Below are 52,577 nucleotides of genomic sequence, written 5' to 3'. Positions count from 1 at the left end.
GTAGATCTGGTAGCCGCCCAGGTCGAACTGCTTGTCCGTCAGGTGCCCAGCCTTCTTGGCGTACTGCGAGGCCAGCTCCACCAGGTAGTCGCTCTGCGCACCGGTGTTGTACAGCGGGTTGCTCTTCAGCGGCTCGGGGAACGTGGTGTACTTCGCCCGTTCCTGCGGCGACAGCTTGCCGATCTTGACCATGCGGTCGAGGATCCAGGACCAGCGCTCGACGGCCCGCGCGTGGTTGGCCTTGCTGAGCGTGGGGTCGAACAGGCCCGCGCCCTTGAGCAGCCCGGCGAGCATGGCAGCCTCGGAGGCGTTGAGCTTGTCGACGTCCTTGCCGTAGTACGCCTGGGCGGCGCGCTGGATGCCGTAGCTGCCGCGGCCGAACCAGCTCGTGTTGAGATAGCCCTCCAGGATCTGGTCCTTGCTCATCCTGTTGTCCAGTTTGAGGGCGATCATCGCTTCGGTGAATTTGCGGCTGATGGTCTGATTTTGCGTCAGATAGACATTCTTGACGTATTGCTGGGTAATGGTCGATCCGCCCTCGGTGTCCCCCTGTCCCAGGGTGCGGAACACCGCCCGGGTGATGCCTCTGGCGGATATGCCCGGGTCCGAGTAGAAACTCTCGTTCTCCGCCGCGAGCACCGCCCAGCGGACGTCCGGGGGGGATGTCCTTCAACGGCATCGCCTGCCGCTGCACCCAGCCCGTACGGGCCATGGGCGTGCCGTCGGACCAGAAGTAGACGTTGTCCTGCTGGGTGGCGTACGAGTTGAGGTTCTCCGGTATGTCCGTCAGCGCGTACGCGGTGACGAGGAACGCGCTGAGCAGACCGAACGAGGTCAGGGTGGCGCCGAGCCACTGGCGCCAGGAGGGCATCCAGCGGCGCCAGCCGGTACGCCCGGGGCGCGGGTACACCGGCTTCAGGCGGCGCGCGTACGGGGTTATTCGGCGCGCGTACGGGGCCAGCGGGCCGAGCAGCCGGACGACGGCGCCCAGGGCCGCCCTCGCGGGCGCGCCGCGCTCCCGCCCGGCGGAGCGCGCGTCACGCCGGCGTTCGGCCCGGCCGCCGACCGGAGCGGGCGGCTCCGGTGGCGGGGGCACGCGCAACTGCATGGTCTGGTCCGCCCGGAGGGCGTCCACTCTCAGGTGCAGCGTCTCATCGGCGCCCAACGGCTCCTCGCCACGGCCACCCCCCATGGGGCCGTCCTCCCCCTGCGACGCATCGGTCACGCCTGCGTCTCCCTCCGCACTCGGTCTTGCTCGCGCGGGTGAGCTGAGCATCCTCGCAACGGCGTTCACAAATTATCAGTAACGTTTTCGAATGCCCTGCACATATGCCGGATAGAAAGCAACGCTCATGAAACATTGAGACAGCCCGGCCGGGGCCTTGACGGCTAACCTGGGGTCATGCCTCGTTACGAGTACCGCTGCCGGACCTGCGGCGACACGTTCGAACTCAACCGGCCCATGTCCCAGTCCGCCGCCCCCGCCTCGTGCCCCGCGGGGCACGACGACACGGTGAAGCTCCTGTCGACGGTGGCGGTGGGCGTGTCGAACAACACGTCCGCGCCCGCGCCTTCGCCGAGGGCCGGTGGGGGCGGGTGCTGCGGTGGCGGGTGCTGCGGGTAGCCGCCTACGGGGGTGCCGCCCGGTGCCGTCTCGCGGGTGCGGCGCCGTCGTGGCCGCTCACGCCCACGCGGCGGGGCCGCACACCGATGCGGCCCCCCGCGCCGACGGGACCTAAGGCGTCGCCGTGCGGGTCGCCCTCAGGAACTCCCGCAGGATCCGCTCTCCCGCCAGGACGCCGCGTTCCGGGAGGGCGCTGATCTGCGGGGCCGTCCAGTCGGTGTCGGCGAGTTCGCCGTGGCCGGGGCGCCAGCCCCGGTCGGCGGCCAGCAGCAGGTCGGCGTCGAGCAGGGAGTCCCCGGCGGCCAGCGTCAGCTCCGCGCCGGTACGCCGGGCCACCTCGCGGACGGCCGCGCTCTTGGTGAGCGGCTTCGGTACGGCGTAGATCTTGCGGCCTTGCAGGGACACCGTCCAGCCCCGGTTCTCCGCCCACACCGCGAGCTCCTTCACCCAGTCCCCGGGCAGCAGTTCGCGCTCCACCACGAGGTAGGCGAACAGGTCCTCGGCGATCCGGTGCTTGCGCACCCACACCGGGTCGGCGGACCGCAGCAGGTACTCGCTGACCTCCGCCAGCGGCGCGCACTCGTCGGCCAGCCGTGCCTGGACGCCCGCGTGCCAGTCCTCGTCGGTGACCCCGTCGACCAGCAGATGGCCGCCGTTGGCGCAGATCGCGTACGCCGGCGGCGGGCCCGGCAGGTTGATCCGCTGGTACTGCTTGCGCGTCCGGGTGGTCGTCGGCACGAAGACGGCCGTGTCGCCGAGGTCGGTGAGCAGCTGGGCCGCGGTCTCGGTCATGTAGGACAGCGGCTTGGCCTCGTGCACCTCGACGCACAGCAGCCGGGGCGCCCGCGGGTCCGGCATGGTCAGCGCGAGGGCCGCCGAGGAGTAGATCAGCGTACGGTCCAGGTCGCTCGCCACCAGCACCGGCATCAGACGTTCACCGCCTTGCCGTCGGCGCCCGTGGCGCCCCGCGTGTACTGGGGGTGGATCAGCCCGACGCAGGTGTACGGCAGGTCGTCCACCTCCTCCACCGGCACCCCGCGCTGCTCGGCGAGCAGCCGCACATGGGCCAGGTCCGCGCCCGCCCCCGCCCGCGCGAGGATCTTCCACGGCACCCGCCGCAGCAGCACCCGGGTGGTCTCGCCGACGCCGGGCTTGACGAGGTTGACGTCGTGGATGCCGTACTCCTCGCTGATCCGCTCGACCGCCCGCCAGCCCGCCCAGGTCGGGGTGCGGTCCGTGGTCGGCAGTTCCTTCACCGCGCCGTCCACGCCCTCGGTCACCTCGGGGAAGCGGGCGGCGACCGCGTCGAGGAAGGCCACGGAGACGTCCGCGCCCGCGAGTTCGCGGTAGAACTTGGCGCCGTGGAAGTCGTGCGGGCCGACCAGGTCGGCGCGCAGCACCGTACGGGAGATCAGCCCGGAGACGGTCGAGTTGAGGCACGCGGAGGGGATGAGGAAGTCCTCGCGGGTGCCGTAGGTGCGTACGCAGGAGCCGGGGTCGGCGAGGACCGCGATCTCCGGGTCGAATCCGCTGACGCCCTCCTTCCGCTCGAACTCCTCGACCGCCTCGGCGAGTTCGCGGGTGATCGCGCCCTTGCCGGTCCAGCCGTCGACGAACACGACGTCCCGGGGGTCGTGGTGGGCGGCCAGCCAGCGCAGCGCGTTGGCGTCGATGCCCCGGCCGCGCACGATCGACACGGCGTAGTGCGGCAGGTCGAGGCCGTGCCGGAACCGGGCCCAGCGGCGCATCAGGATGCCGACCGGGGTGCCGGCGCGGGCCAGGGAGACCAGCACCGGGCGGGGCGACCGCTCGGTGAGGACGGTCTCGGTGACGACGCCGACGGCCTGCGCGAGGCGGGCGGCGGAGGCGTCCAGGGCCGCGTGGAACAGCTCCTGGTACCGCGCGCTGGGCTGGTACTCCACCGGCAGCGACTCGGCGTAGTGCGCGCCGCCGCTCTGGATGGCCTCCTCCCGCTCCTCCGTCGGCGCCTCCAGGGTCACGTCGGAGAGGTCCTGGAGCAGCCAGCCGACCTCCTCCGGCGCGTACGAGGAGAACGCGGGGCCGCGGAGGGGCTCGGGCAGCATGGCCGGCCTTTCGGGAGCGTGCGGGACGTACGAGGGTACGACCGCGAGCAGGACATGCGGGACGTGCGCGGCGAGGGCGGCCAGCAGGCCGTCGGGCGCGTGCAGGGCGGGGGTGTCGGCGACGGAGTCGACCACGGCGACGACGGCGTCGAAGCCGGCGCCGGCCACGTTGTAGGCGTACCGCTCGCCGGGCCCGTCGGCCGGGTCGTCGTGGGCCGGGAAGACCAGGCGGCTGCGGATCGCGTAGCCGGGGTCGTCGACCGCGAGCACGGGCGACCGGGTCGTGGTGGAGAACCGCACCTCGGCGTCCGTACCCCGCTCCACCTCCTGGGCGAGCCTCAGCGGAACGTACATCAGCTCCTCGGACCCGAGCACCAGGACCCGCCGGGCCCCGGCGGGCAGGGCCGCGCGTATTCGCCCGGCCATGGCGGGAAGCGCCGCTTCGAGCCGGGACCGGTGGGCGGGGGTGAAGCCGTGCCGGCCGCCGTCGGGGAGACCGGGGGGCCAGTGCAGGTCGACCTCGGTGACGTGGCCCGGCTGGTGCGCCCCTCCAGGGGCGCGGGCAACCCCACTCGGCCCGCACCCGGCGGACTCGTGGCGAGCCACCAGTTCCTGCCCCTTCTCCAGCACACCCTCCGGCAGCCGCACGGTCCCGGACGCGGCGGCGATCACGTCGACCCGGGCTCCGATCTCCTCCGCGAACCGCTGGAGGCGGGCCGTGTCCCCGGCCGACCGCATGTCGACCAGGGCGACCACCACGTACCGCCGCCGCGGATACCGTGCGTGCAGATCACGCACGGTGTTCAGCACGGTGTTACCGGTGGAGAACTCGTCGTCCACCAGCACCAGCGGCCCGTCCCCGGCGAGCAGGGCGGGGTCTTCCGGCAGCAGGAGGTGCGACGTGGCATGCGAGTGGGACTCCTCGAAGCCGCCCGCGGGGGCGACCCCGACAACCGCCCGCCGCGTGGAGTGCAGATACGGCACCGCGCCGAGCCCGTCGGCGACCGCGTGCCCCAGCCCCGTCGCGGTCTCCGCGTAGCCGAGGACGACAGCCCCGGCCCCTTCCTCGCCGAGCAGCGCGGCGACCCGACGGCCCAGGCGGAAGCCGTATCCGTACACCACGGCCGGCGACTGCGGGACGTGCTTGCCGAGGACGTTGGAGACCAGCAGGTGCGCCCGCTTGGGGTTGCGCCGCAGCGCGAGCCCGAGCAGGGCCGGCAGGCCGTCGTCGCCCACGAGTCCGACCCCGAGCCGCTCGGCGACCCAGCTGCCGGACCAGACCCCGTCGTTCACTGCGTTGTTCATTCGTTCCTTGGAGAGGCGGAGGTGGAGGTGGAGAGAGGTTCAGCCGGGTATGCCGGCGGCGAGCAGTTCCACGAAGCCGACGTCCTCGTTGGCGACGCCGAACACCTCGGCGCGCAGCAGGGTCCGCTCGGCCCAGGCGCGGTGCGGCTTCACCTCGTTCATCTTGTTCGTGTAGGCCGACCGGAGTACACCCCCGCCGCCGCGTTCCGGCCGCAGGATGTCCTGGGCGTCGCTGAACTCCTCGTGGCTGACCACGGAGAGTGCGTGCACGGGCAGGACGTGGGACGGGTGGATGCAGGTCTTGCCGAGCAGGCCGTTGGCCTGGTCGAGGGAGATCTCCCGGAGCAGTCCGTCCATGGCGTGTTCGATCAGCTTCTCGCGCAGGGAGACGGCCTGCACCTCCAGGAAGGGGCTCTGCCTCAGCTGCGGCTTGAACATGCGTTCGGAGAGACGGAAGTACTCCCAGACCGGGCCGGTGACGGTGAAGCCGGTGCCGTCGGCGCGGCCGAGCATGTTCACGACGTCGGCGATCACGGAGGCGACGATCTGGACGTCGTAGGCGGTCATGTCGGGGGCGCGGCGCAGGCCATAGGAGGAGCAGAAGTCGGTCACGCCGAGGCGGAGGGCCAGCACCCGGTCCCGGTACTTGCCGACCGCGCGGGAGATGCCCTCCAGGGTCTCCACCCGGGACTCGCGGTAGAGCAGTTCGGGGGACTCCAGGACGGGCATGGCGAAGAGCCGCCGGCCGCTGCTGTTCTCTGCCGCGGTCAGGGCCTCCAGGAAGGGGATGCCGCGTTCCTCGGTGAACTTGGGCAGCACGAACCCGGACAGCAGGCGCACGGCGGGGCCGAGGCGGCGGACCAGGTCCGGTATCTGCTCGGGGGTGCGCACCCGGATGAACAGCAGGGGCGGCTCCGCGTCGGGCCGGGCGGCGAGGTCGGCGAACTGCCGGACGAGGTTCTCCTCCCCGGGCTCGACGTCCGCGTCGTCGATCGAGTCCTCCAGGCACAGCACCATCGAGACCACGCCGTTGCCGGCCTGTTTGACGATGTCGTCGGCGAGCCGGGGCCGGGTGGCCGGGCTGTACAGCGTGGCGCCCAGGGCCGCGGAGAGCAGCCGGGCCGGGGAGTCGGCGGTGAACGCGCACGGCTCCTGGTGGAAGAGGTGCTGCCGCACCTCGGGGGCGATGTGCCCGAAATGACGCATAGGACTCCCTAAGGGCGCGAGCCGAGCCTCTGAGTTGGGTAAAAGGTGGCCGGTAATAGTACGTAGGGATCCGTGTCCGGGGTTCCCTGCGGGCATGAATTCCCGGTAACTCGCCCATGTCGGCGGCACCGCCCCCCGCATTGTCGTGACCAGGACCGAGAGGGCAGGATGACCGCATGACGCACACGATGCTGAAAGGGTCGAACGTCCCGCTGGAGGCCACCACGGTGCGCGCCGTGCTGCGCTGGACGCCCGGGCAAGGGGTCCCGGACGTGGACGCCTCGGCGCTGCTGCTGGGTCCGGACGGCCGTGTGCGCTCCGACGAGGACTTCGTCTTCTACAACCAGCCCCGGCACCCCTCCGGGAAGGTGTGGCGGCTCGGCAAGAAGCGGATCGCCGAGGGGCTGACGGACACGATCCAGACCGATCTCTCCGGGGTGGAGCCGGGGGTCGGCCGGATCCTGCTGGTCGCCTCCGCGGACGGGGTCGCCTTCGACCAGGTGCCGGCGCTGTGCGTCCTGCTGTACGACGCGGCGGTGGCCGACGGGGAGCCGCTGGCCCGGTTCGAGATCAAGCCGGAGACCGGTGCGGAGACGGCGCTGATCTGCGGTGAGCTGTACCGGCGCGGGGAGGGCTGGAAGTTCCGGGCGCTGGGTGAGGGCTACTCGAACGGGCTGAAGGGGCTCGCCACGGACTTCGGGATCTCGGTGGACGAGTCCGAGATGGAGGAGGAGCCGGCCTCGTCCCAGCCGTTGCCTCCGGAGCAGCCGACGGCCGCGGTACCGGCACAGCCGCCCGCGTACGGCTATCCGCAGCCGATGTCGGCCCCGGCGGCGGTGCCGGGGGACCCGTACTTCCGGCTGCCGCCGCAGGGGCCGCAGTTCCTCGGGCGGTAGTCACCCCGGGAAGCGACCGGTGGTCACCTGTCCACCTTCGTCTTGAAGCCCCTGCCCCACTGGAGGCCCCAGCCGTAGAGGCGGTCCAGTTCGCCCTGGAAGCCGTAGACGAACTTCACCTCGCGGCGGACGATCAGTTCGCCCTTGACGTTCTCGATCATGACCACGGCGCAGGAGCGGGCCTGGGGGTGGCGTTCGTCCAGGCCTATCTCGATGCGGGGGCCGTTGCTGGGGTAGAGGGTGACGATGGCGTGCGTACGGTCGAAGGCGGGGGTCTGGTCGTAGATGTAGACGAAGACCAGCAGTCTCTTCAGGGCGTCCCGGTGGTCGAGGTTGACGTACATCGTCTCGCCGGACGCCGAGCCGAACCGGTCGTCGCCGCTGAGTTTGATGTACGGCGGTGCGTTGACGTCGCCGAGGTAGCCGCCGAGGGGCTGTACGACCCCCTTCGTACCGTCGGTCAGTTCGTACAGGCAGCCGAGGTCCAGGTCGACGTTGACCATGCTCTGGCCGTGGCCGAGGACCTCCGGCGGCTTCAGGGCCCGGAAGGGGTGCCGCAACAGGCTGGTGCGCTGGATTCCGTCCAGGTCGGAGGTCCGCATCCGCCAGGAGAGGTTGACGCGCAGATGGCCGGTGGCCGCTTCCTGCTTGGTGAGGGACACCGTCTGGTGCCGCCTGGTCAGTTCTATGGCGTTGCTCGACGCGTTGCCCGAGTCGAAGTCGGCGGCGCGCCCGCCCAGCAGTCCGTCGAAGAAACCCATTCCCGCCCCCAGCTACCTGTTGTGACGCCGACGGGGCGGCCGACCGTGCCGGCCGCCCCGCTCAGAGCGTTCCTCACCGTCCGGGGTGTCACACCCCGGAGGAGACCTCGGCCTTCTCGTCGCTGCCCTCGCCCGCCGCGGCCAGGGCCCGGTTGCGGCGGACGGAGGAGAGGAAGGACGCCGCGATCAGGACGACGCCGACGAGACCGGTGACGACCTCGTTGATCTCGTGCTGGATGGTGACCATGAGGATCACGGCGAGGGCGCCGATGGCGTAGTGGGCGCCGTGCTCCAGGTAGACGTAGTCGTCGAGGGTGCCCTGGCGGACCAGGTAGACCGTGAGCGACCGGACGTACATGGCGCCGATGCCGAGGCCGAGGGCCATCAGGACGATGTCGTTGGTGATGGCGAAGGCGCCGATCACGCCGTCGAAGGAGAAGGAGGCGTCCAGGACCTCCAGGTAGAGGAACATGAAGAACGCGGCCTGGCCGGCCAGGACGATCGCGGGCTTCCGCTTGCCGGTGCGGGCGGCCTCTTCCTCCTCCTCGTGCTCGCGCTCCTCCTCTTGCTCCAGCTTGTCCTCGAAGTAGCCGGAGAGGCCGCCGACGACCATGTAGGTGATCAGGCCGGCGATACCGGCGATCAGGACCGTCTGGGCCTTGTCCACGTGGGCGCCGCCGTGCTGGTGGGCGTGGGTGGCGAAGGTGAACGACGTGATCAGCAGGACGACCAGGGCGATGCAGACCGACAGCATGTCGACCTTGCCGAGCTTGGCCAGGGGCCGCTCGATCCAGCGCAGCCACTGGATGTCCCGGTCCTCGAAGATGAAGTCGAGGAAGATCATCAGCAGGAACATGCCACCGAACGCGGCGATCGCCGGGTGGGCGTCGGTGACGAGCTGCTGGTAGCGGTCCTTGTTGTTGAGCGCCAGGTCCACGGCCTCGACCGGGCCCATCTTGGCGCTGATCGCGACGATGACGACGGGGAAGACCAGCCGCATGCCGAAGACCGCGATGAGGACACCGACCGTGAGGAAGATCTTCTGCCAGAAGGCGTTCATCTTCTTCAGGATCCCGGCGTTGACCACCGCGTTGTCGAAGGACAGCGAGATCTCCAGGACGGCGAGGATCGCCACGATGCCGAAGGCGGTCCACCCCCCGTAGAACGCCGCCGCGACCAGACCGAGCGCGGTGACCGCGAACGACCAGCCGAAGGTTTTCAGAAGCACTGGCTACCCCATCATGTGTGGGGGGCACCTCCCAGACGGAGTCCGGGGGAGGGTCTCCCCTGAGTCGTACCGAGTTTTACGAAACGTTGACTCCGAAGTCTAGAGCGATGCCCCGCAGACCCGACGCGTACCCCTGACCCACCGCTCGGAACTTCCACTCGCCCTGGTAGCGGTAGAGCTCGCCGAAGATCATGGCGGTCTCGGTGGAGGCGTCCTCACTGAGGTCGTAGCGGGCCAGTTCCTGGCCGTCGGCCTGGTTGACGACGCGGATGAAGGCGTTGGAGACCTGCCCGAAGGTCTGCCCGCGCTCGTCCGCCATGTGGATGGAGACGGGGAAGACGATCTTCTCGCACTGCGGCGGCACCTTCGCGAGATCCACCAGGAGCGACTCGTCGTCGCCCTCGCCCTCACCGGTGAGGTTGTCACCGGTGTGCTCCACGGAGCCGTCGGGGCTGGTGAGCTGGTTGTAGAAGACGAACCACTCGTCGCCCAGCACCCGGTTGCCGGCCCCGCACAGCAGCGCGCTGGCGTCCAGGTCGAAGGGGGCGCCGGTGGTGGACCGGGCGTCCCAGCCCAGTCCGATCATGACGTTGGTGAGGTTCGGTGCGGCCTTGGAGAGGGAGACGTTGCCTCCCTTGGCGAGCGTGACACCCATGACGCTGGTCCTCCCCTGGTGGTGCTTCCCTGGTTGTCCTGCACGTCCGGCGCCGCCCCTAAACGGGACGGCGCCGGTCTCACGGGCCGTGCGGCCTCACACGCCGTTCGTGTCAGACGTTGACGCCGAAGTCCTGCGCGATGCCCCGCAGGCCCGACGCGTAGCCCTGGCCGATGGCGCGGAACTTCCACTCCGCGCCGTGCCGGTACAGCTCGCCGAAGACCATGGCGGTCTCGGTGGAGGCGTCCTCACTGAGGTCGTACCGGGCGATCTCCTGCCCGCCGGCCTGGTTCACGACGCGGATGAAGGCGTTGCGGACCTGGCCGAAGGACTGCTGGCGGTTCTCGGCGTCGTAGATGGACACCGGGAACACGATCTTGTCGACGTCGGCCGGGACACCGGCCAGATTGACCTTGATCTGTTCGTCGTCGCCCTCGCCCTCACCGGTGAGGTTGTCACCGGTGTGCTCGACCGAGCCGTCGGGGCTCTTGAGGTTGTTGAAGAAGACGAAGTGCTGGTCGCTGATGACCTTGCCGGAGTTGTTCAGCAGCAGCGCGCTGGCGTCGAGGTCGAAGTCCGTGCCGGTCGTCGTGCGCACGTCCCACCCCAGGCCGACGATGACGGCGGTCAGGCCCGGGGCCTCCTTCGTCAGCGATACGTTGCCGCCCTTGCTGAGGCTGACTCCCACGGGTCCTCCATGTGGTGTTCGGGGGCGGGGAGCCCCGTCGTGCTTCGGATATGGGATCAACGTGCCGATCCTAGTGACGGGTTCCCGCGCCCCGCAGACCCTGGACCCGAAGAATCACAGGTGTCGCCCGCGGCCCGCTCACAGGGTGTCGAGCGCCTTCACGTAGTCGTTCAGGTCGCGGGCGTCCGGCAGGCCGTTGACCACGGTCCACCGCACGACGCCCTCCTTGTCGATCACGAAGGTGCCCCGGACGGCGCAGCCCTTGTCCTCGTCGAAGACGCCGTACGCGCGCGAGACGTTGCCGTGCGGCCAGAAGTCGCTCAGCAGGGGGTACTCCAGGCCCTCCTGCTCGGCGAAGACGCGCAGGGTGTGGATGGAGTCGTTGGAGACGGCGAGGAGCTGGGTGTCGCGGTCCTCGAACTTCGGCAGGTTGTCGCGCAGCTCGCACAGCTCGCCGGTGCACACGCCGGTGAAGGCGAAGGGGTAGAAGAGCAGGACCACGTTCTTCGCGCCGCGGAAGTCCGAGAGCTTCACGGTCCGGCCGTGGTTGTCCTTCAGCTCGAAGTCGGGCGCCTTGTCGCCGACCTGGATCGCCATCGTCGTGCTTCCCTTCGGTGGGCTGTTCGGATGAGAGCGCTGAGGCTCGGTTCCACCCTACGCAGCGGTCACCGGGGACTCCCGGACGGGCTGGGGCGATGTCCAGCCCGTCCGGCGTCCGAGGACGGTCACCTCTTGGACTTGGCCCCCTTCGGGGTCGCCAGCCGGCTGCCGCTCCAGTCCTTGCCGACGCTGACGCTCTTCGAAGCGGTCAGGCCGGCCGTCGTGGCGGCGTCCTGGATGTCGCTCGGCTCCACGTACCCCGCACGGCCGGTCTTCGGCGTGAGGAGCAGGATCGCGCCGCCCTCTTCGATGTACGTGGTGGCATCCACCAGCGCATCCGTCAGGTCGCCGTCGTCGTCACGGAACCACAGCACAACGGCGTCGGCCACGTCGTCGTAGTCCTCGTCCATGAGGTCGCCTGCGATGGTTTCCTCGATGGCCTCGCGGAGCTCCTGATCGACGTCGTCGTCGTAGCCGATCTCCTGGACCACCTGCCCGGGCTGGAACCCCAGCCTGGCGGCAGGGTTCGTCCGCTCCTCCGCGTGGTCCGCGGTCGCGCTCACGGGTTGCCTCCTGATCATGTCTTGGTAAGTATCTCAGCCACGCGCGTGCGCGAAGCATTGGCCGTAGTCCACACGGGCGGGGCGGATCGCGCAAGTACCCGGCCGTCGGGACCGCCGAAACGGTGACGATCCCGGCCGTGTCGCCGCAACTCCCAGCACCGTATCTCGATTCCGCGCCACTCACATCACGCCGATGCGCCCGGATTGTCACGTTCGGAATCATCCAGTGTCACGTCACTCGAACAACTTTGCCAAGCACGTCACACCCCGGGCGTATCGTTGCGTTTTGACCGGTACAGATGACGGTGCGGATGACGTACGCCTTCCCGAGGTACACGATGGGGAACGGTGTAGGCAGGTGCAACAACTGGCCCTCTGACAGGTAAGGAACAGCGTGGCTTCCGGATCCGATCGCAATCCGATCATCATTGGCGGCCTTCCGAGTCAGGTTCCTGACTTTGATCCCGAAGAGACCCGGGAGTGGCTCGACTCCCTGGACGCCGCCGTCGACGAGCGCGGCCGGGAGCGGGCCCGCTATCTCATGCTGCGTCTGATCGAGCGCGCCCGCGAGAGGCGCGTGGCCGTACCCGAGATGCGCAGCACGGACTACGTCAACACGATCCCCACCAAGAGCGAGCCGTTCTTCCCGGGCAACGAGGAGATCGAGCGCAGGATCCTGAACGCGACCCGCTGGAACGCGGCCGTGATGGTCTCGCGCGCCCAGCGCCCGGGCATCGGCGTCGGCGGCCACATCGCCACTTTCGCCTCCTCCGCGTCGCTGTACGACGTCGGCTTCAACCACTTCTTCCGCGGCAAGGACGAGGGCGACGGCGGCGACCAGGTCTTCTTCCAGGGCCACGCCTCCCCCGGCATCTACGCGCGCGCGTACCTGCTCGACCGCCTCACCGAGGAGCAGCTGGACGGCTTCCGGCAGGAGAAGTCGAAGTACCCCAACGGCCTGTCCAGCTACCCGCACCCGCGCTCGATGCCGGACTTCTGGGAGTTCCCGACGGTCTCCATGGGCCTCGGCCCGCTCGGCGCGATCTACCAGGCGCGGATGAACCGCTACATGCAGGCGCGCGGCATCGCCGACACCTCCCGGTCGCACGTGTGGGCGTTCCTCGGCGACGGCGAGATGGACGAGCCGGAGTCGCTCGGCCAGCTCTCCCTGGCCGCCCGCGAGGGCCTGGACAACCTGACCTTCGTGGTCAACTGCAACCTCCAGCGGCTGGACGGCCCCGTCCGCGGCAACGGCAAGATCATCCAGGAGCTGGAGTCGGTCTTCCGGGGCGCCGGCTGGAACGTGATCAAGCTGATCTGGGACCGCACCTGGGACCCGCTGCTCGCGCAGGACCGGGACGGCGTGCTGGTCAACAAGATGAACATCACACCGGACGGCCAGTTCCAGACGTACGCCACCGAGTCCGGCGCGTACATCCGCGAGCACTTCTTCGGCGACGACCTGCGCCTGCGCGCGATGGTCGAGAACATGACCGACGAGCAGATCCTGCACCTCGGCCGCGGCGGCCACGACCACCGCAAGATCTATGCGGCGTTCAAGGCGGCCAAGGAGCACAAGGGCCAGCCGACGGTCATCCTGGCCAAGACGATCAAGGGCTGGACGCTGGGCCCGAACTTCGAGGGCCGCAACGCCACGCACCAGATGAAGAAGCTGACGGTCGACGACCTCAAGCGCTTCCGGGACCGTCTGCACCTGCCGATCTCCGACAAGGAGCTGGAGTCCGGCTTGCCGCCGTACTACCACCCGGGCCGGGACTCGGAGGAGATCCAGTACATGCACGACCGCCGCAAGGGCCTCGGCGGTTACGTCCCGACCCGCGTCGTGCGCTCCGAGCCGCTCGCCCTGCCGGACGCCAAGGCGTACGCGACCGTGAAGAAGGGCACGGGCCAGCAGTCCATCGCGACGACCATGGCCTTTGTGCGCCTCCTCAAGGACCTCATGCGGGACAAGGAGATCGGCAAGCGCTTCGTGCTGATCGCACCGGACGAGTACCGCACGTTCGGCATGGACTCCTTCTTCCCGAGCGCGAAGATCTACAACCCGCTCGGCCAGCAGTACGAGTCGGTGGACCGCGAGCTGCTCCTGGCCTACAAGGAGTCGCCGACCGGCCAGATGCTGCACGACGGCATCTCCGAGGCGGGCTGTACGGCGTCGCTGATCGCGGCGGGCTCGGCGTACGCCACGCACGGCGAGCCGCTGATCCCGGTGTACGTCTTCTACTCGATGTTCGGTTTCCAGCGCACGGGTGACCAGTTCTGGCAGATGGCCGACCAGCTGGCGCGCGGATTCGTCCTGGGTGCGACCGCCGGTCGTACGACCCTGACCGGTGAGGGCCTCCAGCACGCGGACGGCCACTCCCAGCTCCTGGCCTCCACCAACCCGGCGTGCGTGGCGTACGACCCGGCGTACGCGTACGAGATCGCGCACATCGTGCAGGACGGCCTGCGCCGGATGTACGGCAGCTCGGCCGAGCACCCGCACGGCGAGGACGTCTTCTACTACCTCACCGTCTACAACGAGCCCATCCAGCACCCGGCCGAGCCGGCGGACGTGGACGTCGAGGGCATCGTCAAGGGCGTCCACCGGCTCAAGCAGGGCACGGACGGCTCCGTCCCGGCGCAGATCATGGCGTCGGGCGTGGCGGTCCCCTGGGCCCTGGAGGCGCAGCGGCTCCTCGGCGAGGAGTGGAACGTCAGGGCGGACGTGTGGTCCGCGACCTCCTGGAACGAGCTGCGCCGCGAGGCCGTGGAGTGCGAGGAGTACAACCTGCTGCATCCGGAGGAGGAGCAGCGGGTGCCGTACGTGACGCGGAAGCTCAGTGGTGCCGAGGGGCCGTTCGTGGCCGTGTCCGACTGGATGCGATCGGTTCCGGACCAGATCGCGCGCTGGGTGCCCGGTACGTACCAGTCCCTGGGCGCCGACGGCTTCGGCTTCGCCGACACCCGGGGCGCGGCGCGCCGGTTCTTCCACATCGACGCCCAGTCGATCGTGGTGGCGGTGCTGACCGAGCTGGCCCGCGAGGGCAAGGTCGACCGCTCCGTGCTCAAGCAGGCCATCGACCGCTACCGGCTGCTGGACGTCTCGGCGGCGGATCCGGGGGCGGCGGGCGGCGACGCGTAGCCGCTGCCCTCGGCTTCGGCCGACAAGGGTGGCGGGGGTCGTGGGGATCTGCGGGCCGGGTGGGGTTGATCGCGCAGTTCCCCGCGCCCCTGACGGGGCGCTGTCCTTACGGTTTCTTTACGATTGTCGGCATGGATCAAGTGTCGGCGCAGGCTCGGTGGGAGGGGCGTACGCAGCGGCCGCTGCTGGCGCTCGCGGTGGCGTTCGCCGTGGCGTACGCGGTCCCGATCGTGGACGCCCCCGCCGGTCACTCCCTGACGGCCGTGTGCACGGGTGTCGAGTGGGTGGTGTGGGCGGCGTTCGCCCTCGACTACCTGGTCCGGCTGGCCCTCGCCCCGAACCGGCGGGACTTCGTACGACGGCACTGGCCCGACCTGTGCGCGGTGGTCCTGCCGGTCCTGCAACCGCTACGGCTGCTGCGGCTGGTGTCCACGCTGCTGCTGGTCGGCCGGCGGGCGCGGATGGCCCCGCAGATCCGGCTGACCACCTATGTCGTGGGGGCCGTGGTCGGTCTGCTGATGTTCGGGTCGCTCGCGGTGCTGTCCGTGGAGCGGGAGGCGCCGGACGGGAACATCCGGACACTGGGTGACGCCGTGTGGTGGTCGTTCACGACGATGACGACCGTGGGGTACGGGGACCACGCGCCGACCACCGGGCTCGGACGGATGATCGCCGTCGGGCTGATGCTGTCGGGGATCGCGCTGCTCGGTGTCGTCACCGCGAACATCGCCGCGTGGTTCATCTCGCGGTTCGAGAAGGACGACGTGGAGGAGCGGCGGCAGACCGAGGCCATCGCCGCCCTGGCCGAAGAGGTACGGCTTCTGCGGGCGGAGGTGGCCCGGTTGGCCGAACACCAGCGTCCCGACGGGGGTGTGGAGAACCGCGCGAGCGGCCACGAGGTGCCCGTGGCCGCCAACGCGCCCACGCCCCTGCGGCGGGACGCCGTCGGCTAGAGGAGCCCGTGGCCCCACGTCGCCGCGCCCGCCAGGGCGACGATGGCGAGCAACGTGTCGATCGCGCCCAGGATCAGGGCGACCAGTGCGGGGACGTTGCCGTCGTTGGACCATTTGCGGCCCATCGACTGCCAGCCGCAGAACATCGCCACCGGGCCCAGGACGATGCCCAATGCGAAAAATCCGGCCACGGCACAGATCGTGCCGATGATCCCGAGCGTCGCGCGGTCCGGCCCGGTCCGCTGCCACGTGCGGCCGCGTGACCGGGGGTACCCGCTCGTTCCTCGCCCGAAGCCCGCCATCATCAACTCCTTGAGGTGAATGGACAGTTCGGCTTCGGTGTGCGGGTACCCCGGTTCCGCGGCGGCAGACCTGCGCGCGCTGCCCCCCTCCAGCAGCGCGCGCCGCGGCCCGGCGTCCTCCCATGCCCTGCGGAGGACTTGACCCACTGTGACCTGCGGCGCGCGCCGGGGCGAGCGATCTTCGACGGAGTCACCCTGATGGGGGAACTCCGCCGGGGAGGGGCCCCGGGAACCCGGGCTCAGATGTGGCCCATGCCCGCGCCCGCCTCCGCGTTCGCGCCCCGCTTGGTGAACAGGGCGACGAGGACGGCGACCAGCGCCACGCCGGCCGCGACCAGGGAGGCGAGGCTCATGCCGGAGATGAAGGTGTCGTGGGCGACGGCGGTGATCTTCGCGACGATCGGCTCCGGCATGTCCTTCGTCACCGGGGCCACGCCGACCTGGACCGCCTCGGAGGCCTTGTCGAGCTGATCCGGGGTCAGCTTCGGCAGCCCCGCGTCCGCCCAGTTGCCCGGCAGGTCGCGGTCGACCTTGGAGGCCATCACCGCGCCCAGCACCGCCGTACCGAGGCTGCTGCCGATCTGCATGGCCGCCTGCTGGAGGCCGCCGGCCACGCCGGACAGCTCCAGGGGGGCGTTGCCGACGATGACCTCGGTGGCGCCGACCATGACCGGTGCGAGGCCCAGGCCGAGCAGCGCGAACCACAGGGACATCAGACCGCTGCCGGTGTCGGGCTCCAGCGTCGACATGCCGTACAGCGCGACCGCGGTCACGGCCATGCCGAAGGCCAGCGGGCCGCGCGGGCCGAGCTTGGTGATCGCGGTACCGGCGAGCGGCGAGCCGACGATCATCATGCCGGTGAGCGGCAGCAGGTGCAGGCCGGCCTTGACGGGGCTCAGCCCGTGGACGTTCTGGAGGTAGAACGTCACGAAGAACAGGCCGCCCAGGAAGGCGATGGCCATCAGGACCATCAGGACGACACCCGCCGACAGGGCCACCGAGCGGAACAGGCCCAGCGGGATCAGCGGTTCGGCGACCTTCGTCTCCCAGAAGGCGAAGAGGGCGAACAGGGCCACGGACACGGCCATGAAGACCCACGTCTTGCCATCGCCCCAGCCCCAGGTCGGGGCCTTGATGAGCGCCCAGACCAGGCAGAACATCGCGCCGGACAGCAGGGCGATGCCGAGGAGGTCGAAGGAGCGCGGGGCGTTCTCGGCCCGGTGGTCCAGCAGGATCACGGTACCGAGGAGCAGCGCGAGGGCGCCGACCGGCACGTTGATGAAGAAGACCGACTGCCAGTTGACGTGCTCGACGAGGACACCGCCGAGGATCGGGCCGCCCGCCGTGGACGCGCCGATCACCATGCCCCACACACCGATGGCCATGTTCAGCTTCTCGGCCGGGAAGGTGGCCCGCAGCACGCCGAGCGCGGCCGGCATCAGCAGTGCGCCGAACAGGCCCTGGAAGACCCGGAAGGTGACGACGGCGGCGATGGAGCCGGACAGCCCGATGGCACCGGACGCGGCGGCGAAGCCGGTCACGCCGATGAGGAAGGTCTGCCGGTGGCCGAAGCGGTCACCGAGCTTGCCCGCGGTGATCAGCGTGACCGCGAGGGCGAGGAAGTAGGCGTTGGACACCCACTGCACGTCGGCGAAGGACGCGTTGAGGTCGTCGCGGATGGCCGGGTTGGCGATGGCCACGATGGTGCCGTCGAGGGCCACCATCATGACCCCTACGGCGACGGTGAGGAGAGTGAGCCACGGGTGGCCGCGCAGGCCCTGGGCCGACGGGGGCCCCGACGGGGCCGCCGGCGCCTCGCCCCCCGGCCCCGGCGCGTCGACGGTGGTCTGACTAGTCATACTTCTCAGGCTAGTGACAGTCACTGACAGTTGACAAACCAATTCACTCGTCGGTTACTGACACGACACCGCACAGACCGGTCCGGCCGGACACGCACGGGAGAGAGGCCATGGAGACGCTGCGCGAGCGCAAGAAGCGGCGTACACGGGAATCGCTGCTGCGGGCCGCTCTCGAACTGTTCACCACGCAGGGCTACGAGCACACGACCGTCGACGAGATAGCCGAGGCCGTCGACGTCTCGCAGCGCACCTTCTTCCGCTACTTCGCGGGCAAGGAGGAGGTGGCCTTCGCGGTGCAGAACATCACGGAGGCGGCGTTCGTGGCGGCCGTCCGCGCGCGTCCGCCGCACGAGGCGCCGATGAAGGCCCTGCGGCAGGCGTTCCTGGAGGGCTGGGACGCGATCCGCGAGACCGTCGAGTCGATCGTCCCGGTCGAGCTGTACCTGCGCATGTACCGGACGATCGAGTCGACGCCCGCGCTGCTCGCCGCCCACCTGCGCCGGTCGGCGGCGACCGAGGAGACGATCGCCCGTCTGCTGGCCGAGCGGGAGGGCGTCGACGTGGACACCGATCCGCGCCCCCGGCTGGCGGTGGCCGTCTTCGCCTCGGTGATCCGGGTCACCGAACGGCAGTGCTGCGTGCGCGAGGACTTCGGCCCGGAAGCGCTCCGGACGCTCAGCGCGGCGTACCTCGATCAGGTGGGTTCGGCGCTCACGGGTAACTGGCGCGGCGCCTGAGACCGTTGGCAGAGCGCCGGGACCGTGTCGGGCGGATCGCCGGACACGGTGTTCGGTCACCGCCGAAACGTGATCCCTGTCACTCGGTTACCGCGAGACCCTCCCGTTCTCCTAGTGTGTCCTCCCAGTGACTTCCTTCGACACCTCCCCGCAATGGAACGTCTGGCGCGCACTGCTGGCGCTGGCCGTCGTGTTCGTGATGCTCGCGACCACCGGCTGGACCGCCCTGCGCAGTCACCGGGAGTCGACAGCCCTCCAGGCCTCCCTCACCGAGTGGGAGCACGGCCGCCTCCACGGCCTCGGCCTGCCGGACCCCGAAGCCGCGCCGTCCCGGCTGGCCCGCTTCTTCGCCTCGCTCACCCCGCACGACCGCGACCGCCTCGCCCACCGCTATCCGCTGGCGGTCGGCAACATGAACGGCGCGCCCGTCTCCCTGCGCTACCGGGCCAACCGCATCGCGCTGGCGCAGGCCCGCCGGGTCGAGCGCAAGCGCCTGCACGACAGCCGGCTCAGCACGGCGGGCCAGCAGGACGCGGCCCGCCGGATGGACCGCTATGCGTCCCTGCTGAGCCCCGGCCGGCAGATCCTGGCCTTCGACCCCGAGGGCTCGGGCCGGGTCGCCGAGGTCATCGGCGACCTCTCCAGGGCGCAGCGGATCTCGGTCGTCGTCCCCGGCGTCGACACCGACCTGCTCACCTTCCAGCGGACGAACCGCAAGTACAGCGCCCCGGTCGGCATGGCCGAGGCCCTGTACGCGGCCGAGCGCGAGGCGAGCCCGAGGACCCGTACGGCCGTGATCGCCTGGGCCGACTACACCTCCCCCGACGGACTGGGGGTGGACGCGGCCACCGGGCTGCGCGCCGAGGAGGGGGCGGTACGGCTGAACGCGCTGCTGCGCGCGCTGCCCGGCCGGGCCCCGGTGTCGATGTTCTGTCACAGCTACGGCTCGGTGGTCTGCGGGGTCGCCGCACACGGCATGCCCCGCCGGGTCGCCGACATAGCGGTGGCCGCGAGCCCCGGCATGCGCGTCGGCAAGGCCTCCCACCTGGGCACGACGGCCCGGGTGTGGGCCATGCGGGACGCCAGTGACTGGGTGCAGGATGTTCCGTACCTGGAGCTGGGCGGTCTCGGCCACGGCGCCGACCCTGTCTCCTCGGCGTTCGGGGCGCGGGTACTGTCGGCCCGGGACGCCCAGGGGCACAGCGGTTACTTCCAGCCCGGCACGGACAGCCTGCGCAACCTCGCCGACATCGGCGTGGGCGCGTACGACGCGGTGACGTGCGCACGGGAGAACGATGCGTGCCGGTCCGGTCTGTCCGGCACGGTGACGGCCGGACGCGCGTAGAAACAGCAGGAAGTGCGGTCTGCGCGGGTGGCGACGGAGGAGCACGTGCCGCATACGATGAGCCGCATGGGTGACGTACTGGCGGGTTTTCATGCCGTCTGGGAGTTCGAGTCCGACTCCGTGCTCATCCGTTACGAACGGGGGATTCGAACACCGAAGCTGTTCCAGGCGCTCGGCGAGCGCCGGATTCCGCTGTCCGCGGTCGAGGGCGTGACCCTCGCCCCGGGCAGGCGCGGCACGGTCGTCCTGCGCCTGACGCCACGTCCGGGCGCCGATCCGCTGATGGAGGCGGCCGACGGCCAGTTGAAGGAGGGCTCCGACCCCTACCGGCTGGTGCTGCCGGCCGAGCGGGAGACCCTCGCCGAGTACTACGCCGACGAACTGAAGGGCCTGCTGACCGAGTCGGGGCCCGCCGAGCGGCATCTGGTGGCGGCGCCCGAGGCGCCGTTGCAGTTCAAGGCGTACGACGGGAAGGCGTCCTTCGACGGGACGTCCGTGCAGTTCCGCTGGTCCTGGACCGGGGCGTCGTCGGCGAAGTGGAAGGCGGGCGACCAGATTTTTCCGGTGGCAGGGCTGAGCGGGGTGGAGTGGCGGTCGCCGGAGATCTTCGAGGGGCACCTGCGGCTGGTGCCCCGCGATCCGGGCTCCGCGCGGTCCGCGCAGCCGGACCAGGACCCGGCGTCGGTGGTGTTCGGCCTGGGGTACGGGCCGGTGCACGAGTCACTGCCGTTCGCCGCGGCGGTGCTGGCGGCGGTGCGGGCGCGGGGGCCGGTGCCCGCCGTACCGGCCCCGGCCCGGCGTGACCCCGCCGACATCGCCGAGCGGATCCGGCACCTCGGGGAGCTGCACCAGGCGGGGCTGGTCACCGACGAGGAGTTCTCGTCGAAGAAGGCCGAGTTGCTGGCGGAGCTGTAGCTACCGCTCCTGCCCGTAGAAGCTGATCTTCTTGTCCAGCACGCCCAGGGTGTCGTGGAGTTCCGCGATCCGGGACAGGACGTCCCTGCGGGTCGACTCCAGCAGTTGGCGGCGTTCCGCGAACGTGTGGTCGCCCTGCCTGACGAGTTCCGCGTAGCGCACCATGTCCGCCACCGGCATGCCCGTCAGGCGGAGCTTGGTCACGAAGTCCAGCCAGTCCAGGTCGCGGTTGCTGTAGCGGCGCTGGCCGGTGTGCGAGCGGTCCACGTGCGGCATCAGCCCGATCCGCTCGTACCAGCGCAGCGTGTGCGCGGTGAGGCCGGTGAACGCGACGACCTCGCTGATCGTGTAGCGGTCCTGGCCGTCGGGGCGGGGGTGCCGCCGGGGCGGGGCGGAGCAGATGTCGGCGGGGGTGGCCTGCTCGGTGGCCGCTGGCGTGGTCTGCATCACCGTCATGCCCCCACGCTATGGCCTTGGAGTGGACTCCAAGCAAGCGGGTTCGCCGAGAAATCCACAGGACGGCACCCGGGGCGGCTGATTAGCGTGCGGCCCATGAGTCTTGTACGCCGGGCCCGGCCCGAGGACGCCGCCGAAGTGTTGCGACTGCGCCAGGTGATGATCGACTCCCTGTGGAGCGCGGGAGGTTCCGGGGCGACCGAGTGGCACGCGCAGTCGCTGCCGGCGCTGCGGGAACGGCTCGCCGAGCAGGACGGGGACTTCGCCGCGTTCGTCGTGGAGCACCCCGGACGGCCGGGGGCGCTGGCCGCGCTGGTGGCGGGGACGGTGGAGTACCGCATCGGCAGGGCCGGGAACCCGCGGGGGCGGGTCGGGCACGTCTTCAGTGTGGCGACCGACCCGGACGCCCGCAGGCGCGGGTACGCGCGCGCGTGCATGGAGGAGCTGCTGGGCTGGTTCCGGGCGCGGGGTGCCGGGCACGTGCTGCTGAACGCCTCGCCGGAGGCCGAGCCGCTGTACACCTCCCTGGGCTTCACCCGGGACCCCGACCCGTCGATGCGGCTGCCGCTGTGAGCCGCATAGGCTCGGAGGCATGTCGTTGCAGAGCCTGGCGCTGATCGAGAACTGGCCCGTCCCCACCGCCGCGGCGGGTGTCGTACGAGCCGACGGAACCGTCCTCGGGACGCACGGTCCCGTCGGGCACCGCTTCCCGCTGGCCTCCGTCACCAAGCCGCTGGCGGCCTACGCGGCGCTCGTCGCGTACGAGGAGGGCGCGATCGAGCTGGACGAGCCGGCCGGGCCGCCCGGGTCGACGGTCCGTCACCTCCTCGCCCACACCTCCGGGCTCGCCTTCGACGAGCACCGGGCGACGGCCCCGCCCGGGGAGCGGCGGCTGTACTCCAACGCCGGGTTCGAGCAGCTCGGGGACCACATCGCCAAGGCGACGGACATCCCGTTCGCGGAGTATCTGCGGCAGGCGGTGCTGGAGCCGCTGGAGATGACGTCGACGTCGCTCCAGGGGTCGCCGGCGAAGGACGGGGTGTCGACGGTCGGGGACCTGCTGCGGTTCGCGGCGGAGGTGCAGGCGCCGAGGCTGCTGGACCCGCGGACGGTGGCGGCGGCGATGACCGTGCAGTACCCGGGGACGAAGGGGGTCCTGCCGGGGTACGGCCACCAGAACCCGAACGACTGGGGGCTGGGCTTCGAGATCCGCGACGGGAAGTCCCCGCACTGGACGGGGAGTTCCTCCTCACCGCGCACCTTCGGGCATTTCGGGCAGTCCGGGACGTTCCTGTGGATCGACCCGGACGCCGGGCTCGCCGGGGTCGCCCTGGCGGACCGGGCGTTCGGCGCCTGGGCGGTCGAGGCGTGGCCGGCCTTCACGGACGCGGTGCTCACCGAGGTGCGCGGCTAAGCCGTCATCTCCCACAGCAGCAGCTCCGCCGGCGTGGCCGCCACCGCCTCCAGGCCCTCCGCCCCTGTGATCCTCGCCGCATCGCCGGGGCCCAGCTCCTCCCCCGCGAGCCGGACCGCGCCCCGCACCACGTGCGCGTACACGTACGCCGCGTCCGGGACGGCGGTCCGCTCGCCGGGGTCCAGGCGGCGCACGTGGAGCACCGCGCCCGCCGCCGGCACCGGGTACGGCGTGGAGTCGGCGATGCCGGTGACGAGGTCGTAGGAGGGATCGCCGCCAAACTCGCGTGGCGTCAGCCACATCTGTACGAAGGTCAGGGGGACGTCCCCGTCGTTGCGCTCGACGTGCCGTACGCCCGCCGCCGCGCCGAGGTGCTGGACGTCCCCGGGCCGGACCCGCGTCTCGCGCCCCGTGGAGTCACGGTGGGTCAACTCCCCCTCGACCACCCACGTGACGATCTCGGTGTGGCTGTGCGGGTGTTCACCGAAGCCGGCGCCGGGCGCGAGCCGCTCCTCGTTGCAGGCGATCAGCGCGCCGAAGCGGAGGTTGTCCGGGTCGTAGTGCCGGCCGAAGGAGAAGGCGTGCCAGGTGTCGATCCCGCCCTCGGGGTCCCCTCCGCGATAGCGCTCACCGGCGCGCCGTACGTCCATCACGGCACCACGGTAGCCGGGCCGGGCGCACGGGACCCGGCCCGGGGCAAGGGCCCGCCGGCGCCCACCGTCCCCACGCGTCGGCCGCCAGGGAGCCTGAGGGGGCGCGCCCCCGGAGGCGGCCGAGCCGTCAAGCACAACCCCGGCGGCGCACGCGCCCGGCCCGATAAGGCAGTCTTGTCCCCGTGCCCGAACCCGAATCCCACAACGGCGATCCCGCAGCCCACGACGTCCATCAGCACGCCGCGACCCTGAAGCGACTGGAGAAGTCCTCCGGGAGCCTGGCCGCGCAGGCCATCGCGCGCATGGACGAGACCCTGCCGTGGTACCGGGCCATGCCCCCGGAGAACCGTTCCTGGATCGGCCTCGTCGCCCAGGCGGGCATCGCGGCGTTCACCGAGTGGTTCCGGCACCCGGACGCGCCCCAGGCGATCTCCACGGACGTTTTCGGCACCGCGCCGCGTGAGCTGACCCGGGCCATCACGCTGCGGCAGACCGTGGAGATGGTGCGGACCACCATCGAGGTCATGGAGTCCGCCATCGACGAGGTGGCGGCGCCGGGTGACGAGAGCGTGCTGCGCGAGGCGCTGCTCGTGTACGCCCGGGAGATCGCCTTCGCCACCGCCCAGGTGTACGCCCAGGCCGCCGAGGCACGGGGTGCCTGGGACGCACGGCTGGAGTCGCTGGTCGTGAACGCGGTGCTGAGCGGGGAGGCGGACGAGGGGGCCGTCAGCCGGGCCGCCGCGCTGGGCTGGAACTCGCCGGAGCACGTGTGCGTCGTGCTCGGGACCGCGCCGGACGGGGACAGCGAGCTGACGGTGGAGGCCATCCGGCGGGCCGCCCGGCACGCCAAGCTCCAGGTGCTCACCGGGGTGCTCGGCGACCGGCTGGTCGTCGTCGCAGGTGGCAGCGCCAATCCGCTCGCCGTGGCCAAGTCGCTGATCGGGCCGTTCGCCGCCGGGCCGGTCGTCGCGGGGCCCGTCGTCCCCGATCTGCTGGCCGCGACCCGGTCCGCGCAGGCCGCCGCCGCGGGGCTGAAGGCCTGTTCCGCCTGGCAGGACGCGCCGCGTCCGGTGCTGGCGGACGATCTGCTGCCGGAGCGGGCCATCGCGGGTGATCCGAGCGCGCGCGAACAGCTGGTGGAGGAGATCTACAGACCGCTGGAGGAGGCGGGCTCGGCACTGCTGGAAACACTGAGTGTGTACCTGGAGCAGGCGAGCAGTCTGGAAGGCGCGGCGAGGATGCTCTTCGTTCACCCGAACACCGTGCGCTACCGGCTCCGACGTGTGACTGACGTCACCGGATGGTCGCCTTCGGATGTACGATCCGCGTTCACACTACGGATCGCGCTCATCCTGGGGCGTCTGGCCGACGCCGAATCCCAGGCATAGGGTTTTGTCGGAGGCCCACAAAAGCCCTTCGTGTTCTTCGTCCCTGTCCTCACGGGCGGCCGTGCCCGTCCCCAAGAGAGAGTGTGAGAGTGCTCGTACTCGTCGCTCCTGGCCAAGGCGCTCAGACGCCCGGCTTCCTGACCCCCTGGCTCGAACTGCCCGGTGCCGCCGACCGCGTCGCCGCCTGGTCGGACGCCATCGGACTGGACCTCCTGCACTACGGCACCCAGGCCGACGCCGACGCCATCCGGGACACCGCGGTGGCCCAGCCGCTGCTCGTGGCCGCCGGCATCCTGTCCGCCGCGGCACTCGGTGACATCAACCCCGGCGCGGTCGCCGGGCACAGCGTCGGTGAGATCACCGCCGCCGCCTTCGCCGGTGTCCTGGACGACACGGCCGCCCTCGGCCTCGTCCGCAAGCGGGGTCTGGCGATGGCCGACGCCGCCGCGGTCACCGAGACCGGCATGGCGGCGCTGCTCGGCGGCGACCCGGAGACCTCCGTGGCGCACCTGGAGAAGCTGGGCCTGACCCCGGCGAACATCAACGGCGCTGGTCAGATCGTCGCCGCCGGCACGCTGGAGCAGCTCGCCGCGCTGGCCGAGGACAAGCCCGAGGGCGTGCGCAAGGTCATCCCGCTGAAGGTGGCCGGCGCCTTCCACACCCGTCACATGGCGCCCGCGGTCGAGACGCTGGCCACGGCCGCGGCGGCGCTGTCGCCGGCCGACCCCAAGATTCCCTACGTCTCCAACAAGGACGGCGAGACCGTCGCCTCCGGTGCCGAGGTGCTGGAGCGGCTGGTCGGCCAGGTCGCCAACCCCGTGCGCTGGGACCTGTGCATGGAGACGTTCAAGGAGCTGGGCGTCACCGCGCTCGTCGAGGTGTGCCCGGGCGGCACCCTGACCGGCCTGGCCAAGCGGGCCCTGCCCGGTGTCGCGACGCTGGCCCTGAAGACCCCCGACGACCTCGACGCGGCCCGCGCTCTGCTCGCAGAGCACGCCGGTGCCTAAGGAGCCGTACATGGCGAAGATCAAGCCCAGCAAGGGCGCCCCGTATGCGCGCATCCTCGGCGTCGGCGGCTACCGGCCGACCCGGGTCGTGCCCAACGAGGTGATCCTGGAGAAGATCGACTCGTCCGACGAGTGGATCCGCTCCCGCTCCGGCATCGAGACCCGGCACTGGGCGGGCCCGGAGGAGACCGTCGCCGCGATGGCGATCGAGGCCTCCGGGAAGGCCATCGCGGACGCCGGCATCGACGCCGAGCGGATCGGCGCGGTGGTCGTCTCGACCGTCTCGCACTTCAGCCAGACCCCGGCCGTCGCCACCGAGATCGCCGACAAGCTCGGCACGGACAAGGCCGCCGCCTTCGACATCTCGGCCGGCTGCGCGGGCTTCGGCTACGGCCTGACCCTCGCCAAGGGCATGGTGGTGGAAGGTTCCGCCGAGTACGTGCTCGTGATCGGCGTGGAGCGGCTGAGCGACCTGACCGACCTGGAGGACCGGGCGACCGCCTTCCTGTTCGGTGACGGCGCCGGCGCGGTCGTGGTCGGCCCCTCGAAGGAGCCGGCGATCGGCCCGACGGTGTGGGGTTCCGAGGGCGACAAGTCCGAGACCATCAAGCAGACCGTCTCCTGGGACCGGTTCGCCGTCGGCGACGTCTCCCAGCTGCCCCTGGACAGCCAGGGCAACATCAAGTTCCCTGCGATCACGCAGGAGGGCCAGGCGGTGTTCCGCTGGGCCGTGTTCGAGATGGCGAAGGTCGCCCAGCAGGCGCTGGACGCGGCCGGAATCACCGCGGACGACCTGGACGTCTTCATCCCGCACCAGGCCAATGTGCGGATCATCGACTCGATGGTGAAGACACTGAAACTGCCGGAGCACGTCACGGTCGCCCGTGACATCCGCACCACCGGCAACACCTCGGCCGCCTCGATCCCGCTCGCGATGGAGCGGCTCCTGGCGACCGGGGAGGCGAAGAGCGGCGACACCGCGCTCGTCATCGGATTCGGGGCGGGTCTCGTCTACGCCGCCACGGTCGTTACCCTCCCCTAGGCACTCCGTGCCGGATCATGCGATCCGGCAGGGGAACCACTGCCACAAACCGTCTGGATTATCGAAGAAGGAGCGCCTGACATGGCCGCCACTCAGGAAGAGATCGTCGCGGGTCTCGCGGAGATCGTGAACGAGATCGCCGGGATCCCCACCGAGGACGTCCAGCTGGACAAGTCCTTCACCGACGACCTGGACGTCGACTCGCTGTCCATGGTCGAGGTCGTCGTCGCCGCCGAGGAGCGCTTCGACGTGAAGATCCCGGACGAGGACGTCAAGAACCTCAAGACGGTCGGCGACGCGACCGAGTACATCCTCAAGCACCAGGCCTGAGCCACCCCTTAGGCCGCAGGCTGCAAGCCCCGCCACCCGGCGGTGGCGCCGTAATCCCCGCAGACGCGGGGGTAGTCCTCCCGTATCCGTTGGAGAAAGAATTCCCGTGAGCCCGACCAATCGCACCGTGGTCGTCACCGGTATCGGCGCAACCACACCGCTGGGTGGCGACGCAGCCTCGACCTGGGAGGCCCTTGTCGCCGGCACGTCCGGCGTCAGCCTGCTGGAGCAGGAGTGGGCGGCGCAGCTGCCGGTCCGCATCGCCGCGCAGATCGCCGTCGAGCCGGGCGAGATCATCCCCCGCCCGCAGGCCCGCAAGCTGGACCGGTCCGCGCAGTTCGCGCTGATCGCCGCTCAGGAGGCCTGGAAGGACGCCGGCTTCACCGCCAGGGCCGGTGAGGACTCGTCCATCAACCCGGACCGTCTCGGCGCGGTCATCGCCTCCGGCATCGGCGGCGTGACGACCCTGCTGGACCAGTACGACGTCCTCAAGGAGAGGGGCGTACGCCGCGTCTCCCCGCACACCGTGCCGATGCTGATGCCCAACTCCCCGGCGGCCAACGTCGGGATCGAGCTGGGCGCCCGCGCCGGTGTGCACACCCCGGTCTCGGCCTGCGCCTCGGGCGCGGAGGCCATCGGGTACGCGATCGAGATGATCCGCACCGGGCGTGCGGACGTGGTCGTGGCCGGTGGTACCGAGGCCGCCATCCACCCGCTGCCCATCGCCGCGTTCGGCAACATGATGGCGATGTCCAAGAACAACGACGATCCGCAGGGCGCCTCGCGTCCCTACGACGCCGGCCGGGACGGCTTCGTGCTCGGTGAGGGCGCCGGTGTGATCGTCCTGGAGTCCGAGGAGCACGCGAAGGCCCGCGGCGCCCGGATCTACGCCGAGGCGGTCGGACAGGGCATCTCCGCCGACGCGCACCACATCACGCAGCCCGAGCCGTCCGGCAACGGGATCGCGCACGCGTTGCAGAACCTGCTGGACAACACGGACCTGAAGCCGGCCGAGATCGTGCACGTGAACGCGCACGCCACCTCGACGCCGCAGGGTGACGTGGCCGAGATCAAGGCGCTGCGGAAGGTGTTCGGCGACGACGTCGACCACATGGCGATCTCCGCGACCAAGTCGATGACCGGTCACCTGCTGGGCGGTGCCGGTGGTGTGGAGACCGTCGCGTCGATCCTGGCGCTGGTGAACCGTACGGCTCCGCCGACCATCAACGTGGACGACCTCGACCCCGAGGTCAACGCGGACGTGGTCGTCGGTGAGGCGCGGGCCCTGCCCGAGGGCCGTATCGCCGCGCTGAACGACTCGTTCGGCTTCGGCGGGCACAACGTGGTCCTGGCGTTCCGGACGATCTGAGAGACACGGCGAAGGGCCCTCACCGGTCGGTGAGGGCCCTTCGGCGTGTCCGGTCCGTGCGCGACGTCACACCACTTGGTGCAGCCAGCGGACCGGGGCGCCCTCGCCGGCGTAGCGGAACGGCTCCAGTTCGTCGTCCCAGGGCTTGCCCAGGAGCTTGGCGATCTCCGCCTCCAGGTCGGTCTCCCCCTGCTTGGACCGGGTCAGCGCGGCGCGCAGGCGGTCCTCGGGGATCAGGATGTCGCCGTGGATGCCGGTGACGGCGTGGAAGATGCCGAGGTCGGGGGTGCAGCTGTAGCGCTCGCCCTCGGCGGTCGCGCAGGGCTCGGCGGTGACCTCGAAGCGCAGCAGGTGCCAGCCGCGCAGCGCGGAGGCGAGTTGGGAGGCGGTGCCGGCCTGGCCCTGCCAGGAGAACTCCGAGCGCCAGGTGCCGGGGGCCGCCGGCTGCCGGATCCAGTCGAGGTTGACGCGCGTGCCGAGCACCCCGGCGACGGCCCACTCGACGTGCGGGCACAGCGCGCGCGGCGCGGAGTGCACGTACAGAACTCCACGTGTCGTCACCGGAACCTCCGGGCAGAGCGGGACATCTTGCGGACTGGCTGGGCGGCAGTGGCGCGACGGCCGCGTTGATGGCGAGGCTACCCTGCGGCGGGGCAAGGAGTGTGACGTACGGTCGGTCCCGGTGCCAGGAAACCGCCGCCATTCACCCAGGGGGACGCTTGTGCGGGGGTGCGCCGTTCCCGGGGCGCCGGGCCGGGAACCCTCGCACGTTGTCAGGGGAGGGAGTGCCTACCGTCGAACGAGGGGAACAGCAGGGATGCGGAAGCGAAGCCACCGTGTACGGGCCGTTCTCGCCGTCGTGGCGGCCGTGCTGCTGGGCGCCGCCGGATGTGACGACGGGGCGGGGAGCGCGCCGGCGCCGGCGGGCACCAAGGCGGGCGCGGCCCGGCCCCCGGTGTGGGACCGCAGCCCGGACTCGATCGCCGCGGTGGGCGACTCCATCACGCGCGGCTTCGACGCGTGCACGGTGCTGTCGGACTGCCCGGAGGTGTCGTGGGCGACGGGCGGCGACGCCAAGGTGGACAGCCTGGCGGTGCGGCTGCTGGGCGTGACGGGGGCGGCGGAGCGGAGCTGGAACTACGCGGTGACGGGCGCCCGGATGGCGGACCTGCCCGGGCAGATGGAGCAGGCGGTCTCCCGGCGCCCGCAGTTGGTGACGGTGATGGTGGGGGCGAACGACGCCTGCCGGGCCTCGGCGTCGGCGATGACCCCACTGGCCGACTTCCGCGCGGACTTCGAGGAGGCGCTGCGCACGCTGCGCTCGGCGCTGCCGAAGACGCAGGTGTACGTGGCGAGCGTGCCGAACCTGAAGCGGCTGTGGTCGCAGGGCCGGACGAACGCGCTGGGCAAGCAGGTGTGGAAGCTGGGCATCTGCCCGTCGATGCTGGGCGACGCGGACGATCTGACCAGCGCGGCGATGCTGCGCCGGGACTCCGTGCAGCAGCGGGTGGTGGAGTACAACCAGGTGCTGAGGGAGGTCTGCGCCAAGGACCGCCGCTGCCGCTTCGACGGCAACGCGGTGTACGACTACCGCTTCGGCACGGACCAGCTCAGCCACTGGGACTGGTTCCACCCCAGCAAGGACGGTCAGGCGCGGCTGGCGGAGATCGCGTACCGGAGGATCACGGCGGGAAATCCGTGACCGGCCCCGTTTCGGTGAGCGGTTCGGACAGGCGGTGCGGCTTCAGCGGTGGCCGCGCTTCTTCTGCTCGGTCCGGATGATCAGTACGCTCACGGCCAGTGCGGCGAACAGGACGCCCAGGAACCAGGCCGGAGGGCCGACGAAGACCGACACCACGAAGCCCAGGAATGTGGCCAGCAGGCCGACACTCGCCCACAGCTCGCGATCACTCATGCGTCCCCCGCGCGTGATGAGTCCTCGTCCGCCCCGGCAGCGGGCGGGGCGAGGGGAAACACCACCAGAGACACGACAGTCCGTCAAGTGCGGGCGCGGCACACGCGGTGAACCGTCACCCGCAGCGGATGCGACGTCCGACGGCACTACTAGGGTTTTCCACATGAACGAACTTTTCGGCACGCTCCCCGACGGCACGGCGGTGCACCGGTGGACGCTGGAGCGCGGCGGTGTGCGGGTGCGGGTGCTGTCGTACGGCGGGATCGTGCAGTCCGTGGAGGTCCCGGACGGCGCCGGGCGGACGGTGGACGTGGCGCTGGGCTTCCCGGACCTCGACGGCTACCTGGCGCATCCGGAGCCGTACCTGGGTGCCGTGATCGGCCGGTACGCGAACCGGATCGCGGGCGGCCGGTTCCCGCTGGACGGCCGGACGTACGCGCTGGCCCGCAACGACGGCCCGAACTCGCTGCACGGCGGTGAACGCGCGTTCGACAAGCGCGTGTGGGAGGTGGCGCCGGTCCCGCACGGCGTCCGTCTGAGCCGGGTCAGCCCGCACGGCGAGGAGGGCTTCCCGGGCCGGCTGGAGGTGGCGGTGACGTACACGCTCGACGCGTCGGGCGCGCTGCGGATCGCCTACGAGGCGGTCACGGACGCGCCGACGGTGGTCAACCTGACCAGTCACACGTACTGGGACCTGAGCGGTTCCGGTGACGCGGGCGGGCATGAGCTGCGGCTGGCCGCGTCCCGGTACACGCCGGTGGACGCGGACCTGATCCCGGCCGGCGCGCCGGAGGACGTGACCGGCTCCCGCTTCGACTTCCGTACGGCCCGCAAGACCGGCTCCGGCTACGACCACAACTTCGTCCTGGACAAGGGCGTGACCGGGGTGGCGGAGGAGGTGGCCGAGCTGCACGATCCGGCGTCCGGGCGGACCCTGACGGTGGCCACGACCGAGCCGGGCCTCCAGCTCTACACCGCCGACCACCTGTCCGGGCCGCTGGGCCCCGGCGCCGGGATCGCCCTGGAGACGCAGCACTTCCCGGACTCCCCCAACCGGCCGGACTTCCCGAGCACGGTGCTGCGGCCCGGCGAGGTCTTCCGCTCCGAGACGGTGTACGGCTTCGGCGTCCGGGGCCGGTAGCCCGCCGCGAGGGGCCGTGTAGCCCCGGTCCGGGGGTCAGGTTCCCGGACCGGGGCTGCGCGGGAGGGACGCGTCCTCCGCGGGGGACTTGTCCCGGATCAGACGTTAATCGTCGTGCTGAGGCGGCGCCCCTCGATCGAGCGTCCGGCGGAGATCTCGTACGAACCCTTCACACTTGGCCAGGTCCCCGCCGTCCTGTCCGGACCTCGCGTCCCGCGGTGGGCGCCGCCGGCAGCGCCCGCACCATGGCACGGGTCGCTTCCGGCACGCGATACTGCGGCCGTCCCACCGCACCACGCGCGCCCCGCAGCGACGGAAGGACCCGAACTCCCGTGACCCGCATACGCATCGGCCTGATCGGGCTGGCCCTGCTGACCGGCCTGTCCGCGCCCACCGCCACGGCATCCGCCGCCGCACCGCCCTCCCCCACCACCGAGGAACAGCGGCTCGACCAGGCCGTGCCGCAGGAGATCCTCCGGCGCTCCGGATTCGCCGACGCGGCACCGGAGTTCGGCCAGGCCCTGCACCACGCGCGCTCCTACGCGCAGGCCCGCCGCATCGTCGTACGCGAGGGGTCCGCGCTGTGGCGGCGGGCCGTGGAGCGGGCGCAGGGGCGGGGGCCGGCCGGCGGCGATCTGAGCCGGGACGACGACCGGCCGCTGTACTGGGCCCGGCTGGGAATGACCCGGGAAGTGCGCACCTGGGAGCCCAACTTCGGGCTCACCGACCGGCAACGGGACGCACTGCTGGACCGGTTGGAGCGGACCTCGCGCGGGCAGAGCGACATCCGCTACCCGGGGCAGGGGCACCTGCGGCGCGTCCTGCTCACCGGGTTCGACCCCTTCACGCTCGACCGGGACATCCGCATCTCCAATCCCTCGGGGGCGACGGCGCTCGCGCTGGACGGCACGGTCATCGAGACGGCGCGGGGACCGGCGCGCGTCGAGGCGGCCGTGTTCCCGGTGCGCTGGCAGGACTTCGCCGAGGGCACGGTGGAGCGGACGCTGCGGCCGTACCTGCCGGAGGTGGACCTGTTCACGACCGTGAGCCAGGGCCGGGTCGGCCGGTTCGACGTCGAGCGCACCAACGGCGCCTGGCGGGGCGGCTTCGCGGACAACGACAACGTCGGCCGGACCGGGACCATCCCGGTCACGGACCCGGCGTCGCAGCCGCAGTGGACGGGCACCACCCTGCCGTACACCGCCGTCGTGGCCGCGCGGACGGGCCGCTTCCCCGTCTACGACCACACGGAGGTGACCGAGATACCGGCCGGCGGCACCGCGCCCGTCGTACGGCCGGACGGGCCGACCCCCGGCTCCACCGCCCGTGCCGGGGCCGGCGGCGACTACCTCTCCAACGAGATCGCCTACCGGGCCACCCTGCTGCGGGACCGGCTCGGGCTGCACGACACGCTGCCGGGCGGGCATGTGCACACGCCCGTGCTCCAGTTCGGGGCCGGGAACACCACCGAGGTGACCGACCCCGAGTTCGTGCGCAACCGGCTGGACATCATCGCGCAGGTCCGGTCGATCGTCGCCGTGTCCGTCGGTGCGGCGGAGCGAAGGCCGGGCTGACGCCGGGACCGGCCGGGACGGGACCTTAGGGCGAAGGTCTCGGTCAGGGGGTGACGTCCTGCGTCCGGGGCGCGTCCGCGCCGTCCTCGCCGGTCTCCTCGCCCAGCAGGTCGCGGGCGAGGAGCGTGGCGCCCGCGACCGCGCCCGGCATCAGGAACACCGCGACGAACGGGACCAGGAAGGCCAGGCCCAGGGGGGTGCCGAAGCCCCAGACCAGGGTCTTGCGGGAGCGGAGCAGGGTGAGCCGGGCGCGCAGGTCGACGCCCCGGCGCTGCATCGCCACGGCGGCCAGTTCCTCGGTGAGGAAGAAGCCGGTGACGAAGAAGCCGATCACGGGGACGACGGTCTGCCCGACGAACGGCAGGAAGCCGAGGGCGAAGAGCAGGACCCCCCACAGGCCGGCCCGCACCAGGACGCGCAGGCTGTCCCGGGCGGAGATCCACAGCTCGCGCAGGAGCGGCAGGTCCGACCGCGGGGCGGTGCCGTCGGGCGAGACGTCGGCGTCGACCTTCTCCGACAGGTTCTCGTAGAAGGGCTGGCCGACCAGCAGGGTGACGGCGGTGAACGTCAGCACGGCCAGCAGCAGGCCGAGGGCGAAGAGGACGGCCGTCAGGAAGCCGCGGAACAGGCCCTGCCAGGGGCTGGACCAGTCGTCCGCGAACGGGGTCGCCCAGCCGACCGCGTCCGCGCCCCACACGGCGAGCGCGACCAGCGCGGCGGCGTACAGCACCAGCGTGATCAGTCCGGGCAGCAGCCCGAAGCCGTAGCTCCGCCCGTGCCGGGCCACCCATCGCTGGCCCTTCAGCAGATACCCGAAACCCACCCCAAGATCGCGCATGGCGAGGACTTTACTGGCTCGGTGTGACAGCGCGGGTGGCCGGTGACGGCGGGGCCGGCCGGTACCGGGCGGGGTCTCAGGCGTCCAGCATGCGGCGGAGCAGGTCACGCAGGGAGCGGCGCTGGTCGTCGGTGAGCGCGGCGAGCGGCTCGCGGGCGAAGTGCAGGCCCTCGCGCAGGTCCCGGGCCACCCGGCGGCCCTCCTCGGTGGCGGCGGCGACCTTCACCCGGCGGTCGGCCGGGTCGGGGCGGCGCTCCACCAGGCCGCGGGACTCCAGCCGGTCCACGATCCCGGTGACGTTCGACGGCTCGCACTTGAGCTTCTGGGCCAGCTTGCGCATGGGCAGCGGTTCCAGCGAGAGCAGGCTGAGCAGCCTGGCCTGCGGGCCGGTCAGCGTGTGCTCGCCCGCCGCCTCCTCGTAGTCCGCGTAGAAGCGGGCCACGACGTCACCGATCAGCTCGACCACCTCCATGGTCAGGGGGTCGGGGCGGTGGGTCTTCGATGGGGTGGACATACCCCCCAGGATACCCGCTTACTTGACATCATGAAATATTCAGGGGCATGGTTGTTTCAGGTACTGAAGTAAATGGCACGAAAGGCTCCGTCATGATCAACCGCGAGTGGCACCTGCTCAGCCGACCGGTCGGCTGGCCGAAGCCCGAGGACTTCGCCCTCGTCGAGGCGCCGGTCCCGACCCCGGGCGAGGGTCAGGTACTGGTGCGGAACGAGTACCTCTCCGTCGATCCCTACATGCGCGGGAGGATGAGCGCGGCCAAGTCCTACGTCGCCCCCTTCGAGCTGGGCAAGGTCATGCAGGGCGGCGCGGTCGGCGAGGTGGTCGAGTCCCGCGCCGAGGGCATCTCCGCGGGCGACCACGTCCTGCACTTCTCCGGCTGGCGCGAGTACGCGGCCGTGGACGCGAAGAACGCCGTGAAGGTCGACCCGGAGGCCGCGCCCCTGTCGACGTACCTGGGCGTCCTCGGCATGACCGGTCTGACCGCCTACGCCGGCCTGCTGCGCACCGCCTCCTTCAAGGAGGGCGACACCGTGTTCGTGTCGGGCGCCGCCGGGGCCGTGGGCAGCCAGGTGGGCCAGATCGCCAAGCTCAAGGGCGCCTCGCGGGTCATCGGCTCGGCCGGGTCCGACGAGAAGGTCAAGCTGCTCGTGGACGAGTACGGCTTCGACGCCGCGTTCAACTACAAGAGCGGCCCGGTCGCCGAGCAGCTGCGCGAGGCCGCGCCCGACGGCATCGACGTCTACTTCGACAACGTCGGCGGGGACCACCTGGAGGCCGCGATCGGCTCGCTGAACCAGGGCGGCCGGATCGCCGTCTGCGGCATGATCTCGGTCTACAACAACACCGAGCCCGCGCCCGGCCCGAGGAACCTGGCCCGGCTGATCCAGACCCGCGGCCGGATCGAGGGCTTCCTCGTCGGCGACCACTACGACCTCCAGCCGCAGTTCGTCCAGGAGGTCGGCCCCTGGGTCGCCTCGGGCGCGCTGAAGTACCGGGAGACCGTGGTCGAGGGCATCGAGAACAACCTGGAGGCGTTCCTCGGGGTCCTGCGCGGCGACAACATCGGCAAGATGGTCGTCAAGCTCTGACCTTCCTCCGGTTTCCGGCATGCGGTAGCTTCTTTCCGAAATCCGTCGTCGACCGTGGGCGCGAGTCGCGGCGGACCGAGGAGGAAGACAACCGCATGCCCATCACGCAGTCCGACGTCCTGTACACCGCCGTCGCCACCGCCGAGAACGGCCGCGACGGACGGGTCGCCACGGACGACGGCCGACTCGACGTCGTCGTCAACCCGCCGAAGGAGATGGGCGGCAGCGGGTCCGGGACCAACCCGGAGCAGCTGTTCGCCGCCGGTTACAGCGCGTGCTTCCAGGGGGCGCTGGGGGTCGTCGCCCGGCAGGAGGGCGCCGACGTGTCCGGGTCCACGGTCACGGCCAGGGTCGGCATCGGGAGGAACGACGAGGGGTTCGGGATCATCGTGGAGATCTCGGCGAGCATCCCGAACGTCGACGCGGCCACCGCGAAGGCTCTGCTCGACAAGGCCCACCAGGTGTGCCCCTACTCGAAGGCGACGCGCGGGAACATCAGCGTGACGCTGGTCTGACCTCCGTCGTTCCTTACTTCGGCAGCCGCATCCTTGGACGTGGGGTGCGGCTGCTTCTCGGCCGGGGGCGTGCGCTGTGCGCTCCTCAGCCGGCCAGCGCCGCCTTGTGGACCTCCGCCGCGAACCTGTCGTTCTCCGGGGCCGCTCCGCCCGGGAACGCGAACCTGCGCCGCGTGTAGCCGTAGGCGATGCCCGCGTGCGGGTCCGCGAAGGCCTGGACGCCGCTTGCGCCGCTGTGGCCCAGCGTGCCCGCGCCCAGGAACGGGTGCCAGAGGTCGGCCGTCGCCTGGAAGCCGAGGCCGAAGGACTTGTGGACGCGGGCCACCAGGTCGTACCCCGTGGAGTGGATCTGGGCGAACTCCGCCAGTGTGTCGCCCTTCAGCAGCGGGCTCCTGCCGTCCACCTCGCTGATCATCGCCGCGTACATGCCCGCGAGACCGCGCGCCGAGCCGGTCCCGCCCACCGAGGCGGGCCCCTGGGCGCGGATCAGCCGCTGGTTCGGCAGGCTCTCCAGGTCGGTGGGCTCCGCGCCGTGCCGGTTGAAGGCGATCGACCCGAGGGTGTGCGGGCCGGTCGGCACGGCGTCGAGCTGCGCCTGCTGCGCGGGCGTCGGCAGCATCGGCAGGACCGTGCGGAAGCGCGGCTCGTGCGCCTCGGGCAGACCCAGATGGAGGTCGAGGCCGTGGGGGGCGCGGACCCGCTCCTCGTACACCTCCTGGAGCGTGCGGCCCGTCGCCCGGCGGACGACCTCGCCGGTCAGCGCGCCGATGACCAGCGCGTGGTACCCGAACGCCGCGCCCGGCCGCCAGAACGGCCGCTGGTCGGCGAGGCGTTCGGCGATCATCCGGTCGTCGGCCAGCTCGGCGACGCTGAACCCGGTGTCGGTGCCGACCAGCCCCGCCCGGTGCGCCAGCAGGTCCCGCAGCGTCAGCGCGCCCTTGCCCTCGCCGGCGAACTCCGGCCAGTAGTAGGTGACTTTGCGGTCCAGCTCCAGCGTGCCGTCCTGTACGAGCAGCGCCGCCACCAGATGGGCCGCGCCCTTCGTGGCCGAGTAGAGGGCGTACAGCGAGTCACCCGTCACCCCGGCACCCGCCCACAGGTCCACGACCCGCCGTCCGTGGACGTATGCGCACAACTGGCCCTCGTAGTCCTGCCGTTCACCGGCGACGAAGGCGGCGAACTCCTCGCGCACCGACTCGAAGCCCTCGGCGACCGTGCCCTGGACGGTGATCTCCTGCGTCATCCGCTCTCCTCGACCGAACCGCTGCTCACTGCTCCCCCCTCGGCACGACGCCCTGCCCCGGCATCGGGCGTTCCCGAGACCGGTACGGCGAGACGTGCCTGCTCGACTCAACCACCGTGAGGGCCCAGGGGTGTCACGGATAGCCCGGATGGCCGATGGCGCGGGGCGGCGGGGGTGCGCCGGGGCGTGCTTCACGTGCACACGGACGGAGCCGGACGCGCGCGGACGCTCAGGTGCCCGCGGACGTCCTCAGGTGCACCACCACAGGAAGCGGTCGCAGGTCTTCGTCGGCGACGGCTCGGGCGTGGGCGCGGAGGTCGTCGGGGCCGCGGTCGGGGTGGCGGATGGGCTGGGGGGCGGGGCGGCCGGGGTCGTCGGGGTCGCACCGGAACTCGTCGTGGCCGATTGCTGCGCCGTGCCGGTGTCCGTGACGGAAGGGGAAGCGGAATCCTCGTCCTTCGGGGACTTCGACGAGGAGGCGGAGGCCGAGGCGTCCGGGGAGGCGGACTCGCCCGCGCGCGGGGTGGCGCCGGAGGCGGTGCCTGGGGGGCCGGCGGTGCGGTCCGGCGCGACGGAGGCGGCGCCGCCGTCCGCCGAGGTGTCCCCGGCCGGGGCCGGGGTGTCGCTGGAGAAGGGCGAGAAGGGCGCGTCCGTGCCCAGTTCCGCGAGACTGAGCCCGCCCGCCGCGAGGACGAAGCCGGCGGCGACCAGAACGACACGGCGGCGTCTTCGGCGGTGTGCGGCGGCCTTGCGGTCGCGGCGGCTGCCCTCGGCCTCGCCCCGGGCCCGCCGGCCGGCCGGGGCGACCTCGTCGTCGGCGGCGTCGGCCGCCACCCCGGCCGCTTCGCCGGCCTCCGCCCCCGCCGGTTCCGGTTCTGCCGCCCGCTCCGGCTTCCCGGGGGCGTCCGGACCGCCGTGCGCCTCTTCGTGCGGCTGCTCGTACGGCGCCTCGAACGACGGCTCGTACGGCTGCTCGTACGTCGCCGGTGTCTGCGTCTGCCCGTGCCCGTGCGCGGCCGGCGCCGCCGCGGGGGCCGCGAGCCGGTCGGCAGGGGTTCCGCACCCCGGGCAGGCCAGGGCGCCGTTGAGGTGCCGTCGGCACGGGAGGCAGTAGTTCATGACGCGGGAAGACTAGAGTCCGCGCGGTTCCGGTTCCAGGCGTGGTTGTGAAGGTTTGGTGCGGGGTCGAATGTGTTGTCGAAAGCCGTGCCGAAACCGTTACCTGTTCGACCCATTGACACCCCCGCCGGACCGTCCTTACTGTCACGCCAACATTTCGAACGTGTGACGAAATCTCGAACAGCTGAGGGGCAACTGCCGTGCGCATCACCGGAATCAGCACGCACGTGGTCGGCACGCCGTGGCGCAACCTGACCTACGTCCAGGTGCACACCGACGAGGGCATCACGGGAGTCGGCGAGACCCGGATGCTCGGGCACACCGACGCGCTGATCGGCTATCTGCGGGAGGCCGAGGCCAACCACATTCTCGGCTCGGACCCGTTCGCTGTCGAGGACCTCGTGCGCCGGATGAAGTACGGCGACTACGGCCGGGCCGGCGAGATCGTCATGTCCGGCATCGCGGTGGTCGAGATGGCCTGCTGGGACATCAAGGGCAAGGCGCTGGGCATGCCGGTGTGGCAGCTGCTCGGCGGGAAGGTGACCGACAAGGTCAAGGCGTACGCCAACGGGTGGTACACCACCGAGCGGACCCCGGAGGCGTACCACAAGGCGGCCCAGGGGGTCATGGAGCGCGGCTACAAGGCGCTCAAGATCGACCCCTTCGGCACCGGGCACTTCGAGCTGGACCACCAGGAGACCCTGTACGCGGTCTCGCTCATCGAGGCCGTGCGGGACGCGATCGGCCCGGAGGCGGAGCTGATGCTGGAGATGCACGGCCGCTTCTCCCCCGCCACCGCCGTCCGGCTGGCCAAGGAGATGGCGCCCTTCAAGCCCGCGTGGCTGGAGGAGCCGGTGCCGCCGGAGAACCTCAAGGCGCTGGAGAAGGTCGCCGCCAAGGTGGACGTCCCCGTGGCCACCGGTGAGCGCATCCACGACCGGATCGAGTTCCGCGAGCTGTTCGACAGCCAGGCGGTGGACATCATCCAGCCCGACGTCGGCCACATCGGCGGCATCTGGGAGACCCGGAAGCTGGCCGCCACCGCCGAGACGCACTACATGCTCGTCGCCCCGCACAACGTGGGCGGTTCGGTGCTCACCGCCGCCTCGCTCCAGGTCGGCTTCACCTCCCCGAACTTCAAGATCCTTGAGCACTTCAATGACTTCGCGGACGCGGAGATCAAGAAGGTGGTCAAGGGGGCGCCGCAGGTGAACCCGGAGGACGGCTGCTTCCACCTCTCCGACGCGCCGGGGCTCGGCGTCGAGCTGGACGTCGACGCGGCGGCGGAGTTCCCGCAGCAGCAGGCCCGGTTCGACCTGTGGGCCGAGGGCTGGGAGCAGCGCAAGCCGAAGGGCACGAAGTGAGCTCCCAGGTCCTGGTCGAGGCGCCGGGGGTGCACCGGGTCGAGGCCCACACGCCCCGGCAGCCCGGTCCCGGCGAGGCGCTGGTCGCGGTGCACGCGGCCGGCATCTGCGGCAGCGACCGCGAGGTGTACCAGGGCAACCGGCCGGACGGGTACGTGCGCTATCCGCTCACGCCCGGACACGAGTGGTCGGGGACGGTCACGGCGGTGGGTGCCGGGGTGCCCGGCTCGCTGGTCGGCCGCAAGGTCGTCGGCGAGGGCTTCCGCAACTGCCAGGTGTGCGAGCGCTGTCACGCGGGCGAGACCACGCTGTGCTCGGCCGGGTACGAGGAGACCGGGTTCACCCAGCCGGGAGCCATGGCCGCCACGCTGACCCTGCCCGCCCGGCTGCTGCACGTCCTGCCGGACGACGCCGACCTCACCGCCGCCGCCCTGCTGGAGCCGGCCGCCTGCATCGCGGCCGCCGCGCTGAAGGCGAACGCCCAGCCGGGCGAGCGGGTCGCGGTGGTCGGCACGGGCACGCTGGGCATGTTCGCCGTGCAGTTCCTGAGGGCGGTCTCGCCGGCGGAGCTGCTCGTGGTGGGCACGCGGAACGACCGGGAGGCGCTGTCCCGCCGGTTCGGGGCGAGCGACTTCCGGCTGAGGGACGAGGAGGTGCCCGGCGACTTCGACGTGGTGATCGAGACCGCCGGGTCGGCGTCCGCCGCGCGCACCGCCGCCGCGCTGCTGCGGCGCGGCGGGCGGCTGGTCCTCACCGGGATCCCGGCGCCGGGCGCGGACGGGCTCGACCCGACCGATCTCGTCGTACGGCAGCTTGAGGTGCACACCGTCTTCGGGGCGCCGCCGGAGGCCTGGGCGCACACCGTGCGGGTCTTCGGGGCCGGGCTGCTCGACCCGCTGCCGCTGGTCACCCACGAGCTGCCGCTGACGGAGTTCCCGCAGGCCATCGAGCTCGTGGGGGCCGGCGATCCCAAGGTAGGCAAGGTGCTGCTCCGCCCCTGACCGTACGCCGGTCAGGGCGTGACCTGACGGCGCCCTGACCGGCGTACACCCAGCGCTTCTCCATACCCAGAGCCGCGAACCTTGTCCGAAATACCGAACACTCAGGACCCTAAGGACAGCTTGTGACCGACGCTTCCCCTCCGGCAGCCCGCAGGCCCGGCGAGCAGGTGCTCGCCGCACTCGGCCTCGGCGCGCCCGCCCTCGACCCCGCCGACGCCTCCACCCACACCTTCCCGGGCGGCGGTCGCTGGCGCACCGAGATCCCCTCGTGCGAGGGTCCCGAAGCGCTGGCGGTCGTCCTGAAGGAGTCCTCGCGCCTCGATGTGCCGATCCACCGGATCAGCCAGGGCAGCGGCGTGTGGATGCTCACCGACGCCGAGATCACCGAGATGGTCGACGCCACGAACGAGCGCGACATCGAGCTCTGCCTGTTCACCGGCCCGCGCGGCACCTGGGACATCGGCGGCTCGGTGCGGTCCGACTCGCGGGGGGCCGGCCTGCGCGCCCGGGGCCACGACGCCGTCGCCGGCTGTATGGAGGACGCCGTCCGGGCCACCGAACTGGGCGTCAAGTGCCTGCTGGTCGCCGACGAGGGCGTGCTGTGGACCCTGCACCGGGCCCGCGAGGCCGGGATCATCCCCGCCGACACCACGCTGAAGGTCTCGGCGCTCATCGGCCCGGTCAACCCGGCCTCGTACGCCGTCTACGAGCGGCTCGGCGCCGACTCCGTCAACGTGCCCAGCGATCTGACGCTGGACCACCTCACCGAGATCCGCCGGGCCTCCGGCGCCCCCATGGACATGTACATCGAGGCCCCCGACGACCTCGGCGGCTACGTCCGGATGTACGAGGTCGCCGAGCTGATCCGGCGCGGCGCACCGCTCTACCTGAAGTTCGGTCTGTCCAAGGCCCCCGGCATCTACCCGTGGGGCACCCACCTGCGGGACGTGACCCTGGACACCGCCCGGGAGCGGGTGCGGCGCGGCCGGCTCGCCCTGGACCTGCTCGCCCGGCACGGCGCGGACGGCGACATGGCGCCGCTCGGCTCCCGACTGCCGGGAACGCTCCACCGCTTCCCCGTCCAAGCACCCGCACCTGTCACCTCCGCTCCTCTCAACGACGAGAACGACAAGGACTGATCCCACATGCGCAACCGCAGAGCCGCACTCGCCGCGATGGCCTCAGCCGCCTCGCTCGCCCTCACCCTCACCGCCTGCGGTCAGAGCGGCGAGGGCGGCAGCAAGGAGAAGTCGGGCGACGTCAAGGGCGCCACCATCGGCATCGCCATGCCGACCAAGTCCTCCGAGCGCTGGATCTCCGACGGCAAGAACGTCGTCAAGGACCTTGAGGCCAAGGGCTACAAGACCAAGCTGGTCTACGGCGAGGACGACCCGGAGACCCAGGTCTCGCAGATCGAGAACCTGATCACGCAGGGCGTCAAGGGCCTGATCATCGCGGCGATCGACAACAAGTCCCTGGACCACGTCCTCCAGGAGGCCGCCGACGCGCACATCCCGGTCATCTCCTACGACCGGCTGATCCTCGGCACCAAGAACGTCGACTACTACGCCTCGTTCGACAACGAGAAGGTCGGCAAGCTCCAGGGCCAGTACATCGTCGACAAGCTCGGGCTCACCAACGGCAAGACGGGCCCGTTCAACATCGAGCTGTTCGCGGGCTCCAACGACGACAACAACACCAAGTACTTCTTCGGCGGCGCCATGAGCGTCCTCCAGCCGTACATCGACAAGAAGCAGCTGGTGGTCAAGTCCGGGCAGACCAAGCTGACCCAGGTCGTCACCCTGCGCTGGGACGGCACCACCGCGCAGAAGCGCATGGAGGACGTCCTCACCTCCGCCTACAAGAGCGGCCGGGTCGACGCGGTCCTCTCGCCGTACGACGGCATCTCCATCGGCATCCTGTCCGCCCTGAAGTCGGACGGCTACGGCTCGGGCAGCAAGCCGCTGCCGGTCATCACCGGCCAGGACGCCGAGCTGGCCTCGGTGAAGTCGATCATCGCCGGTCAGCAGACGCAGACCGTCTACAAGGACCTCCGCAAGCTCGCCGAGGTCGCCGCCACGATGATGGACGACTCCCTGAAGGGCAAGAAGCCCGAGGTCAACGACACCAAGACGTACGACAACGGGACGAAGGTCGTGCCCGCCTACCTGCTCCAGCCGGTGAGCGTCGACAAGAGCAACTACAAGCAGGTGCTGGTCGACGGCGGTTACTACACCGAGGCCGACCTCAAGTAACCCGCCCATTTCCTACGGATTGGAAGGCACGACCATGGCGGGACCCGTCCTGGAAATGCGCTCGATCGTCAAGACCTTTCCCGGTGTCAAGGCGCTGTCGGACGTCACCCTGACCGTCCGGCAGGGCGAGGTCCACGCCATCTGCGGGGAGAACGGCGCCGGCAAGTCCACCTTGATGAAGGTGCTCTCCGGCGTCCACCCGTACGGCAGTTACGAGGGGGACATCCTCTTCGCGGGAGAGACCTGCCAGTTCAAGGACATCCGGGCGAGCGAGCAGCACGGCATCGTCATCATCCACCAGGAACTGGCGCTGGTGCCGCACCTGTCCATCGCGGAGAACCTCTTCCTCGGCAACGAGCACGCCACGCGCGGACTCATCAACTGGCGCGAGACCCTGCGCCACGCCACCGCGCTGCTGCGCCGGGTCGGTCTGGACGAGCACCCGGAGACCCGGGTCGCCGACATCGGCGTGGGCAAGCAGCAGCTCGTCGAGATCGCCAAGGCGCTGTCCAAGCAGGTGAAGCTGCTGATCCTGGACGAGCCGACGGCGGCCCTGAACGACGAGGACAGCGACAAGCTCCTCGATCTGATCCTGGAGCTGAAGAACCAGGGCATCACCTCGATCATCATCTCCCACAAGCTCAACGAGATCCGCAAGGTCGCCGACTCGGTGACGATCATCCGGGACGGGCGGTCCATCGAGACCCTCGATGTGAAGGCACCGGAGACGACCGAGGAGCGGATCATCGCCGGCATGGTCGGCCGCGACCTCGACCACCGCTTCCCCGAGCGCACCCCGCACCAGCCGGAGGAGGGCGCGGCACCGGCGCTGGAGATCCGCGGCTGGACCGTGTTCCACCCGATCGACCAGCAGCGCAAGGTCGTGGACGACGTGTCCCTGAACGTGCGCCGCGGCGAGATCGTCGGCATCGCGGGCCTGATGGGCGCGGGCCGCACGGAACTCGCGATGAGCGTCTTCGGGCGGGCCTACGGCCGGTACGCGGCCGGCACGGTCCTGAAGGACGGCACGGAGATCCGTACCAAGAGCGTGGCGGAGGCGATCGGGCACGGCATCGCGTACGTCACCGAGGACCGCAAGCACTACGGCCTGAACCTCATCGACACCATCAACCGGAACGTCTCGCTGACCGCGCTGCACAAGGTCGCCAAGCGGGGCGTGGTGGACGAGCACGAGGAACGGCAGGTCGCCGAGGGCTTCCGCAAGTCCATGAACATCAAGGCGCCCACGGTCTTCGAGCCGGTGGGCAAGCTCTCCGGCGGCAACCAGCAGAAGGTCGTCCTCAGCAAGTGGATCTTCGCGGGTCCCGACGTGCTGATCCTCGACGAACCGACCCGCGGCATCGACGTGGGCGCCAAGTACGAGATCTACACGGTCATCGACCAGCTCGCCGCCCAGGGCAAGGCGGTCGTCTTCATCTCCTCCGAGCTGCCCGAACTGCTCGGCATGTGCGACCGCATCTACACGATGGCCGCCGGGCGGCTGACCGGTGAGGTGCCGCGGGCCGAGGCCACGCAGGAAGTGCTGATGCGCCATATGACGAAGGACAAAGAGGTAACGCGATGAGCACGGATGTGACCGCCAAGAGCCCGGCCCCCGCGCCGCCGGGCAGGAGCGGAGCGGCTGCCGACGGGGGACTGCTCGGCCTGATGCTGGCCGGTCTGCGCCGCAACATGCGCCAGTACGGCATGCTGATCGCGCTCGGCCTGATCGTGGTCCTCTTCGCGATCTGGACCGACGGGGACCTGCTGCTGCCGCGCAACGTCTCCAACCTGGTGCTCCAGAACAGCTACATCCTGATCCTCGCGATCGGCATGATGCTGGTGATCATCGCCGGGCACATCGACCTGTCGGTCGGCTCGCTCACCGCGTTCGTCGGCGCCTTCGCGGCCGTACTGACCGTGCAGCACGGGATCTCCTGGCCCGTCGCGCTGGTGCTGTGCCTGGTGATCGGCGCGGTCGCCGGCTCGATCCAGGGCTATCTGATCGCCTATCTCGGCATACCGTCCTTCATCGTCACCCTCGCCGGGATGCTCCTCTTCCGCGGCCTCACCGAGATCCTGCTCAAGGGCCAGACCCTCGGCCCGTTCCCGGACGGTCTGCAGAAGCTCGGCAACGGCTTCCTGCCCGAGGTCGGCCCGAACACCAACTACCACAACCTCACCCTGCTGCTCGGGCTCGTCCTCATCGCGGCCGTGGTGTGGCAGGAGTTCCGGGACCGCCGCCGCCAGCAGGAGTTCTCCCTGGACGTGCTGCCGACCCGGCTGTTCCTGCTCAAGCTGACCGCCCTGGTCGCCGCGATCCTCGTCCTCACCCTGCTGCTCGCCAGCTACAAGGGCGCCCCGATCGTGCTGATCATCCTCGGCGCGCTGGTCGTCGGCTACGGCTACGTCATGCGCAACGCGGTCTTCGGCCGGCACATCTACGCGATCGGCGGCAACCTGCCGGCGGCCAAGCTGTCCGGCGTGAAGGACAAGAAGGTCACCTTCTACGTCTTCCTGAACATGGGCGTGCTCGCGGCCCTGGCGGGTCTGGTGGTCGCCGCCCGGCTGAACGCGGCCTCGCCGAAGGCGGGCGTCAACTTCGAACTGGAGGCCATCGCCTCCTCGTTCATCGGTGGCGCGTCCATGAGCGGCGGTGTCGGCACCGTCCTCGGCGCCATCATCGGCGGTCTCGTCCTCGGCGTGCTGAACAACGGCATGAACCTCCTCAGCGTCGGCACCGACTGGCAGCAGGTCATCAAGGGCCTCGCCCTGCTGGTGGCGGTCGGGTTCGACGTGTGGAACAAGCGCAAGTCCGGTTCGTAAGCGCCCAGAAAACGGAGCCGCACCCATGGAACTGAACAGACGCACGGTCATCGCGGGAACAGCAGCGGCGGGCCTCGCCGCCACCGCCCTCGGCGGCGCCGCCGAAGCCGCCTCGGGAAGGAAGCCGGTGAGGGAACTCTTCGGCACCCTCGCCGACGGCACGAAGGTGTACCGCTGGTCGCTGGAGAACGGCGGCACCCGGCTGAAGGTCCTGTCCTACGGCGGCATCGTCCAGACCCTGGAGCTGCCCGACCGGCACGGCCGGTACGCCAACGTCGTCGCCGGCTTCGACGACATCGCCGACTACGTGGCGAAGAGCCCGTACTTCGGCGCCCTGATCGGCCGGTACGGCAACCGCATCGGCAAGGGACAGTTCACGCTGGACGGCAAGTCCTACCAGCTCTCCGTGAACGACGGCGCCAACAGCCTGCACGGCGGGGCCCAGGGCTTCGACAAGCACGTGTGGGACGTGGAGCCGTTCACCAAGGGCTCGGACGTCGGGCTGCACCTGCACTACACGAGCGTCGACGGCGAGATGGGCTACCCGGGCACGCTGCGGACGACGGTGACGTACACCCTCACCCGGCACGGCGACTGGCGCATCGACTACGCGGCCACCACCGACAAGGCCACCGTCGTCAACCTCACCAGCCACGTCTACTGGAACCTGGCCGGTGAGGGCAGCGGCACGATCGAGGACCACGAACTCACGATCGCCGCCTCCCGGTACACCCCGACCGACTCCGGCCTGATCCCCACCGGCGAGCTCGCCGGGGTCGCGGGCACCCCGTTCGACTTCCGGCACGCCAAGCCCGTCGGCCGGGACCTCAGGGCAGGCCACGAGCAGCAGGTGCTGGCCAAGGGGTACGACCACAACTGGGTGCTGGACAAGGGGATCACGGCGCGGCCCGAGCACGTCGCCACCCTGCGCGACCCGCGCTCCGGCCGCACCCTGAAGATCGCCACCGACCAGCCGGGCCTCCAGTTCTACTCCGGCAACTTCCTCGACGGGACGCTCACCGGCACCGGTGGCCGCACCTACCGGCAGGGCGACGCCCTGTGCCTGGAGACGCAGCACTTCCCGGACTCGCCGAACCACGCGGACTTCCCGTCGACGGTGCTGCGGCCGGGGCAGACGTACCGGACGTCGACCCTCCACACCTTCGGGGCGTGAACCGGCTCACACCGCCGGTGAGTTGAACGGCACTGCCGTCTCCTCCGTATCGAAGGGTGGCCCGTGCTCCCCCGCACGCGCCACCCTTCGACGGAGGTTCCCTTGGCCGGCAACGTCACCTCGTTGTTCCGCGGCACCGCCGCGCACAGCCCCTCCATGGCCGCGCTGACGCGGGAGGGCGGCGACGGGACCGGCCCGGTGGACTTCTGCATCCCGTGCAATCCGTACTTCCCGACGCCCGCCATGTTCGAGGAGATGGCGGGCCGGCTGCGCGAGATCGTCACGTACTACCCCAGCAGCGCCGACACCATCACGGCGGAGCTGTGCGACCTGCTCCGGCTCCCGCCGCAGTGCGTGGCGATGGGCAACGGCTCCACGGAGCTGATCACCTGGATCGACCACCTGCTGGTCCGCGAGTCCCTGGCCGTCCCCGTGCCCACCTTCGGCCGCTGGACCGACCAGCCGATGGAGACCGGCAAACGGGTCGACATGTTCCCGCTCCAGGAGGCGAACGACTTCGCCCTGGACCTCGGCCGGTACGCCGAGTTCATCCGTGCCCGCGGCACCCGGGTGGCCGTGATCTGCAACCCCAACAACCCCGACGGCGGTTTCCTGCGCCGGCAGCAGATCGTGCAGTTCATGGACACCATGGCGGACCTCGATCTGGTGATCGTGGACGAGTCCTTCCTGGAGTTCGCCGACGCGGAGGCCGAGCCCAGCGTCGTCCAGGAGGCCGTGCTCCGCCCCAACGTGATCGTGCTGCGCAGCCTCGGCAAGAACTTCGGCCTGCACGGCATCCGCTTCGGCTACCTCGTCGCCAACCCGGCGCTCGCGGGCAAGGTCCGCTCCATGCTGCCGAAGTGGAACCTCAACTCCTTCGCCGAGCACGTGGTGTTCATGCTGAAGGAGCACGGCGCCGAGTACGCGCGGAGCCTGGCGCAGGTCCGCCGCGACCGCCTGGAGATGGCCAGCCACCTCTCCGCGCTCCCCGGCCTCACCGTCTACCCCTCCCAGGGCAACTTCCTCTTCGTGCGCCTGCCCGTCGGCGCCGAGGGCACGGTGGTGCGGGACCGGATGCTCACCGAGCACCGGATCCTGGTGCGCGAGTGCGGCAACAAGATCGGATCCTCCAGCCGCTTCCTGCGGCTCGTGGTGCGCCCCCAGGTCGACGTGCGTCGCCTGGTGTCCGGCCTGGAGCAGGTGCTCTACGGGTCCAGGAGGAAAGCCGCCGTACCCGAGCCGGGCACCGGGACCGGCTACAGCTCGGGTACGGCGGCGGTCGACCGGCTGGTCAGCGAGACCAACGGGGCCGGCATGCGGCTCACACCGGCCGGCCCCGCTCCGGCCGCCGGCACCGGCATGCCGCTCCCCGCCGCCGTGGCACCGGCCGGCGGCGGGATGCCGATGCCGGCGGCAGCCCCACCGCTCCCGACACCGGCTCCGGCGGCTCCGGCGGCTCCGGCGCCGACCGTGCTGCCGGCACCGGCACCGGCACCGCCGGCCCCCGTCCCCGTGCCGCTCGCGCCCGCCGCGGCCGTCGCCCCCACCCCGCCCGGTGTTCCGGCCCGGGGCGGGCTCACCGCCGCCCAGGTCCGCGGGACGACGGCCCCGGCGCCCGCCGCCGGCCTGACCCCGGCCCCCGCGACGGGCTGGCCCAACGCGCAGAGCTGGCCGAACGCGGCGGGGGCGGGCCAGGCGGCCGTCTGACGCCGCTCCCGGCGATTGATACGTTCGCCCGATGCCGGTGACTGTCACGTACGAGAACCTGAACACCTCCGACCTGCCGAGACGGGGGATGACTCCCGCGACGGCACCCGTGCACGTCCTGCTGGTGGACCTGGAGGCGGACCTCGTCATCCGGGACGGCGGGCGTACGGTGTGCGCGGTGGAGGACTTCCCGGTCGCCGAGCTGGCACGGGCCCTGGTCACCTGGCTGGAGCGGGACGGGGAAGGGCAGGCGCGGGAGGGCTTCCGTTTCGAGTCGATGTCCTTCGAGGAGCTGGGCACGGTACGGATCGAGGAGACCGGCGGCGGCTGGCGGGTGGGCTCGGTCTTCGAGCCGGACGACTGGACCGCGCCGGTCCCCTGGGAGGTCCTGGTGGCGGAGCTGACGCGGTTCACGGAAGCGGTCCGCGAGGGGGTCACGGACCTCGGTGCCGCCCCCTTGCTGATCCCCGCACTCAGCACGCCGCCCTCGCCGGGGAAGTGACCGTCGGGCCCCGCTCGCTTCTCCCCGGTCTGGAGTGAGGCGGGTCAAGGGTGGACCGGAGGGCCGTCGCCGAAGGCGACGCGGAGCGCGTCCTCCAGCGGGCGGCCCGGCGGCAACCGGCTCGGCCGGCGCCCGTTCACCCGCCCCGGACGCCCGTGGGGAGGACCGTCCTGAGGGACGTGACCGGGTGGCCGATCTCCAGGGAGCCGAGGATGCCGTCGAGGAGGGCGGCACCGGGGGCACCGGTGGGCGGCGCGGGGCGCGTGCCGGCTTCGGCGGTCCCGGCGGATGCCAGGAGGGCGGCCGTCAGGGCGGTGACACAGGCGAGTTTCTTGATCATGCCCGTCCCAACGACGCACGCCCGCGGGGGAAACCCACCGGTGCGCCGGCCGGGGGACCGGCGTTACGCCTTACGGGTTCTCCCAGGCCGCCGGTTCCGCCGCCAGGGCGCGGACCGGCTCGGGGAGGGCGTCGGCCGCGAGGTCGGCGAGGGTGACGCCCTCCAGGATGCGGCGGACGTTGGCGCGCAGGGCGATCCACAGGGGCAGCAGCGGCTGGGCGGTGCCGCTGTAGGAGAGGCCGGTGGGGCGTTCGCCGCGTACGGACACGATCGGGCCGTCGACCGCCCGGATGACGTCGGCCACGGTGATCGAGGCCGCCTCCCGGGCCAGGCGGTAGCCGCCGCCCCCGCCGCGCCGGCTGTCGACGACCCCGGCCCGTCGCAGGTCGCCGAGGATCCCTTCCAGGAACTTGTGCGGGATCTCCTGCACGGCGGCGATTTCCTCTGCTTTCACCGGGCCGTTACCCTGCCGTACGGCCAGCTCCAGTACCGCCCGTACCGCGTAATCCGCCCGTGCCGAGATCCTCATGGGTCCATTGTGGGGCGTGTCCGTGGGGAGAATGGCCGGACCGCGCCCCCGTAAGACCGCCCGGGAGGATCCACCTTGGCGCTCAGCAGACGTACCTTCAGTGCCCTGGCCGGCTCCGCCGCGCTCGGTCTCGCCCTGGGCGGCAGCGGCGGCCCCGGGGCGCCCTCCGCGTACGCGGGCAGCAGTGCGCCGACCGGTCCGGCACCGCTGCCGCCGCGCGTCGACGGCGAGCGGCACACCATCGGATACGACCGGTACTCGCTGCTCGTGGACGGACGGCGGCTGGTGGTGTGGTCCGGCGAGATGCACCCGTTCCGGCTGCCCAGCCCGTCCCTGTGGCGGGACGTGCTCCAGAAGATGCGGGCGCACGGGTACAACGCCGTGAGCATCTACGTGGCGTGGAACTATCACTCCCCCGCGCCCGGACAGTACGACTTCAGCGGCATCCGGGACCTGGATCTGTTCCTGCGGACGGCTGCCGAGACCGGGCTGTACGTCCTTCTGCGGCCCGGCCCTTACATCAACGCCGAGGTGGACGGCGGGGGTTTCCCCGGGTGGCTGACGGCGACCAGGGGCACGGCCCGGACCGACGACCCGGTCTACCTGGCGCACGTGGACGAGTGGCTGACCGAGGTGAACCGGATCGCCCGCCGGCATCTGTTCACGCAGGGCACCGGCACGGTCCTGCTGTACCAGATCGAGAACGAGTACGACGCCCATGTGGACGAGGCCACCGGGCGGAACTACATGGCTCACCTGTACCGGAAGGTCCGGGGCGACGGGATCGACGTCCCGTTGTTCCACAACGACAAGGGGCGGAACGGGTACTGGGTGCCCGGGTCGTTCGACACCGGTGGGGAGAGGGGCGGCTGGCTGTACGGATTCGACGGGTATCCGTCGCCGTCCCAGAACCCGCCGGACTGGGGGCACTACGGGCCCGGCGGGGCGAAGGGCGGGGCCACCGCCTCCCCCTCCACGCCCGGGTTCGTGCCCGAGTTCGGGGGCGGCTGGTTCGATCCGTGGGGCGGGGCGTGGTTCGACGGCAAGGGGTACGCCGAGTCGCGGCGCACCCGGGACGCCGCGTACGAGCGGCGCTTCTATCTGACCAACCTCGCCAATGGACTCACCCTGCACAACGTGTACATGACGTTCGGGGGGACGTCGTGGGGCTGGCTGCCCGCGCCGGTCGTCTACACGTCGTACGACTACGGCGCCGCCATCGACGAGGGCCGGAACGTCACGGACAAGATCGCGCCGATGCACCAGCTCGGCCATCTGCTCCAGCGCGTGCCCGACTTCGCCAAGCTGGACCGGGCGGCGGACGTGACGGCCGACGGGCTGAAGGTCTACCACCTGACCAACCCGGACACCGGCACCCATGTGTACGTCGCCCGCAACGACGGCGCCGATCCGGTCACCACCGAACTGCCCACCGACGCCGGCAGACTGCCGATCACCGTGCCCGGCAAGGACGCCAAACTGCTCACCACCGGGCTGCCGCTGGGCAGGCGGACCCTGAAGTACGCCACCGTCGCGCCCATGACCGTCCTGACGGCGGGCCGGCAGGACATCGCCGTGTTCGCCGGGCGGACCGACGAGATGGCCGAGCTGGTGCTGAAGTGCCCCGAAGAGCCCTCCGTGCAGCGGCTGGACCCGGAGGCCGGCTGGGCGTACGACCGGAACGAACTCCATGTGAACGCCCCCCTCGGCCAGGACGGGCTGACCCGGGTGCTGGTGCGCAAGGGCGAGACGGACACCCCGCTGCTGCTGCTCTTCGCCGACGACGCCACCGCCGTACGCCTCTTCCCGTACGACACCCCGTCCGGGACCCTCCTCGTCTACGGCCCGGCGCTGCTGCGGCACGCGGAGCTGCGCGGCTCGGAGGTCCATCTGACCGGTGACATCACCGAGCGGACGGGCATGGAGGTGTGGGGCCCGCGCGGGATCGACACCCTGGTGTGGAACGGGCGGAAGCTGCCCACCCGGGCCACGCTCTCCGGCAGCCTGCTGACCACCGGGATGCTGCCGGACGTGCCCGAGGTGCGGCTGCCCGAGCTGGGCGGCTGGCGGATGCGCAGGGAGAACCCGGAGGCGGGCCCGAGCTTCGACGACTCGTCGTGGAAGGCCGCCGACAAGACGTCGTCGTACAGCACCACGGCCGTCCCCGACGGGCAGCCGGTCCTCTTCGCGGACGACTACGGCTTCCACTACGGGGACGTCTGGTACCGCGGCGAGGTGACCGGCACCACCGGGGTCGAGGAGGTCTCGCTCGCCTACAGCACCGGCACGCAGGGCCTGCTGATGGCCTGGCTGGACGGCGAGCCGCTGGGCACGCACCGGATGCCGGTGCCGGACAAGAACGTGACCATCCGCAAGGGCAGCTGGGCCGAGACGGCGGTCTTCCCGG

50 protein-coding genes and 1 pseudogene (1 of these 51 cut by a window edge) are annotated in these 52,577 nt (G+C 71.1%); 29 read left to right on the top strand and 22 right to left on the bottom strand.

Annotated elements, in window-relative coordinates:
* Positions 1-1,192: pseudogene (locus AQJ11_RS50715) on the bottom strand (transglycosylase domain-containing protein); the annotation flags it as partial.
* 210 nt (positions 1,193-1,402) lie between these two features.
* On the opposite strand from AQJ11_RS50715, the gene AQJ11_RS45310 reads away from it, so the two are divergent.
* Entirely contained in the window at positions 1,403-1,624 is a 222-nt protein-coding gene (locus tag AQJ11_RS45310; protein ID WP_079082203.1) for an FmdB family zinc ribbon protein, read from the top strand.
* A gap of 111 nt (positions 1,625-1,735) precedes the next feature.
* On the opposite strand, the gene AQJ11_RS03790 is transcribed toward AQJ11_RS45310, so the two are convergent.
* From AQJ11_RS03790 to AQJ11_RS03780, 3 genes are read right to left on the bottom strand one after another with little or no spacing between them, the layout of a single operon-like run.
* Positions 1,736-2,551 (bottom strand): HAD family hydrolase, encoded by an 816-nt coding sequence (locus AQJ11_RS03790; protein ID WP_059261831.1) that lies wholly within the window; start codon positions 2,549-2,551, stop codon positions 1,736-1,738.
* Positions 2,551-5,013, bottom strand: a complete 2,463-nt coding sequence (locus tag AQJ11_RS03785; RefSeq protein WP_059261830.1) for a phosphoribosyltransferase — start codon at positions 5,011-5,013, stop codon at positions 2,551-2,553. The genes AQJ11_RS03790 and AQJ11_RS03785 overlap by 1 nt, the downstream gene beginning before the upstream one ends.
* Positions 5,014-5,052: 39 nt before the next feature.
* Positions 5,053-6,219: an HpcH/HpaI aldolase/citrate lyase family protein gene (locus tag AQJ11_RS03780; RefSeq protein WP_014672460.1), complete on the bottom strand. Its 1,167-nt coding sequence runs from the start codon at positions 6,217-6,219 to the stop codon at positions 5,053-5,055.
* Positions 6,220-6,395: 176 nt separating this feature from the next.
* Between AQJ11_RS03780 and AQJ11_RS03775 the strand changes: the two genes are divergently transcribed.
* Positions 6,396-7,115 carry a TerD family protein gene (locus AQJ11_RS03775; protein WP_058080384.1) on the top strand — a complete coding sequence of 240 codons (720 nt, stop codon included), beginning with the start codon at positions 6,396-6,398 and terminating at the stop codon, positions 7,113-7,115.
* Positions 7,116-7,138: 23 nt separating this feature from the next.
* On the opposite strand, the gene AQJ11_RS03770 is transcribed toward AQJ11_RS03775, so the two are convergent.
* From AQJ11_RS03770 to AQJ11_RS03745, 6 genes are all read right to left on the bottom strand, one after another.
* Positions 7,139-7,876: a TerD family protein gene (locus tag AQJ11_RS03770; RefSeq protein WP_059261829.1), complete on the bottom strand. Its 738-nt coding sequence runs from the start codon at positions 7,874-7,876 to the stop codon at positions 7,139-7,141.
* Between the two features lie 88 nt (positions 7,877-7,964).
* Positions 7,965-9,104, bottom strand: coding sequence for a DUF475 domain-containing protein (locus AQJ11_RS03765; RefSeq protein WP_014672463.1), 1,140 nt, complete (start codon positions 9,102-9,104; stop codon positions 7,965-7,967).
* 76 nt (positions 9,105-9,180) lie between these two features.
* Entirely contained in the window at positions 9,181-9,759 is a 579-nt protein-coding gene (locus tag AQJ11_RS03760) for a TerD family protein (RefSeq protein ID WP_014672464.1), read from the bottom strand.
* Positions 9,760-9,871: 112 nt separating this feature from the next.
* The gene (locus AQJ11_RS03755; protein WP_014672465.1) at positions 9,872-10,447 is read right to left on the bottom strand and encodes a TerD family protein; all 576 of its coding nucleotides are present in this window, start codon (positions 10,445-10,447) and stop codon (positions 9,872-9,874) included.
* Positions 10,448-10,585: 138 nt separating this feature from the next.
* The gene (locus tag AQJ11_RS03750; RefSeq protein WP_014672466.1) at positions 10,586-11,044 is read right to left on the bottom strand and encodes a peroxiredoxin; all 459 of its coding nucleotides are present in this window, start codon (positions 11,042-11,044) and stop codon (positions 10,586-10,588) included.
* A gap of 128 nt (positions 11,045-11,172) precedes the next feature.
* Entirely contained in the window at positions 11,173-11,610 is a 438-nt protein-coding gene (locus AQJ11_RS03745) for a DUF3052 domain-containing protein (RefSeq protein WP_014672467.1), read from the bottom strand.
* A 394-nt stretch (positions 11,611-12,004) separates the two neighbouring features.
* On the opposite strand from AQJ11_RS03745, the gene aceE reads away from it, so the two are divergent.
* Positions 12,005-14,752 (top strand): pyruvate dehydrogenase (acetyl-transferring), homodimeric type, encoded by a 2,748-nt coding sequence (gene aceE / locus AQJ11_RS03740; RefSeq protein WP_059261828.1) that lies wholly within the window; start codon positions 12,005-12,007, stop codon positions 14,750-14,752.
* Between the two features lie 131 nt (positions 14,753-14,883).
* Positions 14,884-15,705, top strand: coding sequence for a potassium channel family protein (locus AQJ11_RS03735; protein WP_244218082.1), 822 nt, complete (start codon positions 14,884-14,886; stop codon positions 15,703-15,705).
* Here AQJ11_RS03735 and AQJ11_RS03730 read toward each other — a convergent pair.
* On the bottom strand, positions 15,702-16,007 hold the full coding sequence (locus AQJ11_RS03730) for a hypothetical protein (protein WP_014672470.1): 306 nt from the start codon (positions 16,005-16,007) through the stop codon (positions 15,702-15,704). The two genes, AQJ11_RS03735 and AQJ11_RS03730, sit on opposite strands and share 4 nt — an antisense overlap.
* 239 nt (positions 16,008-16,246) lie before the next feature.
* Complete coding sequence (locus AQJ11_RS03725; RefSeq protein WP_041665143.1) at positions 16,247-17,866, bottom strand: MFS transporter; 1,620 nt, start codon at positions 17,864-17,866, stop codon at positions 16,247-16,249.
* A gap of 110 nt (positions 17,867-17,976) precedes the next feature.
* Here AQJ11_RS03725 and AQJ11_RS03720 point away from each other — a divergent pair, with 110 nt between their 5' ends.
* The 3 genes from AQJ11_RS03720 (at position 17,977) to AQJ11_RS03710 (ending at position 20,863) form a co-directional block, all read left to right on the top strand.
* Positions 17,977-18,603 carry a TetR family transcriptional regulator gene (locus AQJ11_RS03720; RefSeq protein WP_059261826.1) on the top strand — a complete coding sequence of 209 codons (627 nt, stop codon included), beginning with the start codon at positions 17,977-17,979 and terminating at the stop codon, positions 18,601-18,603.
* 127 nt (positions 18,604-18,730) lie between these two features.
* Positions 18,731-19,948, top strand: coding sequence for an alpha/beta hydrolase (locus AQJ11_RS03715; protein WP_059261825.1), 1,218 nt, complete (start codon positions 18,731-18,733; stop codon positions 19,946-19,948).
* A 66-nt stretch (positions 19,949-20,014) separates the two neighbouring features.
* The gene (locus AQJ11_RS03710; protein WP_014672474.1) at positions 20,015-20,863 is read left to right on the top strand and encodes a DUF4429 domain-containing protein; all 849 of its coding nucleotides are present in this window, start codon (positions 20,015-20,017) and stop codon (positions 20,861-20,863) included.
* On the opposite strand, the gene AQJ11_RS03705 is transcribed toward AQJ11_RS03710, so the two are convergent.
* On the bottom strand, positions 20,864-21,319 hold the full coding sequence (locus AQJ11_RS03705) for a MerR family transcriptional regulator (RefSeq protein ID WP_014672475.1): 456 nt from the start codon (positions 21,317-21,319) through the stop codon (positions 20,864-20,866).
* Between the two features lie 96 nt (positions 21,320-21,415).
* Here AQJ11_RS03705 and AQJ11_RS03700 point away from each other — a divergent pair, with 96 nt between their 5' ends.
* Positions 21,416-21,892: a GNAT family N-acetyltransferase gene (locus AQJ11_RS03700; protein WP_059261824.1), complete on the top strand. Its 477-nt coding sequence runs from the start codon at positions 21,416-21,418 to the stop codon at positions 21,890-21,892.
* 19 nt (positions 21,893-21,911) lie between these two features.
* The gene (locus AQJ11_RS03695) at positions 21,912-22,733 is read left to right on the top strand and encodes a serine hydrolase domain-containing protein (protein WP_059261823.1); all 822 of its coding nucleotides are present in this window, start codon (positions 21,912-21,914) and stop codon (positions 22,731-22,733) included.
* On the opposite strand, the gene AQJ11_RS03690 is transcribed toward AQJ11_RS03695, so the two are convergent.
* Positions 22,730-23,383, bottom strand: coding sequence for a pirin family protein (locus AQJ11_RS03690; RefSeq protein ID WP_059261822.1), 654 nt, complete (start codon positions 23,381-23,383; stop codon positions 22,730-22,732). The two genes, AQJ11_RS03695 and AQJ11_RS03690, sit on opposite strands and share 4 nt — an antisense overlap.
* Positions 23,384-23,568: 185 nt before the next feature.
* Here AQJ11_RS03690 and fasR point away from each other — a divergent pair, with 185 nt between their 5' ends.
* The 5 genes from fasR (at position 23,569) to fabF (ending at position 28,522) form a co-directional block, all read left to right on the top strand.
* Complete coding sequence (gene fasR, locus AQJ11_RS03685; RefSeq protein ID WP_014672479.1) at positions 23,569-24,774, top strand: fatty acid biosynthesis transcriptional regulator FasR; 1,206 nt, start codon at positions 23,569-23,571, stop codon at positions 24,772-24,774.
* A gap of 89 nt (positions 24,775-24,863) precedes the next feature.
* On the top strand, positions 24,864-25,781 hold the full coding sequence (locus AQJ11_RS03680) for an ACP S-malonyltransferase (RefSeq protein WP_014672480.1): 918 nt from the start codon (positions 24,864-24,866) through the stop codon (positions 25,779-25,781).
* Between the two features lie 10 nt (positions 25,782-25,791).
* Positions 25,792-26,823 (top strand): ketoacyl-ACP synthase III, encoded by a 1,032-nt coding sequence (locus AQJ11_RS03675; RefSeq protein WP_014672481.1) that lies wholly within the window; start codon positions 25,792-25,794, stop codon positions 26,821-26,823.
* An 81-nt stretch (positions 26,824-26,904) separates the two neighbouring features.
* Positions 26,905-27,153: an acyl carrier protein gene (locus tag AQJ11_RS03670; protein ID WP_014672482.1), complete on the top strand. Its 249-nt coding sequence runs from the start codon at positions 26,905-26,907 to the stop codon at positions 27,151-27,153.
* A gap of 106 nt (positions 27,154-27,259) precedes the next feature.
* Positions 27,260-28,522, top strand: a complete 1,263-nt coding sequence (gene fabF, locus AQJ11_RS03665; RefSeq protein WP_059261821.1) for a beta-ketoacyl-ACP synthase II — start codon at positions 27,260-27,262, stop codon at positions 28,520-28,522.
* A 66-nt stretch (positions 28,523-28,588) separates the two neighbouring features.
* On the opposite strand, the gene AQJ11_RS03660 is transcribed toward fabF, so the two are convergent.
* Positions 28,589-29,083: a DUF3145 domain-containing protein gene (locus AQJ11_RS03660; protein ID WP_041665147.1), complete on the bottom strand. Its 495-nt coding sequence runs from the start codon at positions 29,081-29,083 to the stop codon at positions 28,589-28,591.
* A gap of 256 nt (positions 29,084-29,339) precedes the next feature.
* On the opposite strand from AQJ11_RS03660, the gene AQJ11_RS03655 reads away from it, so the two are divergent.
* Positions 29,340-30,224: an SGNH/GDSL hydrolase family protein gene (locus tag AQJ11_RS03655; RefSeq protein ID WP_059261820.1), complete on the top strand. Its 885-nt coding sequence runs from the start codon at positions 29,340-29,342 to the stop codon at positions 30,222-30,224.
* A 42-nt stretch (positions 30,225-30,266) separates the two neighbouring features.
* Here AQJ11_RS03655 and AQJ11_RS49680 read toward each other — a convergent pair whose 3' ends face one another.
* Positions 30,267-30,437 carry a hypothetical protein gene (locus AQJ11_RS49680; protein ID WP_167360844.1) on the bottom strand — a complete coding sequence of 57 codons (171 nt, stop codon included), beginning with the start codon at positions 30,435-30,437 and terminating at the stop codon, positions 30,267-30,269.
* Between the two features lie 163 nt (positions 30,438-30,600).
* Here AQJ11_RS49680 and AQJ11_RS03650 point away from each other — a divergent pair, with 163 nt between their 5' ends.
* Positions 30,601-31,578, top strand: a complete 978-nt coding sequence (locus AQJ11_RS03650; RefSeq protein ID WP_059261819.1) for an aldose epimerase family protein — start codon at positions 30,601-30,603, stop codon at positions 31,576-31,578.
* A gap of 332 nt (positions 31,579-31,910) precedes the next feature.
* A complete protein-coding gene (locus AQJ11_RS03645; RefSeq protein ID WP_059261818.1) occupies positions 31,911-33,152 on the top strand; it encodes a pyroglutamyl-peptidase I in 1,242 nt (413 codons plus the stop codon).
* Positions 33,153-33,195: 43 nt separating this feature from the next.
* Here AQJ11_RS03645 and AQJ11_RS03640 read toward each other — a convergent pair whose 3' ends face one another.
* Together AQJ11_RS03640 and AQJ11_RS03635 are read right to left on the bottom strand one after the other, a co-directional pair.
* The gene (locus AQJ11_RS03640; RefSeq protein ID WP_015493236.1) at positions 33,196-33,990 is read right to left on the bottom strand and encodes an EI24 domain-containing protein; all 795 of its coding nucleotides are present in this window, start codon (positions 33,988-33,990) and stop codon (positions 33,196-33,198) included.
* Between the two features lie 76 nt (positions 33,991-34,066).
* Positions 34,067-34,504, bottom strand: coding sequence for a MarR family winged helix-turn-helix transcriptional regulator (locus tag AQJ11_RS03635; RefSeq protein WP_014672490.1), 438 nt, complete (start codon positions 34,502-34,504; stop codon positions 34,067-34,069).
* A 92-nt stretch (positions 34,505-34,596) separates the two neighbouring features.
* Between AQJ11_RS03635 and AQJ11_RS03630 the strand changes: the two genes are divergently transcribed.
* Both AQJ11_RS03630 and AQJ11_RS03625 read left to right on the top strand, forming a co-directional pair.
* Positions 34,597-35,595: an NADP-dependent oxidoreductase gene (locus AQJ11_RS03630; protein ID WP_059261817.1), complete on the top strand. Its 999-nt coding sequence runs from the start codon at positions 34,597-34,599 to the stop codon at positions 35,593-35,595.
* Positions 35,596-35,690: 95 nt separating this feature from the next.
* On the top strand, positions 35,691-36,110 hold the full coding sequence (locus AQJ11_RS03625; protein ID WP_014672492.1) for an organic hydroperoxide resistance protein: 420 nt from the start codon (positions 35,691-35,693) through the stop codon (positions 36,108-36,110).
* An 85-nt stretch (positions 36,111-36,195) separates the two neighbouring features.
* Here the strand turns inward: AQJ11_RS03625 and AQJ11_RS03620 are convergent, their stop codons facing one another.
* A complete protein-coding gene (locus tag AQJ11_RS03620; RefSeq protein WP_059261816.1) occupies positions 36,196-37,353 on the bottom strand; it encodes a serine hydrolase domain-containing protein in 1,158 nt (385 codons plus the stop codon).
* A 249-nt stretch (positions 37,354-37,602) separates the two neighbouring features.
* Positions 37,603-38,472, bottom strand: a complete 870-nt coding sequence (locus AQJ11_RS03615; RefSeq protein WP_063807646.1) for an SCO2400 family protein — start codon at positions 38,470-38,472, stop codon at positions 37,603-37,605.
* A gap of 200 nt (positions 38,473-38,672) precedes the next feature.
* On the opposite strand from AQJ11_RS03615, the gene AQJ11_RS03610 reads away from it, so the two are divergent.
* From AQJ11_RS03610 to AQJ11_RS03570, 9 genes are all read left to right on the top strand, one after another.
* On the top strand, positions 38,673-39,836 hold the full coding sequence (locus AQJ11_RS03610) for a mandelate racemase/muconate lactonizing enzyme family protein (RefSeq protein WP_059261815.1): 1,164 nt from the start codon (positions 38,673-38,675) through the stop codon (positions 39,834-39,836).
* On the top strand, positions 39,833-40,837 hold the full coding sequence (locus AQJ11_RS03605; RefSeq protein ID WP_059261814.1) for a zinc-dependent alcohol dehydrogenase: 1,005 nt from the start codon (positions 39,833-39,835) through the stop codon (positions 40,835-40,837). The genes AQJ11_RS03610 and AQJ11_RS03605 overlap by 4 nt, the downstream gene beginning before the upstream one ends.
* A gap of 122 nt (positions 40,838-40,959) precedes the next feature.
* The gene (locus tag AQJ11_RS03600; protein ID WP_014672498.1) at positions 40,960-41,976 is read left to right on the top strand and encodes a hypothetical protein; all 1,017 of its coding nucleotides are present in this window, start codon (positions 40,960-40,962) and stop codon (positions 41,974-41,976) included.
* Positions 41,977-41,982: 6 nt separating this feature from the next.
* Positions 41,983-43,092, top strand: coding sequence for a multiple monosaccharide ABC transporter substrate-binding protein (gene chvE, locus AQJ11_RS03595; RefSeq protein ID WP_059261813.1), 1,110 nt, complete (start codon positions 41,983-41,985; stop codon positions 43,090-43,092).
* A gap of 34 nt (positions 43,093-43,126) precedes the next feature.
* Positions 43,127-44,677: a multiple monosaccharide ABC transporter ATP-binding protein gene (gene mmsA, locus AQJ11_RS03590; RefSeq protein WP_058080400.1), complete on the top strand. Its 1,551-nt coding sequence runs from the start codon at positions 43,127-43,129 to the stop codon at positions 44,675-44,677.
* A complete protein-coding gene (gene mmsB / locus AQJ11_RS03585) occupies positions 44,674-45,918 on the top strand; it encodes a multiple monosaccharide ABC transporter permease (protein WP_041665149.1) in 1,245 nt (414 codons plus the stop codon). Before mmsA ends, mmsB begins: the two co-directional genes overlap by 4 nt.
* A 25-nt stretch (positions 45,919-45,943) precedes the next feature.
* Positions 45,944-47,092, top strand: coding sequence for an aldose epimerase family protein (locus AQJ11_RS03580; RefSeq protein ID WP_059261812.1), 1,149 nt, complete (start codon positions 45,944-45,946; stop codon positions 47,090-47,092).
* Positions 47,093-47,194: 102 nt separating this feature from the next.
* A complete protein-coding gene (locus AQJ11_RS03575; RefSeq protein ID WP_059261811.1) occupies positions 47,195-48,799 on the top strand; it encodes a pyridoxal phosphate-dependent aminotransferase in 1,605 nt (534 codons plus the stop codon).
* Positions 48,800-48,830: 31 nt separating this feature from the next.
* A complete protein-coding gene (locus tag AQJ11_RS03570) occupies positions 48,831-49,301 on the top strand; it encodes a DUF7878 domain-containing protein (protein WP_244218081.1) in 471 nt (156 codons plus the stop codon).
* A gap of 136 nt (positions 49,302-49,437) precedes the next feature.
* Here AQJ11_RS03570 and AQJ11_RS03565 read toward each other — a convergent pair whose 3' ends face one another.
* Together AQJ11_RS03565 and AQJ11_RS03560 are read right to left on the bottom strand one after the other, a co-directional pair.
* Entirely contained in the window at positions 49,438-49,641 is a 204-nt protein-coding gene (locus tag AQJ11_RS03565; RefSeq protein WP_059261810.1) for a hypothetical protein, read from the bottom strand.
* 70 nt (positions 49,642-49,711) lie between these two features.
* Positions 49,712-50,170, bottom strand: a complete 459-nt coding sequence (locus tag AQJ11_RS03560; protein ID WP_041665151.1) for an RrF2 family transcriptional regulator — start codon at positions 50,168-50,170, stop codon at positions 49,712-49,714.
* Between the two features lie 75 nt (positions 50,171-50,245).
* Between AQJ11_RS03560 and AQJ11_RS03555 the strand changes: the two genes are divergently transcribed.
* Positions 50,246-52,577: the 5' portion of a beta-galactosidase gene (locus tag AQJ11_RS03555; RefSeq protein ID WP_059261809.1), read on the top strand. It continues 623 nt past the right edge of the window; only the first 2,332 of its 2,955 coding nucleotides appear in the window; it begins with the start codon at positions 50,246-50,248; its stop codon lies off the right edge, out of view.

This window comes from Streptomyces corchorusii (genome assembly GCF_001514055.1).
GTDB classification, from domain to species: domain Bacteria; phylum Actinomycetota; class Actinomycetes; order Streptomycetales; family Streptomycetaceae; genus Streptomyces; species Streptomyces olivaceoviridis.
Note: the sequence above shows the minus strand (reverse complement) of the source record. Positions and strands in the feature narration are given on the sequence as shown.

What these genes read in the sequence shown, in the direction of transcription:
- AQJ11_RS03630 (WP_059261817.1), top strand. Translation starts at nt 34,597, where the DNA reads ATGATCAACCGCGAGTGGCACCTGCTCAGCCGACCGGTCGGCTGGCCG.
- AQJ11_RS03785 (WP_059261830.1), bottom strand. Translation starts at nt 5,013, where the DNA reads ATGAACAACGCAGTGAACGACGGGGTCTGGTCCGGCAGCTGGGTCGCC.
- mmsA (WP_058080400.1), top strand. Translation starts at nt 43,127, where the DNA reads ATGGCGGGACCCGTCCTGGAAATGCGCTCGATCGTCAAGACCTTTCCC.
- AQJ11_RS03635 (WP_014672490.1), bottom strand. Translation starts at nt 34,504, where the DNA reads ATGTCCACCCCATCGAAGACCCACCGCCCCGACCCCCTGACCATGGAG.
- AQJ11_RS03780 (WP_014672460.1), bottom strand. Translation starts at nt 6,219, where the DNA reads ATGCGTCATTTCGGGCACATCGCCCCCGAGGTGCGGCAGCACCTCTTC.
- mmsB (WP_041665149.1), top strand. Translation starts at nt 44,674, where the DNA reads ATGAGCACGGATGTGACCGCCAAGAGCCCGGCCCCCGCGCCGCCGGGC.
- AQJ11_RS03625 (WP_014672492.1), top strand. Translation starts at nt 35,691, where the DNA reads ATGCCCATCACGCAGTCCGACGTCCTGTACACCGCCGTCGCCACCGCC.
- AQJ11_RS03775 (WP_058080384.1), top strand. Translation starts at nt 6,396, where the DNA reads ATGACGCACACGATGCTGAAAGGGTCGAACGTCCCGCTGGAGGCCACC.
- AQJ11_RS03650 (WP_059261819.1), top strand. Translation starts at nt 30,601, where the DNA reads ATGAACGAACTTTTCGGCACGCTCCCCGACGGCACGGCGGTGCACCGG.
- AQJ11_RS03615 (WP_063807646.1), bottom strand. Translation starts at nt 38,472, where the DNA reads ATGAACTACTGCCTCCCGTGCCGACGGCACCTCAACGGCGCCCTGGCC.
- AQJ11_RS03560 (WP_041665151.1), bottom strand. Translation starts at nt 50,170, where the DNA reads ATGAGGATCTCGGCACGGGCGGATTACGCGGTACGGGCGGTACTGGAG.
- AQJ11_RS03750 (WP_014672466.1), bottom strand. Translation starts at nt 11,044, where the DNA reads ATGGCGATCCAGGTCGGCGACAAGGCGCCCGACTTCGAGCTGAAGGAC.
- AQJ11_RS03730 (WP_014672470.1), bottom strand. Translation starts at nt 16,007, where the DNA reads ATGGCGGGCTTCGGGCGAGGAACGAGCGGGTACCCCCGGTCACGCGGC.
- AQJ11_RS03675 (WP_014672481.1), top strand. Translation starts at nt 25,792, where the DNA reads ATGGCGAAGATCAAGCCCAGCAAGGGCGCCCCGTATGCGCGCATCCTC.
- AQJ11_RS03670 (WP_014672482.1), top strand. Translation starts at nt 26,905, where the DNA reads ATGGCCGCCACTCAGGAAGAGATCGTCGCGGGTCTCGCGGAGATCGTG.
- AQJ11_RS03690 (WP_059261822.1), bottom strand. Translation starts at nt 23,383, where the DNA reads ATGGACGTACGGCGCGCCGGTGAGCGCTATCGCGGAGGGGACCCCGAG.
- AQJ11_RS03720 (WP_059261826.1), top strand. Translation starts at nt 17,977, where the DNA reads ATGGAGACGCTGCGCGAGCGCAAGAAGCGGCGTACACGGGAATCGCTG.
- AQJ11_RS03725 (WP_041665143.1), bottom strand. Translation starts at nt 17,866, where the DNA reads ATGACTAGTCAGACCACCGTCGACGCGCCGGGGCCGGGGGGCGAGGCG.
- AQJ11_RS03790 (WP_059261831.1), bottom strand. Translation starts at nt 2,551, where the DNA reads ATGCCGGTGCTGGTGGCGAGCGACCTGGACCGTACGCTGATCTACTCC.
- AQJ11_RS03580 (WP_059261812.1), top strand. Translation starts at nt 45,944, where the DNA reads ATGGAACTGAACAGACGCACGGTCATCGCGGGAACAGCAGCGGCGGGC.
- AQJ11_RS03735 (WP_244218082.1), top strand. Translation starts at nt 14,884, where the DNA reads ATGGATCAAGTGTCGGCGCAGGCTCGGTGGGAGGGGCGTACGCAGCGG.
- AQJ11_RS03640 (WP_015493236.1), bottom strand. Translation starts at nt 33,990, where the DNA reads ATGCGCGATCTTGGGGTGGGTTTCGGGTATCTGCTGAAGGGCCAGCGA.
- AQJ11_RS03570 (WP_244218081.1), top strand. Translation starts at nt 48,831, where the DNA reads ATGCCGGTGACTGTCACGTACGAGAACCTGAACACCTCCGACCTGCCG.
- AQJ11_RS03620 (WP_059261816.1), bottom strand. Translation starts at nt 37,353, where the DNA reads ATGACGCAGGAGATCACCGTCCAGGGCACGGTCGCCGAGGGCTTCGAG.
- AQJ11_RS03565 (WP_059261810.1), bottom strand. Translation starts at nt 49,641, where the DNA reads ATGATCAAGAAACTCGCCTGTGTCACCGCCCTGACGGCCGCCCTCCTG.
- AQJ11_RS03695 (WP_059261823.1), top strand. Translation starts at nt 21,912, where the DNA reads ATGTCGTTGCAGAGCCTGGCGCTGATCGAGAACTGGCCCGTCCCCACC.
- AQJ11_RS45310 (WP_079082203.1), top strand. Translation starts at nt 1,403, where the DNA reads ATGCCTCGTTACGAGTACCGCTGCCGGACCTGCGGCGACACGTTCGAA.
- AQJ11_RS03700 (WP_059261824.1), top strand. Translation starts at nt 21,416, where the DNA reads ATGAGTCTTGTACGCCGGGCCCGGCCCGAGGACGCCGCCGAAGTGTTG.
- AQJ11_RS03770 (WP_059261829.1), bottom strand. Translation starts at nt 7,876, where the DNA reads ATGGGTTTCTTCGACGGACTGCTGGGCGGGCGCGCCGCCGACTTCGAC.
- AQJ11_RS03655 (WP_059261820.1), top strand. Translation starts at nt 29,340, where the DNA reads ATGCGGAAGCGAAGCCACCGTGTACGGGCCGTTCTCGCCGTCGTGGCG.
- AQJ11_RS03760 (WP_014672464.1), bottom strand. Translation starts at nt 9,759, where the DNA reads ATGGGTGTCACGCTCGCCAAGGGAGGCAACGTCTCCCTCTCCAAGGCC.
- AQJ11_RS49680 (WP_167360844.1), bottom strand. Translation starts at nt 30,437, where the DNA reads ATGAGTGATCGCGAGCTGTGGGCGAGTGTCGGCCTGCTGGCCACATTC.
- AQJ11_RS03710 (WP_014672474.1), top strand. Translation starts at nt 20,015, where the DNA reads ATGGGTGACGTACTGGCGGGTTTTCATGCCGTCTGGGAGTTCGAGTCC.
- chvE (WP_059261813.1), top strand. Translation starts at nt 41,983, where the DNA reads ATGCGCAACCGCAGAGCCGCACTCGCCGCGATGGCCTCAGCCGCCTCG.
- AQJ11_RS03705 (WP_014672475.1), bottom strand. Translation starts at nt 21,319, where the DNA reads ATGACGGTGATGCAGACCACGCCAGCGGCCACCGAGCAGGCCACCCCC.